Source organism: Blautia sp. TF10-30 (assembly GCF_003481245.1).
Classification (GTDB): domain Bacteria; phylum Bacillota; class Clostridia; order Lachnospirales; family Lachnospiraceae; genus Fusicatenibacter; species Fusicatenibacter saccharivorans.
Genome location: NZ_QUKM01000001.1, coordinates 461,373 through 519,043, shown reverse-complemented (window position 1 = coordinate 519,043; position 57,671 = coordinate 461,373). Strand labels below are relative to the sequence as shown.

Here is a 57,671-nt window from a genome sequence, read left to right as displayed (position 1 = left end):
TTTTTTTATCCCCAAAATCAAAAATAGGAGGTCAATCACAATGACAAAACCGAAAACCCTTGACCAGCTCCGAGCCGAAAAGGAACGGGCCGAGACGCAGCTTGCACAGGAACAGCACAAGCTCAACCGTCTTGAGAACAGAAAGAAATATCTGGAGAAAGGCGAAAGGCAGAAACGCACCCATCGTCTTTGCAATCTGGGCGGCACGATTGAGAGCCTTGCCCCGGAGGTCAAAGATCTCACACGCACCGAAATGACAGAGCTGATGGAACAAATCTTTTCTTTGTCCGAAGTCCAGCGAGCCGTCCGTCACATGACGATTACCCACATCAGCCAAGCAAACAGAGAAAAGGAGTTGAAAGCCGATGGCACTATTTCATCTGAGCGTCACGCAGACTAAGCGAAGCGCAGGACAGTCCGCTATCGCTTCTGCTGCCTACCGAGCCGGGGAGCGATTGTATAGCGAGTATTACGGAGAATACAGCGACTACACCCGCAAGGGCGGCGTGATCTGCTCTGACATTCTCTTGCCGTCCCATGCACCGCCAGAATACGCAGACCGCCAAACCCTATGGAACGCCGTGGAAAAAGCCGAGCGTGGAAAGAACGCCCGGCTTGCATACAGCTTTGACATTGCCTTGCAGAATGAATTTTCCCTTGAGGAAAACATCGCTCTTGCAAGGCAATTTTTATTGGAGAACTTTGTGAGCCGTGGCATGGTGGTTGACTTCGCCGTACACCAGCCAGACCGGGAGGACGGCGGCGTACCCAATCCGCATTTTCATGTGCTTTGCCCCATCCGCCCCATCGAGCAGAACGGCAAATGGGGACTAAAGCAACGCCGGGTGTATGAGCTGGACGAGGACGGCAACCGTATCCGAGACGCAGACGGAAAGTTTGTGTTCAACGCCGTTCCCACTACCGACTGGGGCAGTCCCGAAACGCTGGAACATTGGCGTGAAGCATGGGCGGAGCTATGCAATGCCAAGTTTGCGGAAAAAGGTATTGATGTTCGTATCGACCACCGGAGCTATGAGCGTCAGGGCGTGGAGCTTTTTCCCACCGTCCATGAGGGCGCAACCGTCCAGGCAATGGAGAAGAAAGGCATACGCACCGAGAAAGGCGAGTTCAACCGCTGGATCAGAGCCACCAATGCCGTTATCCGGGACATCAAGAAGAAAATCGCTCTCCTGTTTGATTGGATTGCCGAAGCAAAAGCGGAGCTTGCCAAGCCGCAGGCACCCGACCTTGTTTCGCTGCTGAGCGCCTATTACACCCAGCGCAGAGCCGGGGCATATTCGCAGAAAGGCAAGGTCAGCAATCTAAAGGAGATGAACGAGACTTTCAATTATCTCCGGGCAAACGGCATTTACTCCCTTGAAGATTTGGAAAGCCGTGTCAGCGAACACAGTGCTGCCACAGAGAGCTTGAAGAAAACGCTGGACGAACAGACCGCCCGAATGAAAGCAATTAAGCAACTCTATGACAGCTCCGCCGCTTTCCAGAACTTGAAGCCTGTCTATGACGGCTTGCAGAAAATCAAGTTTGAGAAGCCCAGAGCCAAGTACAAGGCAGAGCATGAAGCGGAACTGATACAGTTCTACGCCGCCAGACGAAAGCTGACCGAGGAGTTCCCGGACGGCAAGGTGGATATGAAAAAGCTGTCCGACGAGTATGACGAGCTGGAACAGGCACACGAAAGCACCTACGGCGAGTTTAAGGCTGTCAGAGACGATTTACACCGCCTTTGGAAGGTCAAGTCATGTGTAGATACTGCCGCCCGATTTAACGAGCGTACAGAGGAACAAATGCACCAAAATCGACCCCAAACACGACACAAAAAGGAGGAACTATCCCGATGAATTATACCCAAGCGCAGATTGACCGGGCAAATGCCGTCAGTCTGGAAGATTTTCTCCGCACACAGGGAGAGACACTGATAAAAAGCGGACGAGAATACCGCTGGAAAGAACATGACAGTCTGACCGTCCGGGGAAACAAGTGGTTTCGCCACAGCCAGAGCAAGGGCGGCTATCCCATTGATTTTGTCATAGAGTTTTACGGCAAGTCCTTTCCCGAAAGCTGACAATTATCCAGGGTAATCCCGGCGAGGGCAAGACCTACTTTGCCATGCGCCTTGCGGCGGCTTGCACCAATCGAAAGCCTTTGCCCGGTATGGAGACACTTGAACCTTTCAATATCATCTATCAGACCGCCGAGGACGGTCTGGGCGATACGGTCAAGCCCCGATTGATGGAAGCAGACGTAGCCCTTGCGCTGTAATTCTTTTTCAAGTTTTCTGCGTTCTTTCTCAGAATCCTTAAGTTCGCGGTTAAGCCGGGAAGCTTCTTTAGCGATGCCACCATTGGCATTCATGCAGGCATCTTTCCAGGCTTTGATCTGCTCGATATAAAGACCTTTTTTACGGGCATACTCGGCAAGTTCCGTTTCATTCATACCTGCTGTTTCAACAACAACTAAAAATTTATCCTGTGTACTCCAGTCATCAGGAACAGCATCCGTACCAGGAGCAGCATAGCCTTCCTTTCTGGCTTTATCCCGCCAGTTACGAAGTGTCTGTTCAGAGATTCCTTCTTCTCTGGATATCTTGGTAATAGATTCATTGTTTGGTGGAAGCATCCTCCTGAGGAGTGCATCCTTTAATTCTGGACTATCCTTTCGACATTTGCCCTGTCTCTTTTTTTGCCAATACCATAGACAGTTTTCTTTCATTTGCTGTTGTCTCCAATCTCCATACACTGATATGGATAAAGCCTGCCAAGTATCATGCTGATACAGCACCCGGCAGTGCTTTCTGAAAATATGGTTTCTCTGTACTTTTTCTTATCACCCCAGAGATGTAGGATTTCTCACAGGCGGCAGTGTGCTTCACTGCTCCATTGGAAGTTGTCACTCTGTCAGTCGATTCTCCTCGCCCCAGACACAGAGCTGATCCAGCACAGTCATCAGCGTTTTTCCTCGTTCCGAAAGCGTATAGTCCACCTTCGGCGGAATCTGCGGATACTCGGTGCGGACGATCAGTTTATCCGCTTCCAGTTCCTTGACAGTCTACATCTGCATTTTTAAAAATATGCGTTTCAAGATTTTTTGAAAGTAAGCGCAAAATAATTCGACGGATTGTGTTGCCCTAAAAATCAATTCATAATAATCATTAGAGAATGCAAGCATTTCACTTCATTTTCTCTTGCTTGAAATGATAGATGCGAGCATTTTACTCTATTCAAGTTATCCCTGTGTGTTAGGATAGTTGTCAGTGAAAGATAATTACTTTTGTGGTAGTATGTAGCTATCACAGGAAGGGAGCTTTCGCTATGAACTATGACGAAGAAGGCGATGGATAAACTGATTACAAGGAAGGAAGCAGCCAGTATACTGGGAATCAGCGTAAAAACACTGGATGCTGTAAGAACAGACGGTTTGATCTCCTATGTTCAGTATGTGGAAAACGGCTGCTGATGCAGTCAGCACAGATTAGGATGACAACGCTGATTGACTATACATCAAAAGTGAAGAACTTGGCTTTGTTGGCAGTAGTCTACCAGAATTTTTCATTACAGTGTTTTGCTAAAGGAATCCGATGGAGCTATACCCTGGATTTTTCTGTATTCTCTGGGTGACATTTTGACTATAGACTGAAAAGCGCTTGAAAATTTCCCCTGGGTTTGGTAGCCTACCTGGGAAGCAATATCCGCGATAGTGTCATTTGTTTCCCGTAATAATTTCATAGCCTGACGCACTCGAAATTCCTTCATATAGGTGGCGATAGGCTGGCCGTAGACTGCCTTGAATATCTCCTTTAGAGTGGAGGTATTTATCAAATACTGTTTGGAAAGTTCTGCGATCGTAAATCGTTGATCCAAGTGCTCTGTCAACTGTTGATGAATTTCTTTTATCAATTCGGTTTGCTGGGAGAAGTATTGAGTCAATTCTTTATGCTCCGATTTCATGTTGCTCAAATAAATCAAAATTTCCAGCACCTTCAATTTCAAGAGGGAAATTCGAACGGATACAGGAGCAGAAAAGAGTGGGGCAAAAATGTGCTCTAAATCGGAACAGGACGGGATTGCGGATGGCTTTCCGGAGCAAAATCGATCCCGTAACTGGTCTGCCTCCACACCGGCATTCTTTAAAACTTCCGGGCAAATGGAAGAGAGCTGTTTCAGATCCACGGAAATGGAAATTCCCTCTGCATATCCTAGGGGAAACATCATGGCGGAATCCGCGCAGCAGGCCATACTGTGTGCTGTCACATCACCTGTACCTAAATAGACGGCAGTACCGTCTTGCATATTCCAACCCACGCGACCACTGCGACAATAGTAAATTTCTAAAACAGAATCCGAAGCATCATGCTGAAACTTGATCTCTGAAGCAAGAAAAACATTGAAGGATACCTCTATTCCAGGAAAAGTTTCATATGCCTCCATAACCCCTTTTCCAGCGGTAACCGCTCGAAACTGTTCTCCAAAGAGTGTGGTACCCGTTCCGCCAGCCCGGCAATGCTTCAAGGCGAGGGTGCCGTTTGGAATTTTTTGAAATTTTTGAGCGATAACTTTGGATTCTTCTTTTTTCATGGCGTTCCTTTTTGTTTTTCTACTTGCGACGGACAGGCGATTTTTACAAGCCACTCAATCATGTGATGGAAATTTCGGGCCTGCTCGGTATCGGCCGCTTTATAATAGACCTCTTTTCCGTCCCGGCGGCTAACGATCAGACCTGCTGATTTCAACTGCTTGAGATGGTGAGAAACTGCAGGACTGCTCATATTTACCATGGCTGAAAGATTGATAACACATTCCTCACAGTGGCAAAGCAACCAAAAAATGCGAATACGGCTGCCATCCCCCAGCTGCTTGAAAATATCAGCTACGGTTTGAAAGTTTTCTACGCTGGGCATATGTTCCAGTTCCTGCTCGATAGTTTGTCCGTGGTCGTGTGGTAAGGGGTTCTGAATCATTTAGCACTCCTCCTTAAAGTCTATCTTACCATAGGCTGAAGGAAAAAGAAACTTTACTTCTGAAATATTTCTGGTTCAGGACCAGCGTCATGGGTGTAATCCAAGATACGGACACCATCACCTATCTCTTTCTGCACCAGCTCCCGCATACGTTTGGCAAAAGGACAGGGGTAACCAATGGGAGTCATGTGATATTGTTCCAGCACATCTTTCAACGTGATTCCTTGCATTCTTTGTTCCGCTGTTTTTTGAATGTCCAAGTAAAAATCCCGCAGCACCAGTTGGATATTTACACCAACGCCGCAGGCAGGATTGGTGTGGATGTCCTGATGGAGCAGGGGCTTGTTGCCCTCTACTGCCCGATAGGCATCCAGCAGAGTGATTTTCTCCGGCCCACGAGCCAGAGCGGGGCGGGGATGTCCCTTCACGCTGACCAGCAGTCCTCCCTTCCGCAGGGCGGACATGAGCTGGCGCACATAGGCAGGATTCGTCTGAATGCTCTCTGCCAGCTTGTTACTGGTCAGGTCGCAGTCTGGGTACAGAGCGATAAAAGCCAGAATATGAACAGCATCGCTAAGGCGGGTAGAATATTTCATAGCCTGATCTCCTTTTTTGCTTTGATGTTATTTTTATTATAACAACATATTGACAGTGACGCAAGAGGATGCTAAAATAATTTGAAGTAATAATAAAAATAACACCCACTTGAAAGGAATGGTGACAATGAACTTCTATGATGATCTGGTCATGCAGACCCAGATGAATTATTCCAGGCACTATCATATCTATGCTTCCGGCGGTACGCCTTATCAGCTGACTGACAAAAAGCCGCTGCCGTATAGCGAACAGATCCATCGTTTGGTACAGGAGGTAAAGGAAGCTGACTGTGTGGTAGTGGGCGGGGCCTCCGGCCTGTCCGCTGCCGGTGGTGGAGATTTTTACTACGAGGACAACGACTCTTACCGCAAATACTTCCGCCCTTTTGCCGAGAAGTACCACTTCAAAGGTGCTTTTGCAGGGATGATGCACCCCTGGAAGACAAGGGAAGAGTATTGGGGGTATCTCGCCACATTCCTTCACACCACCCAGACCGCACCTGTGCGTCATTCCTATTTGGATTTAGACGCTTTGCTGAAAGGCAAGGACTTCTTCATCCTCACCACGAACCAGGATACCCAGTTTGTCAAACTCTACCCGGAGGAGAAGGTGGCAGAGATTCAGGGGGATCACCGCTTCTTCCAGTGTGCCGCCTGTTGTACCGATGACACTTGGGATGCGGTAAAGCCGGTGGCTGATATGGTAGCCGCTATGGGGAGTGACACGAAGATTCCCACGGATCTCATTCCCCGATGCCCCCACTGCGGCGGCGAGGCATTCCCTTGGGTGCGAGGATATGGGAATTTTCTGCAAGGAAAGAAATACGAAGAACAGTACGAAAAAATTTCTCGCTATGTGCTGGAACACAAAGACAGCAAAATTCTGTTCCTGGAGCTGGGCGTGGGCCGAATGACTCCCATGTTTATCCAAGAACCTTTCTGGAACATGACCCTCAGCTTTCCCCATGCTCGATATGTTGCTGTCAACAACAAGTATGACTTCCTGCCCAAGCAGTTGGAGGACAAGGGCATGACCATTGTGGCCGACATTGCTCAAGTGCTGCGGGATGCACGGGATACCATGGACAGCGGAGATAACGATCGATGAGGGTTGCAAACCAAGCGACGCTTCAGGAACTTGCCGAGCGTATTGATCAAGCAGATGCTGTTGTGATCGGAGGCGGCTCCGGCCTGTCAAGCGCGGCTGGATACGACCACTACCATTGGTCCCCGGCACTTTCGGAGGCATTGGCTCCCTTTCGCGAACAGTATGGCTTTACCTCTCCGCTGGCTGGATTCTACCATTGCTTTTCCAGCTATGGGGAACAGTGGGGGTATTACAGTCAATATATCCGCTTCATGTGGGAAGCCCCTACTGGGCAGCCCTATCTGGACCTGCAGGCGCTTGTTGCGGACAAACCTGCTTTTGTTCTGACCACCAATGTGGATCAGCAGTTTTTTCGAGTATTTCCCCAGAAACAAATTTGCGCCTTTCAGGGAGACTTTAGCTACTGCCAATGCAGTCAGCCCTGCCGGGATGATATTGGGGAAAACCGCGAACTGGTGAAGGAACTGACTGGTTGCCTGGCAGGTGTTCGCCTGCCGGAGGAGGCTGTTCCTCGTTGCCCGGATTGCGGGCGAGTGCTGGTGCCCTGGGTACGAGATGATACCTTTCTAGAGGGAACCTTCTGGCAGGATAGTCTGCATCGCTACCATAGATTCCTACGACACTGGATAATGGATCAGTCCGACAAAAAAGTCCTGCTGTTGGAACTTGGCGTGGGTGAGATGACACCCAGTATCATCAAATTGCCCTTCTGGGAACTTACTGCCAAAAACGAAAACGTCTTTTATGCATGTCTTAATCGAGAGGCAGCTCATAGGCCAGAGCATCTGCGGGGACGTAGCCTGTATCTGCAAGGAGATTTGGCGGAAACTCTGGCTGCCCTCCGGCAGGAGCGATCCATCGCAGCAACCATAAAATAGAAAGGAGCGAACGAATATGATTGATTGGAACCCTATTGCGAAAAAATTCAGAGAAGCGGACGCTATCCTGATCGGAGCCAGTAACGGCCTGTCCATCACCGAAGGACTGCATTTGTTTGCGGACAATGCGACTTTTGAAAGACTGTTTGGAGATTTCAAACAAAAATACGGCTTACATTGTATTTTGCAGGGCATGATGGCCGGATGGCCCAGCGAGGAGGAAAAATGGGCCTTCTGGGCCCGGCTCATCCATCGTTACTGTGGGCAGTACCAGCCTACGCCGGTGATGAACGATTTGAAGGCCATTGTAGGAGAAAAAGATTACTTTGTCGTCACATCAAACGGAGAAGGTCACTTTGAACTGTGTGGCTTCGATCCGACGAAAATCTATGAGATTGAGGGCAACTGGATTACTATGCAGTGTGCCCGCCCCTGCCACGATACCCTCTATTCAAGTTTAGAGGTGGCCGAAAAATTATCGGCTGCCGAACAGGGCGGCCATGTGCCTACAGAGTTGGTGCCGCGTTGTCCCAAGTGCGGAGGTCCCATGGACATCCACATGGGCGCGGGTCAGAGAATGATCCCGGATGCCGCTGCCCAGGCACGGTTCCAAAACTTTCTGAAAACCTACCACGGAAAGAAACTGGTGGTTCTGGAGCTGGGCATTGGCTGGCGCAATCAGCTGATCAAGGCCCCGATGATGCGCCTGGTGGCCGGCGAGCCAAACGCCACTTATGTGACCCTCAATCTTGGTGAGATCTACATTACGGACAATATCAAAGAAAAGTCCTTCGGTCTGGACGGGCGGCTGGATGAGCTGCTGCCTGCTCTCCGGGAGGCGTGCGAGGTATGACGATTTTGGAGCAGGTTCAAAATGACTATACAAATGCATAAACTCTCATGAATCAGGTTGCTTCCTGAATCCTTTGCAGCAGTAGAGAATGCATAAAAAGCCGGGAAGTTGACTCAAATTGTCAATGCCTCCCGGCTATTATCAGGCAGATATTAATATAGTTAGAATCATGGTATATATTTCATTCCCCATTGGGAAATGGCGTAAAAGACCGGCAACAGATCCCGTCCTTTCTCGGTGAGGGAGTATTCCACTCGCAGAGGCATTTCATTATATTGGATGCGCTGGATCAATTCATCCGCTTCCAGCTCCTTCAGGGCGTTGGTAAGGGCTGTATTGGTGATGGGCTTGAGAACTTTTTTCAGTTCCCCAAACCGCATGGGACACTTGATGCATAGTTCATAGAGAATTTGGAGTTTCCATTTGCCCTGCAGCATTTGAACCACCGGTGTGACCGGGCAGTTTCCATCATCGGTTAGAATGACACTGCCAACCTTTTCTTTGAATTCTTCATAAGTCATGATTGGATCTTTCCTCGTCTTTTGCAGTATACTTTTTGATACCAGGTACAAATAATTTGCGTACTTGAACAAAAATTGCTGTCAAGTATAATAAATATATCACTGGTTGGCCATGCAGTCAACGACTGAAATTTCTCAGAAAGGTCTGAATGATATGAAAGAACTGAACATTATGGAGGCTACTGTTCTGACCTCCCCCAATCCGCTGACATTGATCTGCTCTAAAAAGGAGGATGGTTCTACGAACCTGGCTCCCATTTGCTTTGTGTCTTACCTCTCCTTCAATCCGCCTATGGTGGGTTTCGCCACTGGCAAACAGTCCCACACCGGCAAGCGTGTGCGTGAGACCGGCAAAGTCATTGTCACTGTTCCCTGTGAGAGTCTGGCAGGCGCAGTAATGGCCTGCGGAGCATCTACCGGTGCCGAGACCGACAAGGTGGCCGCCAACAACATCGAGATGATGGCTGTGGATGGCAGTGATATCCAGATTCCGGTGGATACTCGTCTGGCGATGGTGGCCACCCTGCAGCAGTCGGTGGAAGTTGGCGACCATATCCTGCACATCTGTCAGGTGGACAAGTTCCTGGGCGATGAGGACAAGAAGGGGCTGTATGCCTGGAACGGCTTCGGGAAAGTTGCACCTGCGGCAGAAGGCTAAATCTTAAAACGGTAAGGAGGCATCAGCGGTGGCCGTTTGTATTAAATTGAGTGGATCGTTATTGGGACTGAGACCGGACATAGGAAGGGCAAAGCCGTATCGAAACCGGAATGGGTGTGGAACCTGACACATCAGGCCCATGAGCTTGGCATCCCTGTATTTATGAAGGAAGATCTGCTTCCTATCATGGGAGAGGCACAGATGGTACAAGAATTTCCCCCGGCTTTTTACCGGGTATTGGAGGAACAGAAGACGTGGCAGAAGTGAGAGAGAGCAGCATTCTGATTCAGGATGTAGAAACCAAAAATATTATGACAAAATCCACCCTGCCGGTGGGCGGCTATTCCGTCAATCCTTATGTGGGCTGTACCCATGGCTGCAAATACTGCTACGCCTCGTTTATGAAGCGATTTACCGGGCACACCGAACCGTGGGGTACATTCCTGGATGTGAAACATTGGCCAGCAATCAAAAATCCGCAAAAGTACAAAGGGCAACGCGTAGTCATCGGTTCTGTGACCGATGGCTATCTACCCCAGGAGGCTCAGTTTCAGAACACCCGAAAGCTTCTTGAACAGTTCCGGGGCAGCGAGGCGGAAATTCTCATCTGCACCAAGTCAGACTTGGTAATCCGTGACATCGATCTTCTGAAAGAACTGGGAAAGGTCACGGTCTCTTGGTCGATCAATACGCTGGACGAGGATTTCAAAAACGATATGGACAATGCCGTCAGCATCAAGCGACGGCTGGATGCCATGAAGCAGATCTATGATGCGGGCATTCGCACCGTCTGCTTTATTGCCCCTGTCTTTCCGGGTATCACGGATTTTGAGGCTATCTTCCATCAGGTCAGAAATCAATGCGACCTGATATGGCTAGAAAATCTAAACCTGCGAGGCGGATTCAAAAAAGACATCATGGACTATATTTGTAAAAAATATCCTGACTTGGTTCCGCTGTACGACGCTATCTACAACAAGAGAGACAGAAGCTACTTCCGTGGTTTGGAGGATCAAGCGGAACGGCTGGCGAAAGAAAACAGCTGTCCCTTCGTGGACAACGAGCTGCCCTACGGCCGGGCAGAGCCTGGGCACCCGGTCATTGTGGATTACTTTTACCATGAAGAAGTGCGTGGCTCGGAAAACACCGGGCGACGCAACCCAAAAAATAATTTGTGAAATAAATGGGTTCTGACATGGAGCTGTGCTTCAATGTCAGAACCTTTTTTAGCACTGTTTACCCATTCAGAAGTTTTCTTATCCCTCTTGGAAGGACTTGTACTCCGTCCATTGTTTTTCGATTTTCCCCGCTCTACAATGTAGACAGAACGATTAAATGATAGGTGTTTATCAAGTTTTACATAAAATTATATTACCGGTAAGCATACGATGAGCAGATGTTTTTTATTGCCTTTCGAGTATAGATACGTTAAAATATACTTATTAAGCATGATGAATTTGGGAGGTATTTTTCGTGGAAATTAGAGTTCTTCGATATTTTCTGACTGTAGTAAGGGAAGAAAGTATCACAAAAGCCTCAGAAGTTTTACATATCACGCAGCCGACACTTTCACGTCAGCTTGCACAGATGGAGGAAGATATTGGTGTAAAGCTGTTTGATAGAGGGACACGGAAAATCAAATTGACAAATGAAGGAATACTTCTTCGCCGTCGTGCGGAAGAAATTTTGCAGCTTGTAGATAAGACAGAAAAAGAATTAGTGGAGCAAGAGGAACAGGTGGAAGGTAAAATTTCCATTGGGTGTGGAGAAATTGCTGCTGTACAACTTCTTCCTAAAATAATTGAGTCCTTTCGTCGGAAATATCCCCGTGTTACTTTTGACATTTTTACAGCCACAGCAGATTTGGTAAAGGAACAAATGGAGAAGGGACTACTGGATATTGGTTTGCTTCTTGAGCCGGTTGATATGGAAAAATATGAATTTATTCGCTTGAATATAAGGGAAAAATGGGTGGTTCTGATGAAATCGGATGATCCACTCTCCAAGAAAGAAACGGTAAGCGCAAAAGATTTGTCTGTACTGCCTTTGATTCTTCCTAGGCGTATGAATGTGCAGAGTGAGTTGGCAAGTTGGTTTGGCAACTACTATGAGAAACTGGATATTGTTTTTACCAGCAATTTAAGTACGAACAGCGCAATTATGGTGAATGGAGGCTTGGCATATTCATTGGTGATTGAAGGGGCTGTACCGTTCTGGAATCAATCAAAGGTTACATTCAGACCGCTTGATCCGCCACTTACAGCAACAAGTGTATTAGCATGGAAACGTGGTCAGCCGTTTAGCTTAGCAACCACAAAATTCATCAAACATATTCAATGCTTTTTAGGCATGGACAAACCATAAAAACTAAGTATTTGATATAATTCAATTAGAAAATTATAATATAGGTGTAGAGATAAAGCAAACAGCTTTAATTTCTGCACCTATATTTTTTATTGAGGAGGGAGTGCCATTTCATGAAACCGGATTATGATTCCCGTATAAACGCCGGATTAAGCAAAGAAGAAATCGCAAAAATTTCAGGATGCGAAGATCAAGAAATGCAGATAAGGATGTTGCGAAAATATCGGTACAAATTGCTTGATGAGGTACATGAAAAGCAGCAGTCACTTGATGCAATCGATTATATGATCTGTAAAACAAAAAAATAACAATAAGAGGAGGAAAAGGCGTGAATCAGCAAACAACTCTGTTTTCAAACGAGAAGTTGATGGCTATGATTATTCCCCTGTTTTTAGAGCAGCTGCTGATAATGCTTGTAGGGATGGCGGACACACTGGTGGTCAGCTACGCAGGAGAAGCGGCAGTATCCGGTGTTTCACTGGTAAATCAGTTCAATACTATTTTTATTTATCTGTTTACAGCATTGGCATCTGGAGGGGCGGTTGTGATCAGCCAGTATATTGGTAGAAAGAAAAATGATGACGCTGGAGAATCCGCCAGTCAGCTTCTTTCATTTTCTGCGATTTTTTCCATACTGATCGTAGTGATGGTTCTAATTGGAAATGAAGGGATGCTTCGTCTGATGTTCGGTAAAGTGGAAGATTCTGTGATGCACTCTTGTATTACATACCTTAGGATTTCTGCATATTCCTATCCGGCATTGGCGGTTTACAATGCTGGCGCTGCCCTTTTTCGCAGTATTGGAAAAACCAGTGTGACCATGTATTTGTCGGTAATTTCCAATATCATCAATGTTATTGGAAATTTCATTGGTGTACTTGTTTTGCGTGCAGGTGTTGCAGGTGTTGCATACCCTTCACTGATCGCTCGGACATTTTCAGCCGTGATGATTACAGTACTTTGTTTTCAGAGAAAAAATGAAGTGTTCTATCGCTGCAAGTGGATTTTCCGGTGGAATGTGAATTTCATGAAACAAATTCTAAAAATCGCTATTCCAAATGGGATGGAAAACGGTATATTCCAGTTAGTCAAAGTAGCATTAAGCGGTATCGTTGCACTTTTTGGAACATATCAGATTGCTGCAAATGGTGTTGCACAAAGTATCTGGTCATTGGCTGCGCTGGCGGGAGTCGCTATGGGTCCCGTATTTATAACGGTCATTGGACAGTGTATGGGAAATGGGGATGCAGATGCTGCGGAGCATTATTTTAAGAGATTGACAAGAATCACATTGCTGATTTCATCGGCATGGAATCTTTTGATTTTTCTTCTGACTCCATTCTTTATGAAATTTTATGCTTTGCAGCCGGAGACCAAACGGCTTGTAATCTGGCTGGTTTTAATCCATAACGTGTTTAATGCAGCAGCATATCCCTTTTCCGGTGCGCTTAGTAATGGGCTGCGGGCAGCGGGTGATGTGAAATTTACCATGTATGTTTCGGTTATCTCCACGATAGCGGTGCGTCTGCTTTTATCATGGCTCTTGGGAATTGTTTTGAAAATGGGCGTGATCGGGATTGCTATTGCAATGGTTTGTGACTGGAGCATTCGGGCGGTCATTTTCTTCTGGAGGCAGAAGTCCGGAAAATGGAAAACATTTCAGGTGATATAGATTCATTTATAATAAGTTCAATATCGGTATATTATGCCTTATGGTCTTAGCAAGTTTTGCCGTTTTGCTGTGAATGTGTGGGAGGTCAATCCTGCTGGAAAAGCTGATGAACAGGTTGCCAGAGAAGGGCTTTCCTGTATGGAAGTTTGGATGAAAGAACTGGGACTTACAATGAATCTCCATGAGTTGGGGGCAACAGAAGAAATGTTGCATGGTATTGCAAATGGAACCATCATCATGGAAGGTGGATATAAGGTGTTGAATCATGATGAGGTATTGGAGATTTTGAAGAACAGTTTGTAAGCATTCAAGTAGGAGCTTTTATAACGATAATATAATAGAAAAAGGCAAGTGCTGTGAAAGAAATTTTTCTTTGATGTTGCTTGTCTTTTTTTAATTCATCACTTGACATTGTGGCAAAGAAATCCTGAAAGGGGACGAGTAGAAAAAAGAGCAGCTGCATGAGCAGGAAGAAGAAAATAGACAGAGCAGTTGATGATGTGGAATGTCCGGTGCAGTGTGGGTGTAATGCTCATGCTACATCGGACTTTTTTCGAAAATGATTTTTAATAATGTTGATTTTCAACTACTTTTAACTCAAATATTGCATCTTAACTTAAAAAGAGTTAAGATTGCAAGTAATGACATGGAATATCTCGATAAAGTTCCTGGAGTCAAGAATCAAAGTGTTTTTAAAGAAGCTTATGTTATGGGATATTTTATTTACTAATGTTGATTTTCAACTGCTGGACGAATGGGAGGGGTGCTTCATGCCGTTGCAAATGATCAGAAACGATATTACAAAAATGAACGTTGACGCAATCGTCAATGCTGCCAACACGTCCCTTTTGGGCGGCGGTGGTGTGGACGGCTGCATTCATCGTGCGGCTGGACCGGAACTGCTTGCAGAATGCCGTACGCTGCATGGCTGCGAAACCGGCAGTGCAAAAATTACAAAGGGATACCGCCTGCCCTGCAAATATGTGATCCATGCAGTCGGTCCGCGCTGGAGGGATGGCAGGCATCGGGAGCAGGAGCTTCTGGAATCCTGTTATCGGACATCTTTGAATCTGGCGAAAGAAAATGGCTGTCAGTCTGTAGCTTTTCCGCTGATTTCTTCCGGTGTTTACGGCTATCCAAAAGACCAGGCTCTGAAGGTTGCAGTCGATACCATCAGCGAATTTCTGCTGGAAAACGAGATGATGGTCTATATCGTTATTTTTGACCGAAAGACATATCAGATTAGCGGAAAGCTGTTTGATGACATCGCAGTGTACATAGATGACAGGTATGTGGAAGAACATACCGACAGGAGGGCAGAACAGAGTCGGTGTTCCGAAGCATGGCAAGAGGAATCCTGCTTTGAAGCTGCATCTGTCCCGCTGCCGCCCGAAGCAATCTGTAAATCCTGCAGCAGTCAGTCTTTAGAAGAGGCGCTGGGGCAGATGGATGAGAGCTTTTCAGAAATGCTGCTTCGAAAGATTGAGGAAAGCGGTATGACGGATGCACAGTGCTACAAGAAAGCAAATATTGACAGGAAGCTCTTCTCAAAAATTCGCTCGGATAGATTCTATAAGCCATCCAAACCTACGGTGCTGGCATTTGCCCTCGCTTTGGAGCTACCGCTTGCCCAGATGCAGGAGATGCTCGGCAAGGCAGGATTCACATTGTCCCATTCAAGTAAATTTGACATCATTGTAGAATATTTTGTCGAACGGGGAAACTATAATGTGTATGAAATTAACGAGGCACTGTTTGCCTTTGACCAGAGTCTGATCGGAGCATAAGAACAAAGAAATGTCGCTTTCCATGCGACCACTCCACAAAAGAAAATCGCTATACTATGACTGTAAGGTACAAAACCGAGCAGCCATATGCGCGTGTAATGAGCCAAAGTTCGAGCTTGCTCGAAACCTTGGCGAATACCGCGACAGCGAGCCCGCAAGGGCGAGATCTTTTTGGAGGAGGACAAGCATATGAGAAAGAATTTAACAGAGATCGTTTTTATCTTAGACCGCAGCGGTTCCATGAACGGACTGGAACGGGACACCATCGGCGGATTCAATTCTATGATTGAGCAGCAGAAAAAAGCAGAGGGCGAAGCATTGATCTCAACGGTACTGTTTGACAATGTGAGTGAAGTCCTGCACGACCGTGTAGATGTAAAGAAAATCCGACCGATGACCGACCGGGATTATACAGTTCGCGGATGCACAGCGCTCTTAGATGCCATCGGCGGTGCGATTCATCACATTGGAAATGTTCATAAGTATGCAAGACCGGAGGATGTACCGGAACGCACCATGTTCGTAATCACTACGGACGGAATGGAAAATGCCAGCCGCCGGTATGACAGCGAAAAAGTGAAGCAGATGATCGAGCGGCAGAAAGCGAAATACGGTTGGGAGTTTTTGTTCCTCGGTGCTAATATTGATGCGGTAGAGACCGCAAGCCAGTTCGGAATCGGTGCAGACCGTGCAGTCAACTATCAGTGCGACAGTGAAGGAACCGCGTTGAATTATGAGGTGGTCAGCGAAGCAATCAGCTCTGTCCGGTGCAGTGCCCCGTTGAACGCAGACTGGAAAAAACGTATAGACGAGGATTATAAAAAGCGTGGAGGAAAATAGAAATATGCAGGCGTATACCTACGTTTCAAAAGGAAAATTCGAATTAAGAGAGAAGCCAAAACCGACCCTGATGCAGGAGCGGGATGCTATTGTCAAAGTGACACTCGCCAGCATTTGCTCCAGCGATCTGCATATCAAGCATGGCAGCGTTCCTCGGGCAGTACCCGGGATCACGGTTGGTCATGAGATGGTGGGGATTGTGGAAGAGGTTGGAAAGGCAGTTACCAAGGTAAAACCGGGAGACCGGGTGACAGTAAACGTGGAGACCTTCTGCGGTGAATGCTTTTTCTGCAAGAAAGGGTATGTGAATAACTGTACAGATGAAAATGGCGGTTGGGCGCTGGGCTGCCGGATTGATGGCGGCCAGGCGGAATATGTGCGTGTGCCCTTTGCAGATCAGGGACTGAATAAGATTCCGGATGGCGTTACGGATCGACAGGCATTGCTGGTGGGCGATGTTCTGGCTACCGGTTACTGGGCAGCGCGTATTTCAGAGATCTCAGAGCAGGACACGGTGCTGATCATCGGAGCCGGCCCCACCGGTATCTGTACCCTGCTTTCGGTAATGCTGAAAAAACCAAGACGGATTATTGTGTGTGAAAAGGATAAAAATCGTCTGCAGTTTATCCGACAGCATTATCCGGAGATTTTGTTGGTTTCTCCGGAGAAGTGTGAAGCGTTTGTACGGGCAAACAGCGATCATGGGGGAGCTGACGTTGTGCTGGAGGTTGCGGGGGCGGAAGCTACCTTCCGTCTGGCCTGGGAATGCGCGAGACCCAATGGTCTGGTGACGGTGGTTGCTCTTTATGATCAGGCACAGATCCTGCCGCTTCCGGATATGTATGGAAAAAATCTTACCTTTAAAACCGGAGGGGTGGATGGCTGTGACTGTGAAGAAACATTACGGTTGATTGCAGAGGGAAAACTGAACACAGAGCCGCTTATCACCCATACCTATCCCTTAGAAAGGATAGAGGAAGCCTATGAACTCTTTGAAGGTAAGCGGGACGGTGTAATTAAGGTAGCAGTAGAATGCTAAAAGAAGATATAGATAATTCCAATCATTAATGTACTATATATGGTATGATAATGATTGGAATTTTGTTATAACAGGGGGATTTCCAACCATTAGTATATACGATCCATGAAAAATCAGGTAAAATTATGTATAGGTAATTAAGGGATCGGTTTTATGAATCCGCTGGGTCCGGATGTGGCGACAATCCGTACTTCTGGCTGTATCGTCTTTTCGCATGGAGGCAATGGCTGCCGGAGGATTTGCCGGAGAATATGAACGATGGATGGATATGGCAGATCTGCCGACCGAAGAGGAAGAGAAGGAATTAATTGCCACGCTGTTTTCTCTGAGCTGAATGATCTGACGGCTGAAGCGAGGAATAAATTTACGGAAGAGGAAAACGGTTAATGCAGTGCTTTTGAGGGACAAACTTTCGTGCATTCATAGCAGAGAATACACTCTGTTCCGTTTTTCCGCTTACGGGTTTCCTTATTAACCTCCACGTTCATGGGGCAGACCTGCAGACACTTCCCGCAATGGACGCACTTATCCTCATCGCAGTGGACGCGCAGAAGAGAGAAATAGCTCATAGGTTTGAGAAAAACCGTAATGGGACACAGGTACTTGCAGAATGCCCGGTTATCTTGAAACAGGAAGGCGAACACAATACCGACAAGGTAATAAAGCGCATTTCCGGCCAGGAAAAGCCAGAACATGATTTGCTCCAGATGTGCCACCTGCATCAGAAACAGCCCGGACACCAACGCCAGAGACAGAAGAAACATCACATAGCGAAGGAAGCCCAGCTTTTCTTTTCGTGGCTTCTGCGGCTGATTGTAGGGCAGAAAGTCCAGCACCATAGCTGTCCAGCAGGCGTAACCGCACCAGCCACGCCCAAAAAGCAACGGTCCGAAAATTTTTGCAACCGCGTAGTGGATAGTTGCTGCTTCGAAAACGCCGAGAAACAGGTAGTACCAGAACCCTTCGATCTGCATATTTTCACGGGAAATCACGCCAAGGTACAGCAACATATAGCTGCCCACCGCCAACTGGACGAAATGCCGGGCATACCGTTTCCCGGCGGTAAACAGTGCCGTTCCAAGCCCAAGGCAGGCTCCGATGTAGCTGAAATTCAGCAGATAGAAAAAATTGTCCTTTGTGAGCCACAGCGTAACTGCCACTGCTTCAAACAGCAGAAACAGCAGCATAGATGGCACGTATTTGTGAAGTCTGTTTGGGATTTTCGTCATCTCTTTGATCCTCTGCTTTCTTATTTTTTCTCAATGCACGGACTGCCAGGCCGGTGCAAGGGCGTGTCTGGTATCTTAGCATAAGTATAGCAGAGAAATAAAAAATAGTAATCAGATTCTTATAAAACATCTGCAAAAAAAGTGAAACGACTACAGGCGCAGACGGTTATGACCGCCTGCGCCTGTAATCGTTTGGAGTCATGCCAGACTGTTTTTAAAAGCTGTCTGGAAATGGCCTGGACTGGAAAAGTTTGATGTATTCCTATGCATAGGGTATAATGTCTTTAGAAAAAAAGATATGATTACGAAAACAAAATATTCCGTAAACATGATAGAGAAAGCAGGTATGCTATGAAAAGAAAAATTATGATTGCTGCAGTGGCAGCTGCTGTGATTTTTGCGGTGATTGCGATCCTTTCCGTTTTGGCGCAGACACCGGCATTAATCTGAGAAATCGAAATGATCTGCTGTGAAATTTCCGGCGGATCATGGAAGGATGGGAAAACTGGCGTTTTGCAAATGATTTTGCCTACTTTCATACAAAAAATACTTTGAATATCAAGAAATCTATGCTACACTGATACTGCATGACAAAATAAAAGAAAGTGGGGATTGTAGTATGAGTGGTCTGTTTCGGGCTCTTCATCGGACAAAAGTGTTTCGAAATCTGACGGAGCAGGAGTTTGCATGGGTTTTATATGATGTGGGAAATTCGGCATTTATTATGCTTGCCTGTTCGCTGATTCCGATCTGGTTTAAGAGTCTGGCAATCGGTACAGGGCCGGGAAAAATCAGTTCGGATCAGGCGACGGCGTATTATTCGATTGCCATTTCCATTGTTACGGTGGTGGTGGCACTGATCGGTCCTGTCTGCGGTGTGCTGGCGGATCGTAAGGATAAGAAAAAGATCTTTTTTACCACAACGGCAGGTCTTGGCATCACAGGATGTGTGCTGAATGGCGTTGCAACGAGCTGGGTGCTGTTTCTGGTCATTTATATTGTGACAAGAGTCTGCTATAATGCATCGCTGACGATTTACGATTCCATGCTGAATGATGTGACAACGGAGGAACGTATGGATGAGGTATCCTCCTATGGCTATGCGTGGGGATACCTGGGATCCTGCATTCCGTTTCTTGTAGCACTGATTGCTTACGTGTTGGGGCCGGATATGGTCGGGGTGCTGCCGGATTTTGTCTCTAAGATGATCGGTTTTAGCGTGACGGCTCTCTGGTGGCTGGTGGTGACGCTGCCGTTGCTGAAGGAATATCGGCAGAAGAATTACGTGGAAATGAGAACGGTTACCGTCGGTCAGACATTTGGAAAAATTTTCGGGACACTGAAAAAAATCGCAGTTTCGGACCGGAAAGTATTTTTCTTTCTGATTGGATTCTTTCTCTATATCGATGGGGTCGGAACTATCATTGACAACTGCATCAACATCGGAACCGATCTGAACCTGAATACGGTCGGACAGGTTGTTTTCCTGCTTGCCACGCAGGTTGTCGCTTTTGGAGGATCTCTGTTTTTTGCAAAACTGTCGCGGAAAAAAGATACGGTATCCCTGATTCTGATCTGCATCGCAGGCTATTTTGTCATCTGCCTCTATGCGCTGACACTGCGGACGCTGGTGCACTTTGCGATTCTGGCATTTGGAGTGGGATGCTTTCAGGGATCAATTCAGTCGTTGTCGCGGTCGTATTATTCCAAAATTATTCCGGCGGAGAATTCGGGAGAATATTTTGGCATCTATGATATTTTTGCCAAGGGCGCTTCCTTCCTTGGATCTGTAGTCATTGCAGTTGTAAAGCTGGCGGGAGGAACGATCAACGTAGCAGTTGCATGTCTGGCGGTTTTCTTTGCACTTGGATTTGTTTTTCTGAAAATTGCAGACCATCAGCCGATGACGGGTGAAAAATAAAAGATACACAGCATAAAAAATCTCAAAACCAGGAGAACAAGAGCAACTGGTTTTGAGATTTTTTGCTTTTGACTCCGGGGTTTCACAAAGAGAGGTTACGTGTTACGATAATCAGTGAGTCGGGCTGCCGGGAATGTGGCTGCCTGAAAAAAGCACAGACAGGCCAGATCCGGAAAGCCGGAAGAGTCGATCACAAGGATGCGTTTCTGGACACCGAGGAGCTGCACATTGGTACCAGACCCCATTACACTTCTATCTGCAGACCCCGATTGCACAGATTCATGATTACAGCATGGCGCAGTTTGAGCATTGGACGAAAGAAACATTCTCTGCCAATTTTCGCAAAATGCTGACGCTGGAACAATACCGCGATCCAAAACTTGCGCAGCTTCATCATGATTATCTGGCGGGCGGACCATTGGAATATATGGCGGCGATTTTTCGTAAGCTGGCGGATTCTGATGAAACGGCCATGCAGCTGGCGTTGGAGTTTTAGCTGTGAGAAGAACCCGGAAGCTTTTGAAAAATTTGAAGCCGCATTTCCCAAAAAGGAAAAGCTGAAACTGCTGGGGCAGCTGTTCTGATTCGAGCGATAAAGTTTGGCAGCAGAACGATGCTGAGGGGTAAGCAGGTGTGTGATAAAAGGATAACAGGACAATGGGGGAATCCCGTGTCCTGTTTTTTTTGCCCCTGAAAAGTGGAAATTTCCTATCCCCTCTGCATACAATACAGGTAGAGTATCTTTTCAAACCCGTTCAGAAAGGATGATCATTATGACGAAAGGCATTGTAAAAATAAAGAAAAACCGTGCATTTGTAGAGCAGCAGAACGGCGAGGTGGAAGTGGCTTCCGGGCAGTATGTGTATCTGAAAGTGGAAAATTGCTGGATTCCGGTGGTGGTGCGGTATTCGGCGCGGAGGAAGAAGTGGTATTTTAAGTATCTCGAGGAAATCCCGGTCTGCGGGCAGAAGGTGCTGCTGAAGGCGTAGCCGGTAAAGGGCGTTTCACGCATGTTTAACATGTGTTTAATCTTTCTGAGTCAGAAATTCATTATGCAGCTCCTGGATTCTGCGCTGTTCGGCAGCTTCCTGTTTTTCACGCTCCGATCAATACGAAGATCCCGCAAGCAGAGCGCAGATCAGCGTCAGACCGAAAACAAGAAGAAAAGAATAAAGATATGGATGACCGGGATGATTTTCATGATTCATAGGAAGCCTGGCTTTCTGAATGTAAAATTCGTAGATAAGGATTTTCTGTGTCTAAAATTCAGTATAGCAAACGGAATTTTTTGCGTCAATGGAAAGGATTGGTTTCTCGATTTCCAAATTCATCATTTACACCGCCGAAAAAGTCTGCTAAGATAAAGAAAACTTCTTACCAAACGAGAAAACAGGAGTGATTTACATTGAAAAAGATTTTATTTATCGCAACCGGTGGCACAATCGCTTCGAAGAAGACGGAAAATGGTTTGACTCCGCAGATTACGCCGGAGGAGTTATTGTCTTATATTCCGGAGGTGGAAGGCCTCTGTGAGATTACGGCGGTGAATCCGTTTAATCTGGACAGCTCGAATGTGGTTCCGGAGAACTGGAGCACGCTGGTGAAAGTGGCGAAGGAGCATTACGAGGATTACGACGGTTTCGTCATCGCGCACGGAACTGATACGATGGCGTACACCGCGGCGGCGCTTTCCTATATGATTCAGAATTCGGAAAAGCCGATCGTCATCACCGGAGCACAGCGGCCGATCAATTTGGATATCACGGATGCAAAGACAAACCTGTCCGACAGCTTTTATTACGCCTGTGATGATGCGTCCCAGGGCGTGCAGATTGTGTTTGACGGAAAAGTCATCGCGGGAACGCGCGCGAAGAAGGTGCGGACGAAGAGCTACAATGCCTTTTCCAGCATCGATTTCCCGTACCTTGCGGTAATACAGGACCGCCGGATTCTGCGGTATCTGCCGATGCTGCCGTATGAAAAGCCGGTTCGTTTTTATGAAAACTTAAGCGATAACGTTTTTCTCTTGAAACTGATCCCGGGAATCAGTCCGGTATTGCTTCCGGCGATTTTTGAGCACTACGATGCGATCATTGTGGAGAGCTTCGGTGTCGGCGGTATTCCGGCGAGCATCAAGGAGCCGTTTTACGAGCTCTGCCAGAAGTACCCGGAAAAACTCATCATCATGTGTACCCAGGTTTCTCACGAGGGAAGCGATATGACCGTCTATGAAGTCGGCCATGAGATGAAAACCCTGTGCAACATTCTCGAGTCATACGATATGACCCCGGAGGCAGTCGCAACTAAAACCATGTGGCTTCTCGGCAACCGTCCGGATGATCATGAGAGCCGGGAAAAAGCATTCTATAAACCGATCAACTACGATACGGTCTGGAAATAAGAAAAAGAAAGACGGCAAAAAGGCTGTCACGGTCCGCAGGAAAGAAATGTTTCTGCTGGCTGTGAACGCCTCTTTTTCTTTTTGAGGAAAAAGAAATTTTCCACAAAATTTTCAGATAGTACGGACGCAAAATTGATTTTTATTGGAAGAATTGTGCAAATTTCATAGAAAAATCAGAAACAGGTTGACATCTTTTGAACATTTTAGTAGAATTGAATTCATGATGCAGTGCGGAAAACGGCGGATTTTGGATGACGAATCCAACCGCTGGTTACAGTTACAACATATGTGTGAACGATAACGATTTCGGAGGTGCATGCATGAAACGGTTAAGGTTTACAGCAGATATGACAAAAGAACAGAAGCGAAACACCGTTGAGGCGGCGCTGCTTCTTGGTTTCCAGGCAGAGACGGCAGTGTTTCCTGTTGCAGCCGCGGATGGAGAAATCCCGGTACCGGAAACAAAAGAAGAATTCCGGAAGCTGTGGAAGAAAACAGCAGATGCAGCCCCGGAGGGGTATGAGGCGGCTTCGGACCACATCGGGCCGGTTTACGACCTGGATTTCCGGGAAAAAACAGGATTGGAAAAAATGTTCCAAAAAGGTCCGTTTTTAAAAGATCAGAATCACGATTTCCTCCCGGATGCACTTGATGTAAAACTGGTGCTTCCAGAGGACGCAAGCGATGCTATGTTTCTTGCAGCGTGTGATCTGGCATACCGTTTCGGGATGGAGACGACAGGATACGAAGGAACCATTCTTGCCGAGGCGGGTTACAAGGGAAATCAGATTATTTTTGAAAAAGCAGATCAGACAGAACTGGTCCTTGGAGAGACAGACGGTGACGGCGTAAAAGTGTATCTGCGCGGAGACGGCGAAGCACTGACCGCATTCACCGCCCGCCTCTGCAATACATTTCCAAAGATCTGCGGTGAGAGAAGCTGGAAAGATCTCCTGATGGACATGGTGGATGATTTTATCCTACGCGGAGAGGACGGCCAGCTTGCCGAACTGAAAGCTTTACAGGAAAAAGAAAGCGGCGCCTATGCGGTTTACGGATCGCCGCGCTGGAGCGAAGAGCAGAAAAAAGAGGCCGGAGATGCAGAAGTTTACAATTACAAATCCGGTCAGAAAATGTACGAGAAAGTATATGAATTCCCGTGGGAGGTCGAAGTATTTGAAGAACTTCTGGAAACGGAAGTCTATCCGAAACTCAAAGAGGGAAGCACCGTAAAAATCACCGGAGCAGTCAGCGAGACCGAGAGCGTGCGCCGGAAGATGTGCGAAGCGATCGATGCAAAAATCCGCGAAGCAGGCGCTGTGCCGGAACAGACAACGATTTACTGTGCCTACAAACAGGGCTATTCCTGGCTGGCAGAAGAGATGCTTCCGCGTCTGAAAGAGGCCGGAGCCGATACGGTTACCGTTTATTTCAAACCGTTTCTCCCAGAAGGCCAGACGGAATGGAATGATGAAAACGGAGCCATCCCGTCTTACCACAACCTGAGTGCCGAGACGCCGGACAAATGGTACGACCTACCGATCCGTTATCTGCAGGAGCTGTACCCGATCGAGGATCTTCTGGTAAAAGAGCTCGGTATCGAGAGAAAAAATGTCGTATTCAAAGCCTATGAGGGAGAAGATGACATCACATATCTCTGCCAGGGAAGCAAAGAAAACAGCGTCTGCTGTGAGGATGCGTACAAGGCCGCGTGGTCGGAGCGTCCGTATATGAATGAATACCCGCAGATGGGAAAAGTTCACCCGTCGACCGGTTATATAAAAGCAGAAGTAAATGGCAAGACCATTCTTGACAAAAAAGTCCGCACCGATCTGGAAGAAATCTGGGATGTCTACCAGAGCGAAGTCCTTCCGGACTGCCGCCGCTATATCGAGGAAAAAACGGGCGGAACCGTTGCGGAGGAGATGCAGCCGTTCTTCCACGAACTGAGAATGGACATTACGGTAAGCGAGCCGGACGAGCCGACCGGTTCCCGTGAGGATCTGATCTCATCGCTTGATGCACTCCATGAGGACATGTATTTTGCGGGCGGTGATTATTTTAAAAATTACGGCATTCAGAAAGCCGGCGTGATGCTGGATGCACCGGGCCTGATTCTGCCGGTGATCCATCAGAAAGAGGGCCGGCCGGTCTTTCGCGTTACGCTGACAGAGCCGTTAAAAGATGCGGCATGCATCACAAAAGACGGAGAGACCGCTGCCGCAGAGAGAAAACGAAGTGAAGTCGAAACCTGGATTTCCGCAGTTTCGTGGGAAAACGGAGAGCTGAATTTCTATATCACAGTGAAAGGCGCAGCAGAGGCTACCGTAAAAGCATACGCAGCGCTGTGGTCGAAAGGTGTTCTTGAAAAATGCAGCTGTGTTCCTGCGGAAACAGCGCTTGTCTTTGAAACAGAAAGCGGCGCATCGTACGCGGTACAGACCCCGGAGCGGGAAGAAAAGCCAAAGGCGAAACGGATCGAGAACATCAACCTGCATGAGCACGAACTGATCGGATACGATACGTATCGGGAGATCATTGAGGAGCTGAAAGAAGTTCCGGGTATCGAGGTCTTCCGGATTGCCGTTTCCTATACAGGCCGCGAGCTCTATGCAGTCTGGCTGAAACCGGAGTACGAGGGATATCTGTCGCTGACAAAGCGTCTGGCGAGAGTGCCGAGCGAGGTGATCAATGCAAGACACCATGCAAACGAGGTTGCCTCAACGAATGCATCGTTTATGCTGCTGAAGAAACTTTTAACAGAAGATGTTTACAAAGAGCTGCCGGATAAGCTGAATCTGATCCTGATCCCGATGGAAAACGTGGACGGTGCAGCGATTCACTATGAACTGCAGAAGGAGCATCCGACGTGGAAATTCCATGTGGCGCGGTTCAATTCTCTTGGAAAAGAGTTTTACCGTCATTATTTCCAGCAGGATACGATTCACAGCGAAGCGATGGGCATCAGCCGGATTTACGAGAAATATGCACCGGATATAATGGTGGATAACCACGGTGTGCCAAGCCACGAATGGGAGCAGCAGTTTTCTGGTTATACCTCCCCGTCCTACAAAGGTTTCTGGCTTCCGAGATCGCTCTTATATGGTTATTTCTGGTATGTAATGAATCCGGAATACAAAGGAAACTATGATGTGAATAAGGTCATGGAGGATGTGATCGCAGACAAGATTGCAGCGTATCCGGAGATGAAAGCACTGAACCAGGAGTGGAGTGCACAGTTTGAAAAATATGCCCATGCGTGGATGCCGAAACTGTTTCCGGCCAATTATTATAAAGAAATGATCAATTACTGGATTCCGTATGAATCGAATCCGGCGCATGGATATTCGTCGATCCGCTATCCGTGGATTACAACCGTCGCTTATACGAGCGAGGTTGCGGATGAAACGGCACAGGGAGAATACCTGAACCTGTGTGCGCGGGCTCATGTGGCGCACGACGAAGTGACAATACAGATGCTCATGGAGGCGCGGAACGTTATGGACTGCCGCTTTACCGAGCAGGATGGAACGATTTTGACCAGCTACATACGAAAGAGACCGATGATTGTCTCTAGGTAACTGGAAGAAATACAGGATACAGGGTTGTGAAAGCACGAGCGTGCGGAGCAGCCTGTATCCAAAAAAACTACATTTTATTTAAGGAGGAGTTTAGGTATGGAACTCATCAAATTACTTGGCGTGTTAATCGTTATCGTCGGATTCGCGCTGAAACTGGATTCAATCCTCATCATTTTCCTGGCGCTGATTACGACAGGGATCGTTGGCGGCCTTGGCGTCGGCGGTCTTCTTGAGACCATCGGAACCAACTTCGTAGCGAACCGAAGCATGGCGATCTTCATGATGATCCTGCTCGTTACTGGTACGCTTGAAAGAAACGGTCTTCGTGAAGCAGCAGCAAACCTGATTAAGAAAGTTAAGAGTGCAACAGCCGGCAAGCTGATCGCTGTATACGGCGTATTAAATGGCCTGTTCGGTGCATTCAACGTAGGATTCGGCGGTGTTGCCGGATTCATCCGTCCGGTTCTTCTTCCGATGGCAGAAGGTGCGATCGAGAACAAAGAAGGTACCGTAAACGAAGAGCACTTAGAAGAAGTCAAAGGACTTGCAGCAGCAATGCAGAACTTCACCTGGTTCTTCTTCCAGGTTCTGTTTGTCGGCGGTGCCGGTGGAATTCTGGTACAGACGACACTTGCCGGTCTTGGCTATGAAGTAAGCCTGATTGACCTTGCGGCAGTTGAAATTCCGGTTGCATTATTCTCACTGGTTGTTTCCTGTGTCTATGTCATTGTAAAAGACAATCGGATTTCGAAAAAATACTATGAAAAATCAGCCGGCAAAAAGACACAGAAATAGGAGGAACACTAGATGAGCGCATTAAAAGTTATACAGGTTCCAGCCGCATTTAATACGGCCGGATTAAATATTGTATGGATTCTCGTTGGCCTGATTGCAATCTACGCGGGTATTAAAAACCTTCTGGATGAAGAAAATCCGTCCAGAATCGGAACAGCCATTTTCTGGTGTTCGTTCGGTATTGTTACAGCACTTGGCACCTGGCTTCCGGCCAAGGTTTCCGGTGTCCTTGTTATTATTATGTGTCTGCCGCCGATCTTCAAGAAAGTAAAGGTTGGAAAAACAAACGCACCGGAAAAAGCACACACCGAAGCACAGTTTAAGAAGATTGGAATGAAGATTTTCGTTCCGGCATTCTGTGTTGCTGTATTTTCCCTTGCTTTTTCACTGTTCTCCAATATGAGCTCCATGATCGCGATTACACTTGGTGTTCTCGTAGCCATTATTTTCCTGGTTGCATACGACTCGAAAGAGAACAAACCGCAGGTTTTCCTGAAAGATTCCGAGCGTTTCCTTTCCCTTACAGGACCGCTCAGTATGCTGCCGCAGCTGCTTGGCTGCCTGGGCGGTGTCTTTACTGCAGCCGGTGTTGGTGAGGTTATTGCACAGATCGTAGAGAAAGTTGTTCCGAAAGGAAATGTTAATATTGGTATCATCGTTTATGCCGTTGGTATGGTACTGTTCACCATGATCATGGGTAATGCATTTGCAGCCATCACCGTTATGACGGTTGGTATCGGTGCTCCGTTCGTACTGGCATACGGTGCAAATCCGGTAGTCATCGGTATGATCGCACTGACCTGCGGTTACTGCGGAACCTTAATGACTCCGATGGCAGCAAACTTCAATATCGTACCGGTTGCAATCCTGAATATGAAGGACCGCTGGGGCGTAATCAAAAATCAGGTGCTGGTTGGATTAATTATGCTTGTATTCCAGATCTGTTATATGATAGTATTAAAGTAAATCGTCAGGACAGACTAACTAAGGTCATCGTATTTTCCGAAAGGGAAGGGCGGTGGCCTTAACGTCCGTAAAATGGTCGACTAGATATGACAGGAGAAGGAAGAGAAACAAATGACACCGAACATGGAACGGGGGGCCCGGATCATCATCCACGAATGGGTAAGAGTAAAAGCGTGGGATAAAGTACTGATTGTGACATCAAAGGAGCATCAGGCGGAGGCGAAAGCGCTGGAAATGCAGGCGCGGAAAAAAGCGCGGTCCGTCAACACACTGATTGTTGAAAATAAAGGACGCCATGTGGGCATCTTTTTCGACGATAACGAGGCGGTCTTTGATCCCTACACTGCGATCATTGCAGCGACCGAGTATTCGCTTGTGACAACAAAAGCAGCGAAGCGTGCGATTCAGAAGCACAAAAAGTTTCTGTCGCTTCCGCTTTCGACGAACGACGGAAGAAGTCTTCTGGAGTTCGATTTCCTTTTGATGGACACGAAAAAGAGCCGCATGATGGCAAAGCTGTTTATGAAGTATCTCCGTTCATCCGGCAAAGTGCATGTGACGACACCGGCAGGAACGGATATGATGTTCTACAAAGAGAACCGCAATCCGGGATTTTTCAACGGCGTATTAAGAGACGGAAAAGGCTATTCGTCCTCAAGTATTGAGGTCTATGTGCCGATCGAGGAGACAAAGACAGAGGGCATTATGGTGCTCGACGGATCGCTGGGATACATCGGACGAGCCGATGAGCCGACGAGAATCATCTTCAAGGGCGGCAGAATCGTCGATATCGAGGAGACACAGACCGGCATCCGCTTAAAGAAGTACATGGAGGAATATTTCGATCCACGGATTTATATCGCAGGAGAGCTTGGCATCGGACTGAATTCGTGCTCGAACTGCCTCGGCAACTGCTACATTGAGGATGAATCCGCGTATGGAACTTTCCACGTAGGGCTTGGACGCAATATCGCGCTCGGCGGCGTGCAGAATGCGAAAGGCCACTTCGACCTGGTCTGCCGGGAACCCGATATTTTTACCGATAACCGTCAGATTATGGACCGGGGAAAGATTATTGCACCCGAGCCTGTGTTATATTAAAGGACAGAACCAGGAGACAAAAATTAAGAGACAAAAGGAGAAAAGACGATGAAAGTTTTATTAACAGGATTTGACCCATTTGGAGGAGAGAGCGTGAACCCGGCATTCGAGGCCATCAAACTTCTGCCGGATACCATCGCCGGAGCAGAGATCGTAAAAGTTGAGATCCCGACCGAGTTTACCAGAAGTATTTCCTGCGTGGAAGCAGCCATCAAAGAGCACAATCCGGACGTTGTCATCGATGTCGGACAGGCAGGCGGACGCGCATGCGTAACCGTAGAGAAAGTCGGCATCAACCTTGCAGACGCAAGAATCCCGGACAACGCCGGAGAGCAGCCGTCCGATGAACCGCTGCAGGCAGACGGCCCGACCGCGTACTTTGCAACGATTCCGGTCAAAGCAATGGTTCAGAACGTCCGCGAACACGGCCTTCCGTGCCACGTATCCTTCACCGCAGGCACCTACGTATGCAACTGCGTCATGTACAATGTGCTTCACCTGTGCGCAACGAAATATCAGAACATCCGCGCAGGCTTCATCCACGTACCGTTCGCATGCGAGCAGGTAGTCGGAAAAGCAAGCACCATGGCAAGCATGCCGCTGGAAACGATTGCAAAATCTCTGGAATACTGCATCGAGGCAGTCGTAACCAACAAAGAAGAAGTAGAAGAAGCAATGGGAACTACCCACTAAAACAGACTTTCAGACCGTCGTACCGGAATTTTGGTGCGGCGGTCTGCTTTTTTTGCTATTTTCTCTTTTGCAAACTATATCTTTTGTGATACAATAAGATTCGTCAGAATTTTTATGCGAAAGGAACGAAAGAAAGAAAATGGAACAGGGTAAAATTTTTAAATTTCATAATGACCTTGATACAGACCAGATCATCGCGTCCCAGTATCTGCTTCTGCCGAATCTGGATGAGATGAAAGGCCATGCGTTTGAATCGTTAGATCCGGACTTTGCAAAGAAAGTAAAACCGGGAGATTTTGTCGTAGGAGGAGAAAACTTCGGCTGCGGTTCTTCAAGAGAGCAGGCACCAGGAGTCTTAAAAGCACTCGGCGTGCAGGCCGTCATCGCAAAATCCTTCGCCAGAATCTTTTTCCGCAATGCCATCAACATCGGTCTGCCGGCGATTGTCTGTAAAGACCTGCCGGATGCCGTAGAAGACGGGGACACCATGGTCCTCCATATGTCCGAGGGAACCGCAGAGGTGAACGGCAAAACGTACACCTGCACCAAACTGCCGGAATATATGCAGAACATACTGAATCAGGGAGGCTTGATTGCCTCTTTGAACCGCGAGGAGGAGTAAGAACCATGGGAATGACAATTGCAGAGAAAATTATCGCCGCTGCAGCCGGCGTTCCGGAAGTAAAGCCGGGAGATATCCACACCGTAACACTGGATCGTCTGATGAGCAACGACGGAACCACCCATCTGACGGTTGATATGTACCGCAACAAATTAAACCACCCGCACATTGCGGATCCGAAAAAGCTCGTTTTCATCGTCGACCACAACGTGCCGTCCGACAGCCCGAAAACAGCAGCATCCCAGAAAAAGATGCGTGATTTTGCAAGAGAGAACAACATTGACTTCTGGGAAGGAAAAGGTGTATGCCATCAGGTGATGATTGAGAACTATGTCCGCCCGGGCGAACTGATCTTTGGCGCTGACAGCCATACCTGCTCTTACGGAGCACTCGGCGCATTCGGCACCGGTGTCGGCTGTACCGATTTCCTGTACGGCATGGTAACGGGAACTTCCTGGGTACTCGTACCGGAAAGCGTAAAATTCAATCTTGTAGGAAAACTGCCGGAGGGCGTTTATGCGAGAGACCTGATCCTCACCATCATCGGCGAGGTCGGCGCAAACGGATGCAACTACCAGGTGATGGAGTTTACCGGTGAGGGTGCAAAGACTTTAAGCATCAGCGACCGTATGGCACTTTGCAACATGGCAGTTGAGGCCGGCGCCAAGACCGGTATCTTTGAGGCAGATGAGAAAGCCATCGAGTACCTGAAAGAGCACGGAAGAGAGCCAAAAGAAATCTTCCACAGCGATCCGGACGCAAAATACGTCAGAGAGTACACCTTTGACCTTTCCAAAGTCCGCCCGGTTGTTGCAAAACCGGATTTCGTAGACCGCGTTGTTCCGGCAGAAGAGACCTGCGGAACGCCGATCAATGAAGCATTCCTTGGATCCTGCAACAACGGAAGAATCGAAGATCTCCGCGTCGGCGCAGAGATCATCCGCGGAAAGAAAGTTGCAGAGGGCGTCCGTTTCCTCGTTGTTCCGGCAAGTCAGACGATCTACCGCCAGGCATTAAAAGAAGGCATCATCGACACCTTCATGGAGGCCGGAGCCATCGTCATGAACCCGAACTGCAGCGTCTGCTGGGGAAGCTGCCAGGGTGTCATCGGCGAGAACGAAGTGCTGATCAGCACCGGAACCCGTAACTTCAAGGGCCGTGCCGGTCATCCAAGCTCCAAAGTATACCTGGGATCCGCTGCTACGGTAACCGCATCCGCGATTGCCGGAAAGATTGCGACGGCAGATCAGATCTGACCATTTTCTTTGAGGGATACATAATATTTTTGGGAGAATGAACATATGGAAGCATTTACAGGAAAAGTATGGGTGCTTGGAGACGATATTGATACCGATATCATTATCCCGACCGAGTATCTTGCTTTAAAGACAATTGACGATATGAAACAGTACGGCTTTTCCCCGCTCCGCCCGGAACTGGCCGGACAGATTGAAAAGGGCGACATCATCGTGGCAGGAAAGAACTTCGGCTGCGGCTCCTCGAGAGAGCAGGCACCGGAGATCATCAAGGCGCTCGGCATTTCCTGCGTTATCGCGAAATCCTTTGCTCGGATCTTTTTCCGCAACTCCATCAATAACGGCCTTCTTCTGATCGAGCAGCCGGATCTGCACGACGATATCAAAGAGGGCGACACCATCACCGTCAAGATGAATGAGCATGTTGATTACAACGGAAAAACATACCCGATCGCAGCTCTGCCGGAGAACCTGATGGATATCATTCAGGCAGGCGGCCTGGTAAAGGCAATGCGCAAGCGCAACGGATTGGATTAAGAGCGGGAGGAAGAAACGATGGGCAATACAGTAATTGAAAAAATCATCCGCCACAACACCGGAAAAGACGTAAAACCGGGCGACATTGTGACGGTCAACGTGGACAGAGTCATGATTCATGATATCTTCATCCCGTTTGTCGGCGATAAATTCGAGGAGATGGGCTTTACCAAACTGTGGGACCCGGATAAAGTCGTTCTGATCTACGACCACCTCGTTCCGGCAAGCCAGGTGGACGATACGAGACATTTCCACAAAGGCGATGAATTTGCAAAGAAATACGGCATGAAAAACGTACACAGAAGCGACGGAATCTGCCATCAGTTAATGACAGAGGCAGGTTACGTAAAACCGGGCGACGTTGTTTTCGGAACCGACAGCCACACGACGACATACGGCTGTGTCGGTGCATTCTCTTCCGGAATCGGCTACACAGAGATGGCGAGCATCCTTGGAACGGGTACGATGTGGATCAAAGTGCCGGAGACGATCAAAGTTGTCATCGAAGGCGAACTGCCGAAAAATGTGATGTCAAAAGACATTATCCTGCGTCTGATCGGTGACCTCGGTGCAGACGGCGCAACGTACCGCGCACTGGAGTTCTCAGGAAGCACCGTAGAAAATATGACCGTGGCAAGCCGTATGACGATTGCCAACATGGCGATCGAGGCAGGTGCCAAATGTGCACTTTTTACCCCGGATGAGAAGACCGCAGAATACTGCGAGATCGAACTCAATGACTATCAGAAGAGCTTAAAAGGCGATGAGGATGCAAAATATCTGTGCACCATCACCTACCGCGCCGAGGATTTTGTGCCGGTTATGGCATGCCCGTCCCAGGTAGACAAGATCCGTGATACCAGCGTTCTCGAGGGAACCCCGATCGATCAGGTCTTCATCGGTTCCTGTACGAACGGCCGTCTCGAGGATCTGCAGGCGGCAGCCGAGGTTTTAAAAGGCAAAAAAGTAGCCGACTACGTAAAACTGATCGTAACACCGGCAAGCCGCAAGATTTATCTGCAGGCAAGCAAAATGGGCATTCTCGATACACTGGCAGAGGCAGGCGCCATGATTACACATCCGGGATGCGGCCTGTGCTGCGGAAGAGCGGGCGGAATCCTCTCTGACGGCGAGCGTGTTGTAGCAACGAACAACCGAAACTTTCTTGGAAGAATGGGTACTTCTAAAGTTGAAATTTATCTGGCATCTCCAAAGACAGCGGCAGCATGTGCAGTAGCTGGAAAAATTGTGACGCCGGAAGTGTAAACGAACTTAACAGCAGAAAGGGAAAACAGACGACATGAATGGTTCAATGTTTATCGGAACCTGGTGGGCACTCGTCCCGCCGCTGCTTGCAATTCTGCTTGCATTTGTAACAAAAGAAGTTTACAGTTCCCTGTTCATCGGATCGGCAGTCGGTGTCCTTTTGTACACCGGCTTCCATCCGTGGGATGCGTTCACAAGCTTCTTTGAAATTTTACGGAACAGCATGAACATCAACATTCTGATCTTCGATATCCTGCTTGGCATGGTTGTCGTGCTGATGGCGAAATCCGGCGGCTCGGCGGCGTATGGAAAATGGGCGGGGACGAAGATCAAAACGAAGCGGAGTGCGCTTCTGGCAACGATGGGGCTTGGTGTTCTGATTTTTGTGGATGACTATTTCAACTGTCTGACAGTCGGCTCTGTCATGCGCCCGGTCACGGACAGCCACAAGGTTTCCCGCGCGAAACTCGCATACATCATCGACTCCACCGCAGCGCCAATCTGCATTATCGCGCCGATCTCAAGCTGGGCGGCAGCCGTCAACTCGTATGTGCCGGCGGATGCGGGAATCAGCGGATTCCAGCTGTTTCTGCGGACAATTCCGTATAACCTGTATGCGATCCTTACAATTGCGATGGTCTTTTACATCTGCTACACCGGCTTTGATTTTGGTCAGATGAAGCTCCACGAGGATAATGCCGCCAAAGGTGATCTTTTCACGACCGGAGGCGAGGAGTTTGAGCAGGTTTCCGAGCAGGAGGTCAATCCGAACGGAAAAGTCATCGACCTCGTGCTCCCAGTTGCCGTGCTGATTGTATCAGCGATTGGAGCGATGGTTTACACTGGCTTCCTCGGCGGCGCGGACAATGTGATTTCCGCGTTCGCAGGATGTGATGCAGAAACGAGTCTGATTTTTGCCTCCGTCGTGACGATCCTGTTTATGATGGCGCTGTATCTGCCGCGGAAGGTCATCACCTTCAAGAGCTTTATGGACAGCCTGTCCGAGGGCTTCAAGCTGATGGTTCCGGCGGTTACGATTCTCGTCTTTGCGTGGACCTTAAAAGGCGTCGGTGATGCGATGGGCCTGGCCCAGTTTGTCGGAAACGTCGTGGGAGACCATGCATCCGCAAGTATTTTTATCCCGGTGGTGCTGTTCGCAGTGGCGGTGTTCCTTTCCTTTTCGACGGGAACCTCCTGGGGAACGTTCGCGATTCTTGTGCCGATTGCAACGGGCATGTTCGCAGCCGGAACAAATCTGGAGATGATGATTATCTCGGTATCCGCCGTCCTGGCAGGGGCGGTCTGCGGTGACCATATTTCGCCGATCTCGGATACGACGGTTATGTCAAGTGCGGGTGCGCAGAGTAACCATCTGAACCACGTATCGACGCAGATGCAGTATGCGGCCGTTACGGCGTGTGTCTGCCTGGTGGGATATCTGATTGCAGCCGTGACCAGAACGTGGTGGATCACACTTGGCGTCAGCCTTTTTCTTCTTTTGGCTGTTTTAACCGGAATGCGCAGATTTTGCGCAAAAAAAGCGGAAAACGGCAAAAAATAAAAAAGAAAACAGAAAAACGCGTGAAATGCTTGACGGGAGAGAAAAAGAACCGTATACTAAAAAATAGAACAAACATTCACAGGACAACGGTGTCCTGCAAAGAAGAAGCGGAACGCTTTTGGAGCAGGAATGTGAATTGGAACAGAAGGAATTGGATTTTTCAAAGTCCAGTTCCTTCTGTTTATCTCTGTTAAAATTGCATCGGAGCTGTGAAATGCAGGAGAAGAAAGGAGGCATTCCGGGGCGAAAACGCTTTGGAAAAGGGAAGGACTGTTATGATCAGAAAGATCATAGCAGACAATGGCAAAAACAAAAAGAGGGAGAAAATATATGATATTTGGAAAGTACATTAACAAATACTACCTGAAGAATGCGCCCATTCTGATTCTCGGTCTTGCAGCGCTGATTCTCGTAGATTATTTCCAGCTTTTCATACCGGAGCTGTACCGCATGGTCATCAACGGCATGAACGGCGACCCTGTTCTGGTCAACGGCCAGGCGGCGGTGTTTGATATGGAATTTCTGCTGGATCAGGTCTGCCGGCCCATGATTATTACCATTATCGTCATGGTAGTCGGCCGTTTCCTGTGGCGAGTCTGCTTTTTCGGCTCCGCGATCCGCGTGGTGACCGATCTTCGTACCTGCATGTTCGCGCACAGCAAGGAGCTGTCCCAGGAGTATTATCAGGTCAACAAAGTCGGAAACCTGATGAGTCTTTACACGAACGATCTCGATACCGTGCAGGAGTGCTTCGGCGACGGTATTCTGATGTTCTGCGATGCGCTGTTTTTAGGCCTGCTTGCCGTGATCAAAATGTGGCGCATGAACCACTTCCTGACCGGCCTTTCCATGATCCCGATGGCATTTCTGATGGCCGCCGGCACAACGCTCGGCAAATACCTGATGAAAAAGTGGGAAGAGCGCCAGGCGGCCTTTTCCGAGCTGTCCGATTTCGCGCAGGAAAACTATTCCGGTCTTGCTGTCATCAAAGCATTCGTCAAAGAGACGAAAGAGCTGATGATGTTCCGCAGACTGAACCGCGAGAACGAGGACATCAACGTAGAATATACCAAAATTTCCACACTGCTGAACATTATGGTAACGCTGTTCGTCGAGTCCGTCATCTGCGTAATCTTAGGCTACGGCGGCTATCTCGTTTACTGCGGAAGCTTCGACGCCGGCCAGCTTGTCGAGTATATCGGCTATTTCTCGGCCGTTGTATGGCCGATCATGGCGGTCTCCATGCTGATCGAGAAAACATCCCGTGGAAAAGCGTCCTTAAACCGTATTACGGAACTGCTTGACGCAAAAGTCGATGTGAAGGACCGCGGCGGTGTGCAGGATCTGCCGTCCATCCATGGAAAAATCGAGTTCCGCAATCTGACCTTCCGCTATCCGGACGGGGAGTACGATGTGCTGAAAAACGTATCGTTTACCATTGAGCCGGGCGAGAGTGTCGGCATCGTCGGAAAGACCGGTTCCGGAAAAACGACCATCGTCGATCTGCTGCTCCGCACCTACAACGTGCCGGACGGAACGCTGTTCATTGATGACCACGATGTCAACACCGTTTCCATCCACACCGTGCGTGAGGGCTGTGCCTACGTGCCGCAGGACAACTTCCTGTTCTCCGACACGATTTCCGGCAATATTTCCTTCGCCTTTGATGACGAAAACCAGGAGGCCATTGAGGATGCGGCGATGATGTCCGATGTCCATGACAATATCGCAGAGTTCAAAGAGGGCTACCGCACCGTTCTTGGCGAGCGCGGTGTGACGGTTTCCGGCGGACAGAAGCAGCGAATCTCGATTGCGCGTGCGCTGATGAAACACGCACCGATTCTGATTCTCGACGATTCCGTCTCTGCGGTCGATACCAAAACAGAGCGCACGATTCTCGACAATCTCAAAAAACGTGAGGGACTGACGACAATTCTGATCGCACACCGGATTTCAATGGTGGAGCAGATGGACAAGATCGTGTTCGTCGAGGACGGAGAAGTTCATGCAGTCGGAAAACACGAGGATCTGTACCGGACCTGCACGGCGTACCGCAAGATGGTCGATCTGCAGAAACTTGAAGAGGAAGCGGGGGAGGAGTAGAAATGCACAATTATTATCCGATTCTCTGGGTCGGCGCGATCATCGGCGTGATTTCCACCCTGCTGATTGTGGCCGCGTTTGTAGTGAAAGATGGAGAAAAAGAAACCGGCTTTGAGCGGAACATGAAAGACAGTGAAATCATGCAGCGTCTGATGGATTACGCAAAGCCGTTTTACCGCCAGTTTATCGTTGTTGGTTTTCTGATGCTGTTTTCGATCGCGTACGATATCATTTCGCCGCTGATCGTCGGCAAAATTGAGGAGCTCGTCGTTGGAAAATTCGCGCTGAATACCCTGTTTCTGTGGGTAGCGGGCTATGCGGCAATCCTTCTTGTCTCGATGGCGTGCACGTATTTCCAGGCCGTGATTCTGCAGAAGACGGGTCAGAAAATCATTTCCAATATGAGGGAGGATCTGTTCGTCCACATCGAGCGCCTTTCCCACGAGCAGTTAAATGAGATTCCGGTCGGAAAGCTTGTCACGAGAACGACAAACGATACGAACGCGATTTCGCTGATGTTCACCAACCTTCTGGTCAATCTTCTGAAGAACTTCTTCGTGATCATCGGTATTCTGATTGCGATGCTGTTTCTGAACTATGAGCTGACGCTGATGGTGCTCTGCTTCGTGCCGTTTATCATGCTGTTCTCGATTATTTTCCGCAAATTCTCGCGAAGAGCACACCGGAAAGTAAAGGACTGTACTACGGACATCAACACGTATCTGTCGGAGAACCTTTCCGGTATGAAAATCACACAGATCTTCAACCGCGAGGATGCCAAGATGCGCGAGTTTACCGACAAGAGCAACGCACTCGGCCGCGCACAGCAGGAGCAGATTTTCGTGTTTGGTATTTTCCGTCCGCTCGTCTACATGCTGTATATCAGCTCCGTGCTCTGCCTTTTGTATTTAGGCGGCAAGGGCTATCTGGAGGGAACGTCGTTCCTCGGCCAGACGCTTACCAGCGGTATGATCGTCAGCTTTTACATGTATATTTCAAAATTCTTCAACCCGATCCAGAACCTGGCGGAGCAGTTCAACTGGCTGCAGTCCGCATTTGCATCCGCCGAGAAAGTATTCTCGATTCTGGATCTTGAGCCCAAAATGCAGGATGCGCCGGATGCGATCGAACTTACCGGCATCAGGGGCGAAATTGAGTTCCGCGACGTATGGTTTTCCTATATCCCGGGCGAGTGGGTGTTAAAAGGCGTTTCGTTCCACGTCAACCCGAAAGAGACAATCGCATTTGTGGGTTCCACCGGTTCCGGAAAATCGACGATTCTTTCCCTGATTTGCCGGAACTACGAGTTCCAGAAGGGTGAGATTCTGATCGACGGCATCGACATCCGAAAGATCAAGATTGATTCCCTGCGGAAAAAATTCGGCCAGATGCTGCAGGATGTCTTCCTGTTCTCGGGAACGATCCGTAGCAACATTATTCTCCGTGAGGAGGGGATTTCCGATGAGGAGATCATGGACGTCTGCCATTACGTGAATGCTGACCAGTTTATCAACAAGCTGGATCACGGCCTCGACGAGCCGGTGCGGGAGAGAGGAAACAACTTCTCCGCCGGACAGCGCCAGCTTCTCTCGTTTGCGCGTACCATCATCCATAAGCCTTCGGTCATGATCCTTGACGAGGCGACGGCGAACATCGACACCGAAACAGAGCTTCTGATCCAGGATTCCATGGAAAAGATGAAGAACATCGGAACGATGCTGATCGTAGCGCACCGTCTTTCGACGATCCAGCATGCGGATGAGATTATCGTACTGTCCCACGGAAAAATCGTGGAGCATGGAACGCATCAGGAGCTTTTAGCAGCGCAGGGAAGATATTACCAGCTCTACACGCTGCAGTACCACCGCGAGCAGAGTGAGAAACAGAGAGGAAGAAAGTAAGAAAATTTTAGAACAATAAAGACAATTTACAAAAAGGGAGAAATTTTGTTTGTGCAAAGTGACAAAATTTCTCCTTTTTTTACGGTGTATCATATTAAAATAATTTTAAATCAATATAGTCATATGAAAAATATATGAGCATAATACGATATCCGTTTTTCCATCTCAAAAAGCGGGCGGTTATAATAAGGGAAGCAAAACGGCAGGCACCAAAAAGCCGGGCCGTCTGTTGAAAGAAAGGGAAAATTTATGGAAAAGAAAGCAAGCCTTGTAGGACGCCTGCTCTCGGAAAATCAGATGTCGGAAGCATTTATCAACAGTATGTTTCTGGCGCTGTCCGGCGGTTTTCAGGATGCCTACACGTACAATTGCAGAGATGAAGTATTCTCAAATGCCCAGACGGGAAACGTTGTGCTGATGAGCCAGAACTTTCTGGAAGGAAACTTTACGGCAGGTCTTCGGTATCTCTTCCCGATCCTCTTTTTTGCGATGGGTGTATTTCTGGCAGAAAATTTCCAGGAGCATTACCGGTATGCAAAGAGGCTGCACTGGCGGCAGGTACTTCTCGCGGCGGAAATTGTGATCCTTGCGATCGTCGGATTTATTCCGTCTTCTTATAATATGCTCGCGGCGATGCTTGTATCGTTTGCGTGCGCGATTCAGGTACAGACCTTCCGCAAGGTCGGCGGTTATTCGTATGCAAGCACCATGTGCATCGGAAACCTGCGAAGCGGAACCGCAGCGCTGTCTATGTATATGCGGGATAAGAAAAAAGAACAGCTCCGTCAGGCCGGATACTATTTCGGCGTGATTCTGGCTTTCGCCATCGGCGCCGGAATCGGAGGCGTGTTCTCCATGCTGTATGGAATCCATGTAATCTGGATTTCCTGCGGACTTCTTCTGGTGAGCTTCCTTCTGATGTCACTGGAAAAGTACCGCTGAGAAATAAGAGAGAGTGAAGAAAGAAGGCTGAAAAAATGGAAGTATTTCTGGAGTGCTGTATGACACTATTCTTTTCAGCGGCCATGCTGCTGCTGATCGTCCGCCTGGCAAAGGGTGAGGAGAAAAACATGATGTTTGCGCGTGTGTTCTCCCTGGCGTCCAACGTCGGTTTCTGGATTGGAATTGTCCGCATCGCTGTGCTGAACCGGAGCGGATTTCTGATGTTCTTCTACATCACAGGCGCAATGCTTTCCTACACGGCGATGGTATTTGCCATGCCGCATAAAAAAGAGCAGATTGCCGGACAGCAGGCATAAATAAAAAAGAGACCCTGTATACGGGAAGGATGGAGCAGCGATGTTCCGTCCGCCGGTAGACAGGGTCTTTTTCTGTTTCAAACAAAAGTTCATAAAATCTTATACGCGTTCCAGAAGCTCCTCGATCAGCTCTTTTGCCGCCGCGTTCTGGTGCTGCCGCGGGTTGATGATAAGACAGATTTCACGTTTGGGGGCCTCCTCGATGAGCGGAATCCGACAGACGGTACGGCTCTTTAAGGCATCGCGTGCCAGCTCCTCCGGATAAAATCCGATGCCGAGGTTATACTCGACCATAGGAAGAATCTGATCCGTTGTCGCCGCCTCCATATCGGGGTGGAAGGCGAGGTTGTGATTCAGAAAGTACTCGGCGTACAGCTCCCGCGTGCCGGTGTCTTTGGCAAGCGAGATAAAAGGATATTCTGACAATTCGCCGAGATGATGCGGCTCTGCGGAAAGGGATGCATATTTCGATCCGCCGATCAGAATTTCCTGGAATGGGAAAATCGGGATCTTGTGCAGCGGTTTGCGGATTTCCACCGGGCTTGTGACGACTGCGAAGTCGACCAGACCGTTTTCGAGCGCCTGGATGGCCTGCGGCGTCGAGTGGTTGGAGATGCGCAGGCGGACGTGCGGATAGCGGGTGTGGAAGTGCTCCAGGCGGGAGAGCAGCATCAGACGAAGTGCCGTCTCACTCGCACCGATTGTGATAAGGCCGCTCTCAAGAGACCGCTCAAGAGCCAGCTCCTCCTCAACCGTGCGGAGCTGTTCGTAGGCAACGGCCACACGCTCATACACCTTTTCGCCCTCCGCTGTCAGTGTGACACCCTGGTGGGAACGGATAAAAAGTTTGCAGCCAAGCTCACTTTCCAGATTGTTCATGCACCGTGTGATGTTGGGCTGGTTGTTTTTCAGAATTTCCGCGGCTTTTGTAAAGCTGTGATATTGTGCTACGAAGTAAAAAATGCGATAATAATCATATGTAATCATAAAAACCTCCGAAGGATGAAGAAGAAAAAATCATCCATGATTGCTTCAATATAAAATACATGCGCCGGGTTGTCAAGGGATTTCTGAGGATGGTCCGGCCGGATTGTGCGGGGGATGGCAGAAGAGAAGTGGAAATTTTTTGAAAAAACACTTGCAAAATACCCGGACAGGGTATATAGTGTAGAAGAAAACAAGATACCCCATTAGGGTATATGAAATAGAAAATCCAGAACTACAGAAAGGAAGACATACGATGGAACAGTACAATGTAACCGGCATGAGCTGCGCCGCCTGCCAGACCCGTGTCGAAAAAGCCGTGTCAAAGGTACCCGGTGTCACATCCTGCGCAGTCAGCCTTCTGACAAATTCCATGGGCGTGGAGGGAACGGCCTCCCCGGCAGAGATTATTGCCGCCGTGGAAAATGCAGGCTACGGTGCGTCGAAAAAAGGCGAGAAGGGAAGCACATCACAGTCGGCTTCCACAGCAGAATACGAAGAGATGCTGAAAGACAAGGAAACACCGGTCATGAAACGCCGTCTGTTGAGCTCCGTTCTTCTTTTGATTCCGCTCATGTATTTCTCCATGGGCCATATGATGTGGGGATGGCCGCTGCCGAAATTCTTTGAAGGAAATCACATCGCAATGGGACTGGTACAGCTCCTGCTTACCATTGCGGTCATGGTCATCAACCAGAAATTCTTTATCAGCGGTTTCAAGAGTCTCTGGCATAAAGCACCGAACATGGACACACTGGTAGCGCTTGGTTCTACCGCATCGTTTGTATACAGCGTCTACGCCCTGTTTGCCATGACGGGAGCGCAGGTACAGGGGGACATGGATGCAGTCATGAGCTATATGCATGAATTTTACTTCGAGTCCGCAGCCATGATTCTGACCCTGATTACCGTCGGAAAAATGCTGGAGTCGATTTCCAAAGGAAAAACGACCGATGCGTTAAAGAGTCTGATGAAGCTGGCTCCGAAGACCGCCGTTCTCTTAAGAGACGGAAAAGAAGTGGAAGTCGGCATTGATCAGGTGAAAAAGGGCGATCATTTCATCGTCCGCCCGGGCGAAAATATTCCGGTGGACGGCGTTGTCCTGGAGGGAACGAGTGCCGTCAACGAATCCGCGCTGACTGGCGAGAGTATTCCGGTGGATAAAGAGGCCGGCGACCGCGTATCGGCGGCGACCTTAAACCAGTCCGGTTTCCTGACCTGTGAGGCGACGAGAGTCGGAGAAGACACAACACTCTCCCAGATCATTCAGATGGTCAGCGATGCGGCAGCGACAAAAGCGCCGATCGCCAAAGTGGCCGATAAAGTTTCCGGTATTTTTGTGCCGGCCGTTATCTGCATTGCACTTGCTACGATTGTGATCTGGCTGTTTGCAGGAGAGAGCGTCGGCTTTGCTCTTGCAAGAGGTATTTCCGTTCTCGTTATCAGCTGCCCGTGTGCGCTCGGCCTTGCAACACCGGTTGCGATCATGGTCGGAAACGGAATGGGAGCAAAACACGGAACGATGTTCAAAACCGCAGTTTCTCTCGAGAAGACAGGAAAAACACAGATCGTTGCACTCGATAAGACTGGAACCATCACAAGCGGAGGGCCGCAGGTAACCGATCTTGTCCCGGCGGACGGTGTAAGTGAGGAGGAGCTTTTAAAAGGTGCCTTTGCACTGGAGCAGAAAAGTGAGCATCCGCTGGCCCGTGCGATTCTTGCACTTGCAGAGGAAAAAGGCCTGGCCCGCGAAGAAGTCCGTGATTTCTCTGCGCTTCCTGGAAACGGCCTTGTGGCAAAACGGAACGGAAAAGAGCTCTGCGGAGGCAACCGCGCACTGATTACGAAAAAAGCGGTTCTCTCGAAACAGATGGAAGAGCAGGCAGCAAAACTTTCCGAAGAAGGAAAGACACCGCTGTTCTTCAGTGAAGACGGAAAGATGCTCGGTATGATCGCGGTTGCGGATGTCATCAAAGAGGACAGCCCGCGTGCGGTGAAAGAGCTGCAGAATATGGGAATCCGTGTCGTGATGCTGACCGGAGACAATGAGCGCACCGCGCGTGCCATCGGCGCACAGGCAGGTGTGGACGAAGTCATCGCAGGCGTTCTGCCGGATGGAAAAGAAGCGGTCATCAGCCGCCTGAAAGAAAAAGGAAAAGTAGCGATGGTAGGAGACGGCATCAACGATGCACCGGCTCTGACCAGTGCGGATGTCGGTATTGCCATCGGAGCAGGAACCGATATCGCGATCGATGCGGCAGACGTTGTCCTGATGAAGAGCCGCCTCTCCGATGTACCGGCAGCGATCCGCTTAAGCCGTGCGACCCTCAGGAACATTCACGAGAATTTGTTCTGGGCCTTCATTTACAATATCATCGGTATTCCGCTGGCTGCGGGCGTATGGATCCCGCTGTTCGGCTGGAAGCTGAACCCGATGTTCGGTGCGGCGGCGATGAGCCTTTCGAGCTTCTGCGTTGTGACAAACGCCCTGCGTCTGAATCTGTTTCGGATGCACGACGCGTCAAAAGATAAAAGAATCAAAAACGAAATTCTAAAGGAGGATCTGAACATGACAACAGAACAGGGAATGGTAAAAACCATGACAATCGAGGGCATGATGTGCGGCCACTGCGAGGCAAGAGTGAAGAAAACACTTGAGGCAATCGAGGGTGTTGCATCCGCAGAAGTAAGCCATGAAAAAGGAACAGCCGTTGTAACACTGACAGCTCTTGTATCAGACGATGTGCTGAAAACAGCCGTAGAGGCACAGGATTACACCGTAAAAGGAATCCAGTAAAACAGGAAACGTTGAGAAAAGGGAAACGCGCCTGGAATGAAAATTTCCGGGCGCGTTTCTTTTTTTTACCAGATATAGCAAAAATATTGCAATTTGTTCGGAATTTTCGTGACAAAAGGACAAAAATCCGTTAGGATAGAGAAAAAGAAGAGCAAAAACAAAAGGGTTTTTAGGATCAGGAGGTTTTTACATTATGACAGAGTACAGACTTGCAAAGCCGGAAGAGTGGGAGGACTGCATCGAACTTGCAAACTACGTGTTCAGCACGGCACACCGTCCGCACGACTTTGAGCAGTTAATTCCAAGGGTTTATCAGGCAGGACCGGAAATGGCACGGATCCACCGCGTCGCTGTTGCGGAAAACGGCAGACTCCGGGCCGAGATTGCGGTGCTTCCGCAGCAAATGGCAGCAGGGGGTAAGCTGCTCCGCGCAGGATATGTGGGAAGCGTTTCCGTGCATCCAAAGGCAAGGGGCGAAGGCCACATGAAGCGTCTTCTTGGCGACTGGATTACGGATCTGGAAGGAACGTGTGATCTTCTGGCACTGGACGGCCAGAGACAGCGGTATGCCTACTTTGGCTTTACGCCGGGAAGTGAAAAATACACGTTTTACCTGGATGTGGCAAATGTGCGCCATACCTGGAAAAACGGGGAACTCTCCGCTTACACCTTTGCGCCGCTGTTTCCGGAAAACGGCGAAGCGGACGAAGAGGCGGCAGCCTTTGCAAAGAAGCTGAATGAGGAAAAACCGCTTTACGTGGTAAGAGAGGATGTGAAAGCCTGCCTGAAAACGTTCGGCGAGCAGGCAATTGCAATCTGGAAAAACGGTGAGCGGATCGGATATCTGGCACTTTGCGGCGGAAACCAGGTTGTGGAAGCAGAAGTGTTGGAGGAACAGGATTTCGTTCCTGCACTTGCCGCTTATTTAAAAGAAAATGCGCTTGACTCTCTTTTCATTTCCATTCCGGTGTATGAGACCGGAAAAGCAGCAGCGTTATCGGAAGTCTGCGAAAGCTTCACAAAAGAGCGCTGCGGTTCCGCGATGTACCGTATTTTCCAATTTGCAGACGTCATCGAGGCAATGCTGACCATGAAAGCAGAGACGATGGGCATCAGCGATGGAACGTGGTCTGCCGTACTGGAGGGACAGCCGGTGACCGTGACGGTAAAAGATGGAACTGTGACCGTGACACGGGAAGCCCATCCGAGGGCAGATGTACTCAACCGGGAGCAGGCGCAGGAACTGCTTCTTTCACCGCTGGCAAGTAAGGGAAGCAAGGTTCCATCTGAAATCTGGAAGAACATTCCATCCGACTGGTTCCCGCTTCCGCTGTACTGTGCGACGGCAGACGAATTTTAGGCAATGACTGTTGGGAGGCAGAGAAATATGAACGAGACAGCGAAACGAGACAGAAGAGACGAAAAAGAAGAAATCCGGTACCATGTGATTTTCTACGGCCAGGTGCAGGGCGTGGGGTTCCGTTACCGGGCGTATTATGCTGCCTACCAGCTCGGACTGACAGGCTGGGTGAGAAACTGCTGGGATGAGACGGTGGAGATGGAGGTGCAGGGTGATGAGGAGACGATCACGGAGATGATCAAAAGGATCCGCACCTCCAGCTACATCGAAATCACGGATGCAAAATGGACGAAGATTCCGCTGGAATCGGAATTCGGTTTTCATATCCGTTGATCAGGGCTGTTTTTTCTCTTTTTCCGGAATTTCGACGAGAATGATATCGTTGCCGATCTGGCAGATGCGGTCCCATGGGATCACAAAATCCTCGCCGTGGCAGAAAAAGCCGCAGAATTTCACAGGACCCGGAAGAACGAGTCCGGTAAGATGTCCCGTTTTTGGATTGAATTCCACATCAATCGGACAGCCGAGCGTTTTGCAGGTGCAGATATTGATAACTTCTTTCTGGCGGAGATCTACAACGCGCATGCGGTGCTCCTTTTTACTGATTCCTATGGAAAAACATATGCGAAAATGTTGCTGCAGTTGACTTGAATTTCACGGAAAAATGCGTATACTGTAAAAGTAGAAAACTTTCCGAAATACTTATTTAGAAACGAGGACGAAAGATATGAGATGTCCATTTTGTAATCAGGATAATACCCGGGTTGTGGATTCACGCCCGATTGAAGACAGCAATGCGATCCGCCGCCGCCGGATGTGCGATGTCTGCGGCAGACGCTTTACGACATACGAAAAAGTGGAGACGATCCCTTTGATCGTCATCAAAAAAGATATGAACCGCGAGCAGTATGACCGCTCGAAAATCGAGACCGGTATCCTGCGCGCCTGCCACAAACGGCCGGTGTCCGCCGAGAAGATCAACGAGATGGTCAACAAGGTGGAGACGGAGCTTTTCAACGGCGAGGAACGCGAGATTCCAAGCTCTGTGATCGGAGAGAAGGTCATGCATTACTTAAAAGACCTGGATCAGGTGGCGTACGTCCGCTTTGCGTCGATTTACCGTGAGTTCAAGGACGTCAACACGTTCATGGACGAGCTGAAAAAGATGCTCGACAAATAGCGGGAGGCAAAAAAATGGAAGTGTCGAACTATATTAAAATGCGTGATCAGATGCAGGAACGTTTTCTGACATACGATCAGAAGGAGATCGAAGGAAAGTATGGCTTTGCGTTTGATGGCGATTATTTCTATGTGCCGTATCTTTTTGAAGAATGGAGAGTGAACCGCCATACCGGTGTTGTAGAGGGATCAAAAGACCATTTTCTTCATGTACATCAGGGCAGTTTCAATGAGACGCTGACGATTTTCGACCTGCTCTGCTGCGGAAAGAAGGAGATTGTGCTCGCCGGCACGTATGCGCGTACCAATTCCTTAAAGGGAACGATCAAAGGCCGCACGATTGCGTCCGGCGTTCACGACAGCCGCGCCGCACGGTATGACGGGCATGTGGAACAGCTGAAAAAAGCATGCGTTTCCCTTGGCGGAAAACCATATTTCCCGGGAGACGCTGCTTTTGTTTTTCATGTCTTTCCGTTTCTGCCGCTCGTCTTCCAGTTCTGGGAGTCCGATGAGGAATTCCCGCCGGTGCTGAAGTTTATGTGGGATGAAAACGTCCTCGATTATCTGCGGTTTGAGACGCTGTATTACGTGATGGGAGATTTCCTGGACGCACTGGATCAAGCCTTCGATGCATGTAAAACAGAAGCCTGATACCTTTTGTGAGACAAAATCTTACGAAAATTTTTCGAATGTTTATAAAAATTTCAGTATACGAATCCCTTGGTTTAATGCTATAATGAGCGAAAGTGAGTAAAAAAAGAGAAGAGAAAGGGGAATGCATATGGCTTTTAGCATGAAAGTAACACCGGAAATAGAGGAACTGACAAACATCTGTCTGGATAACTCCAAAATGGATGTTTCGCTGTATGGGCAATACGATGTAAAACGCGGACTGCGCGATGTCAACGGCGTTGGCGTCCTTGCGGGACTGACACAGATTTCAAACGTTGTGTCTTCGGATATCATTGACGGCGTCAAAACACCGTGTGACGGACGTCTGTACTACCGCGGCATCAACGTGGAAAAACTGACCCAGGGATTTTTGAGTGAAAACCGTATGGGATTTGAAGAAGTCGCTTATCTGCTCCTGTTTGGAAATCTGCCGAATGAAGAGCAGCTTAAGCATTTTAAGACGATTTTAAAACAGCAGCAGTCCCTGCCGAAGAACTTTGTGCGTGACGTTGTTATGAAAGCGCCGACCAAGGACATGATGAACACTCTGTCCCGAAGCGTTCTGACCCTGTACGCGTACGACAACCACGCAGATGATACCTCCCTTCCGAATGTGCTTCGCCAGTGCATTAACCTGATTTCTGTTTTCCCGATGCTGTCCGTCTATGGCTATCAGGCGTACAACCATTATATCAAGGGAAAAAGTTTATATATCCACAATCCGTCGAAGAAGCTTTCCACCGCAGAAAACATTCTGCTGATGCTCCGCCCGGATCAGAAATACACCCCGCTGGAGGCGAAGATCCTCGATCTTGCCCTCGTCCTCCACATGGAGCACGGCGGCGGTAACAACTCAACCTTTACAACACATGTTGTTTCTTCTTCCGGAACCGATACGTACTCCGCAATTGCAGCGGCGCTCGGCTCCTTAAAGGGACCGAAGCACGGCGGTGCAAACATCAAGGTTGTGCGGATGTTCGACGATATGAAGTCACACGTCAAAGACTGGACGGATGAGGAAGAAGTATCGAATTACTTAAGAAAGCTGCTGCACAAAGAGGCGTTCGACCAGAAAGGTCTGATTTACGGTATGGGCCATGCGGTTTACTCCATTTCCGACCCGCGTGCGCGCATCTTCAAGACCTTCGTTGAGCAGCTGGCAAAAGAAAAACACAGAGAGAAAGATTACCGGCTGTACGCTATGGTCGAGGAACTGGCTCCGAAGATCATCGGCGAGGAGCGCCATATTTACAAAGGTGTATCCGCAAACGTCGACTTCTACAGCGGCTTCGTTTACAGCATGCTGGATCTTCCGCTGGAGCTCTACACCCCGATGTTCGCCTGCGCGCGTATCGTCGGCTGGAGTGCACACCGGATGGAGGAACTGATCAACACCGACAAGATCATCCGCCCGGCGTACAAGAGTGTCAAAGATGAAGTGGACTATGTTCCGCTGGAAAACAGATAAAACAGGCAGAAGGGCCGGAGCGTGTCGGGATTTTCCGATCTGCTCCGGCATTGCTCTGTGCAGGAAGTAATGTGTCATTGTGAAAAATAGGAGAGTGCAGGAGAATGAATGAGACAAAAAATTACAGCATAACAAAATCCGGAGCAGTCATATTGGAAGGAGGGGCCAATCGCGGCGTCTTTACAGCAGGAGCGCTGGACTTTCTGATGGAGCAGGAGTATTATATCCCTCATGTGATCGGCGTTTCCGCCGGAGCCTGCAATGCGCTGGACTATGTATCGCGCCAGATTGGCAGAACGAGGGACTGTATGATTGTCACGGATGAGAAAAACCGCTACGTCAATAAGAATATCAAGACAATCGTTGAGAAAAAAGCACTGCTCGACATGGATATGGTGTTCGAACGGTATCCGTATGAGATTTTTCCATTTGATTTTGATACGTATTTTGCATCGCCGCAGACGTGTGAGCTGGTTGTGACAAACTGTGAGACGGGACGCGCGGAATATCTGGATGACCGCGAAAATAAAGAACGTCTGCTTGCAATTGGCCGTGCATCATCGAGCATGCCGATCGCCTGCCCGATGGTGGAGATCGACGGAAACGAGTACGTCGACGGCGGTGTTGCCGATTCGATCCCGATTATCCGTTCCTTAAAGACGGGACACCGAAAAAATGTCATTATTCTGACACGGAATTTCGGTTACCGCAAAAAAGAGGGAACGAGAGGCTGGGAGCTGTATGTGGCGGCATTCCGCAAATACCCGAATCTCGTGCGTGCGCTTGTAAACCGCGCGAAACATTATAACCAGGTACTCGAATGCATCGAAAAATGGGAAGAAGAAGGCTCCGTCTTTGTGATCCGCCCGGAGATACCGGCGGTATCGCGTCTCGAAAAGGACGAGGAGAAGCTGCGGGAATTTTACCAGCACGGCTATGACCAGATGAAAGCAAATTTTGAGGCTCTGCAGGAGTTTCTGAAAGAAGAATAAAGTTACTGTATAAACGAAAAGAGGATTGGAGAAAGAAGATGAGTGGAAAAAACCAGAAGAACCGGGGAACTATACTGATGCGGATGTTTTACCCGGACCGGAGAGAAAAAAGTGCCTATACGATCGATTACGCGGATCTGTACCGGAAAGGATACCGGGGCGTGATTTTTGATATCGATAATACGCTTGTTCCGCACGGTGCGCCGGCAACGAAGGAGGCGGCTGCGTTCTTTGCGTCTCTTCGGGAGACTGGTTTTTCCACCTGTCTGCTTTCCAACAATCAGAAACCGCGTGTGGCTCCGTTTGCCGATGCGGTCGGTTCTATCTATATCGAAAATGCGCACAAGCCTTCGGTGAAAAACTACCAGGAGGCATGCCGGAGAATGGGGATCAAAGAGGAGCAGGCGGTCTTTGTCGGGGATCAGCTTTTCACCGATGTGTACGGTGCAAAACGGACCGGACTTTACAATATTCTGACCGAGCCGATCAATCCGAAAGAGGAAATTCAGATCGTTCTGAAACGGTATCTGGAGCACATTGTACTGTTCTTTTATGAGCGTGATCTGGCCCGCGGCAGGATTACGAAAAAAAACAGTTGAAAAATCGGGAAAAATATTATATTATAAGATAAGCCTATGGTGCGCATTTGGCGCATCGTACTATGTTAAGGAGGAAAAATCAGAATGATTTCAGCAGGAGATTTTAGAAACGGCGTTACCCTCGAGATCGATGGTCAGGTCGTTCAGATTCTTGAATTTCAGCATGTAAAACCTGGTAAAGGAGCTGCATTCGTAAGAACAAAATTAAAAAATGTCATCAACGGTGGTGTGGTAGAGCGTACCTTCCGTCCGACTGAGAAATTCCCGCAGGCTCGTATCGAGCGTGTAGACATGCAGTATCTGTACAGCGATGGTGATTTATTCTACTTCATGAACGTAGAAAACTATGAGCAGATCGCTCTGAACGAAGAGACCATCGGAGATGCTCTGAAATTTGTAAAAGAAAACGAAATGGTTAAAGTATGTTCCTACAACGGAAATGTATTCGCAATCGAACCGCCTCTGTTTGTAGAGCTTGAGATCACCGAGACTGAGCCAGGCTTCAAGGGAGATACCGCACAGGGTGCTTCCAAACCGGCTACCGTTGAGACTGGTGCTACCGTAAGCGTTCCGCTGTTCGTAAACCAGGGAGACAAAATCAAAATTGATACCAGAACAGGTGAATATCTGTCCCGTGTATAAGTAAGACTGTTCCCGCCGTTGTCCGTCACAACTTTCTTTGTGGCGGACACGGTTTTCTAAATAAATAGAATATTCGTCTGAAAAATGGCTGATAAAGGCTGTCGGAAGCAGTCCGGGCCCGTTTTTCTCATCGTTCGAAGTTCCGCGAACCAACGAATCTCTGGCATATACAGATCTGTACAGAGGTTTTTAAGTTGTGTTTTTCGGAGCTTTTTTTGTTCCGTAAAGCAAAAATACAAAAGGCAATCAAACAGGAAAGGTGGGAAAAAATGGACTATCAGATGTTCAAAGAGCAGCTTGCCGCGCTGCTGAAAAGAAAAGCCGGCGATGATTTTGAGGTGAAGATAGAATCGGTGCAGAAGCTGAACGGTATCGAAAAAGAGGCGTTTGTCATCAGCAGAAAGAAGGACTGGATTGCACCGACGATCTACGTGGAGCTTCTGTATGAATGCTGTCTGCAGGGCGTGCCGCTTTCTCAGATTGCAGAAAAGGTACTGGAGCAGTACCGGAAAGTGGAAGCGGAGGCGAGAAGACCGGAGAAAGCTGCCTTTTTTACCAACTGGAAAAATGCTGCGCCGCAGATCTACTGCGAGCTCATTCATGCGGAGAAAAACCGTACGCTGCTCTCCGAAGTTCCGCACAGAAAATTTCTCGATCTCGCGGTCGTGTACTATTACCAGATGCGGGGAAACCGCGTGCCGGATGCGACAATTCTGATCCACGAGACGCACCGGGAGCTGTGGGGAATTTCGGCGGAGGAGCTGGATGCCCGTGCCTGGGAGAACACCCTGCGGGATCTGCCGGTGCGCACAGACAGCCTTATGGTGTATTTGAAAGAGGAGTACGGAGTAACATTTCCCCTGTTCGAGCTTGGTCCGCTGGCGGAACAGTTTTACCTGGTCAGCAACCGCAGAGGAAAGCTGGGTGCAATCTGCATGTGCTATCCCGGCGTGCTGGAGAGTCTTTCGCAGCGCTTTGAGGCAAGTCTTTATGTGATTCCGAGCAGTATCCATGAGTGCATGGTGATTCCAGATTATGATGTGTTCCCAGAGGAGTGTCTTTCCGACATGGTACGGGACGTGAATGAAAAGACGGTCAAGCCGCAGGAGATTCTGTCGGATCACGTTTATTATTACCACCGGGAAAGCGGGGAACTGACGCTGTGTGAGGAAGAAACGTAAGCTGTGTGGCAGAATAGTCTGCGAATAATTTAAGAAAAAAATGGGCGGCTGGGTGGGAAAAATACTTTACAATTGCAGGAGTCTGTGGTAAACTATCATAGTGTGGTTGAGAAAACAGATCACATCAGCGTCTGTAGCTCAGGGGATAGAGCAACGGTTTCCGGTACCGTGTGTCGGGGGTTCGAATCCCTCCAGACGCGTTTTTGCTACATGGCATGCTGCGGCGGGCAGGACCGGCGCAGGATAAGGAAAGCCCCTGCTTCGGTGTGAAGTAGAGGTTTTTTTGCTTACTGAGCATATCAATAACTGATCCGGCGGATCAGTTTTGATGAAGGAGGAAAAATATGGCAAAACCAATGACAACAAAAGATAAAATCCGGGAATGGATTTCCGATAATCTGCGCTACATGCTTCTGATCGGAGCAATTCTCCTGATTGTGGCAGCGGTTCTTCTCATCGTTCATCTGGTGTCACCAAAAAACGATGGAAAATCGAGCGGCGGAACCGTAACAAGCAGCAGCACCGGAAACAATGTGCCGGATAAAAAGACACAGGTAAAAGCAGACAGCAAAGCAGATTCTGAGGACAGCACAGGCATTTCATCGGACGTTTCGGATTCCGCGAATGATTCCAGTGCAGATGCTTCCAGTACCGATACTGCCAGCGCGCCGGATGCAGAGGCTGAGCCGACAAGTGAGCCGGAAGCGGCAGACGATACCAGTAATACAGAGAATACCGATAATACGGCTGTCTCCTTTGCCACGGACAATGTCCCGGAAGTAAGCACCGTGCTGGAGCAGTATTACACCGCGCTCGGTGCAAGGGATATCAACGGTCTTTTTGCAGTAACAGATAATCTGACCGCGGAGGAGCAGGCGCAGATTGAGGCAGAAAGCGATGTGGAGTCATACGGAGATGTAAAGGTCTACACGATCAGCGGTCCAAGCGACGGAACGTACATCGCGTTTGTCAGCAGCAGATGCAAATATCTGGGAATCAACCAGACCCTGCCGATGCTTTCGGAGTATTATCTCTACACGACAGAAGACGGCGGCCTGAAAATCATGGATGATACTGACAGCGATGCGGCCGTAACCGAGGCTATGAAAGCGGCGCTCGAAAACGAAGAAGTCAAAAATCTGATCGAACAGGTTCAGAACGATTATCGGAATGCACTCGATGCAGATGCTTCCCTGAGAGTATATGTAGAGAGCATTCAGTAGGAACAATAGAATAATACAAAACAAAAAAAGCAGTTTCTGGTTTTTATGAAACTGCTTTTTTGGAAGGATAAAACCATGCGCTTAAACAAATACTTAAGTGATGCGGGCGTCTGCTCGCGGCGGGAGGCGGACCGTCTGACAGAAGCGGGCGAGATTACGGTAAACGGAAAACGCGCGGAAACCGGCATGCAGGTGGAGTCTGGCGACGTTGTTGTCGTGAAAGGCAAAACCGTTGTCCCGGAGGAGAAAAAAGTCTATCTCGCCTTCAACAAACCGCGCGGCATCGTCTGTACTGCGGAAAAACGGGAGAAAAACAACGTCATCGATTATCTGTCCTACCCGGTGCGGATTTACCCGGTGGGAAGACTCGATAAAGATTCCGAAGGCCTCCTTCTGATGACGAACGACGGTGCGATCGTAAACGGTATCATGCGTGCCAGAAACCGCCACGAAAAAGAATACCAGGTCGAGGTAAACAAAGAGATTACACCGGAATTTCTGAAAGAAATGGCATCCGGCGTGCCGATTCTCGATACCGTGACGCGCTCGTGCCGGATCCAGAAAACGGGAGAGCGCAGCTTTACGATTATTCTGACGCAAGGGCTGAACCGTCAGATCCGGCGGATGTGCGAAGCATTAGGATATCGTGTCACAAAGCTGAAACGTGTGCGGATCATGAATATTCACTTGAAAGACCTGAAAACAGGGGAGTACCGCCATTTAACGGAAAAAGAATTAGCAGAACTGAAAAAGCAGATCGGGGAGGAAAAGCGATGAACGAGACAGAACGGATGAAGGAACTGGTCAAAAAGCTGAACGAAGCGGCAAAAGCCTATTACCAGGAAGACCGGGAGATCATGAGCAACCTGGAGTACGACACGCTGTATGACGAACTGCAGGTATTAGAGGAAAAAACAGGCGTAACACTCGCCGGAAGCCCGACCACAAAAGTCGGCTACGAGGCGATGGACGAACTGCCGAAAGAAGCGCACGAGTCGCCGATGCTTTCCCTTGATAAAACGAAAGATGTGGAAGTGCTCCGCAGCTTCATCGGGGATCACAAAACGCTGCTATCCTGGAAGATGGACGGTCTGACCGTCGTTCTGACGTACCGCGGCGGTACCCTCGCAAAGGCCGTCACCCGTGGAAACGGCGTGATCGGAGAGGTTGTCACGAACAATGCAAAAGTGTTTGAAAATATTCCCTTAAAAATCCCGTACCAGGGAGAGCTGGTTCTGCGCGGCGAGGCGATCATCCGCTATTCCGATTTTGAGAAGATCAACGAGGAGATTGAGGATGTCGATGCGAAATACAAGAATCCGAGGAACCTCTGCAGCGGTTCTGTGCGCCAGCTGAACAATGAGATTACGGCAAAACGCCACGTTCATTTTATGGCATTTGCGCTTGTGAGCGCTCCGGAACAGGATTTCGAAAATTCCAGAATCCGTCAGATGGAGTGGCTGAAAGAGCAGGGCTTCGAGGTGGTGGAATACAAGGTTGTCACCAAAGATAACCTCGACGAGGCGATGCAATATTTCTCCACGAAAATCGAGACAAACGATTTCCCGTCCGATGGCCTTGTCGCGTTGTATGACGATATCGCCTACGGAGAATCACTCGGCACAACCGCGAAATTCCCGCGGAACGCTTTCGCCTTCAAATGGGCGGATGAACAGAAGGAGACCACTCTGCTTGAAATTGAGTGGAGCCCGTCGAGAACCGGTCTCATCAATCCGGTTGCGGTTTTTGAGCCGGTCGAGCTGGAAGGAACTTCGGTTTCCCGCGCAAGCGTCCACAACATCAGTATCATGCGTTCGCTGGATCTCGGTGTGGGTGATAAAATCCTTGTCTACAAAGCAAACATGATCATTCCACAGATCTCAGAGAATCTGACGAGAAGCGGTGTGCGCGATATTCCGGAAACGTGTCCTGCCTGCGGCGGTGCCACCCGGATTCAGATGATGAACAATGTCGAGACCCTCTACTGTACGAATCCGGAGTGCCCGGCAAAATTCATGAAGGCATTCACCCTGTTTGTAAGCCGCGACGCGATGAACATCGACGGCATGTCGGAGGCAACGCTCGAAAAATTCGTGGGCCACGGCTTCATCCGTGAGTTTGCCGATATTTTCCGTCTCGACCGCTACCGCGACGAGATTGTGGAGATGGACGGTTTCGGTGAAAAATCATACCAGAATCTGATCGACAGCATCGAGCGCGCGAAAAACACAACGCTGCCCCGTCTGATTTTCGGACTTGGCATCTTAAATATCGGTCTTGCAAACGCGAGAATGATCTGCAAAGCCTTCGATTTCGATCTCGACCGGATCCGGAATGCATCGGCGGAGGATTTCGCGCAGATCGACGGTGTCGGAGAAGTGATTGCAAAAAGCATCGTGGATTACTTTGCGGATGAGGAAAATAAAGAACGCCTTGAGCGCCTTCTGTCGTATCTGACGATTGAGAAGCCGCAGGCAAGCCAGGAAGAACAGAAATTAGCCGGTCTTACCTTCGTCATCACCGGAAGTGTGGAACATTTCCCGAACCGGAATGCATTAAAGGCAAGAATCGAGGAGCTCGGCGGAAAAGCCACCGGAAGTGTAACGGGAAAGACGAGCTATCTGATCAACAACGACACGACATCCAGTTCCTCCAAAAACCGGAAAGCGCGCGAACTCGGCGTGCCGGTGATCTCAGAAGAGGAATTTCTGAAGATGACAGAAGAATAACGAAATATCTGCAAAGGCGGTTTGCATCCCGCGCGGGAATCTGCTATAATCGGAAGCAGACGGCAGAAATTCCTGCCGGAAAAAGCAAACCGCCTGTCTGCGCAGAGAAAAGCGCGGCAGATCAAGAAGAATAGAAACGAGGAAAAAGAATATGCCGGTTAAAGTTCAGGCAGATTTACCTGTAAAAGAAATACTCGAAAGCGAAAATATATTCGTCATGGACGAGACAAGAGCGGTTCATCAGGACATCCGTCCGCTGAAGATTATGATCCTGAATCTGATGCCGCTCAAAGAAGATACCGAGCTGCAGCTTCTGCGCTCCCTTTCCAACACCTCCCTGCAGGTTGATGTCACCTTTCTGATGGTGGCAAGCCACGAGGCGAAAAATACATCGACCAGCCATCTGAACACGTTCTATGTGAAATTTGAGGATGTGCGGAAAAATTATTACGACGGTATGATCATCACCGGTGCACCGGTCGAGCAGATGGAATTTGAAGAAGTTGACTACTGGGATGAACTGACAAAGATCATGGACTGGACGAACACACATGTTACCTCCACGATGTTCCTCTGCTGGGGAGCCCAGGCGAGTCTGTATCATTTCTACGGACTGAAGAAACGGATGCTTCCGGAGAAGAAATTCGGGCTGTTCTGGCACAAAGTCAACAACCGCAAGATCCCGCTTGTGCGAGGCTTCGATGACGAGTTTTTGGCACCGCATTCCCGCCACACAGAAGTACCGATCGACGATATCCGTGCCTGCAAAGATGTCACGATTCTCGCAGAGTCCGACGAAGCCGGATTCTATCTTGGCATGGCGGAAGAGGGAAGAAAGATTTTTGTGATGGGTCATCCGGAGTACGACCGTATGACGCTCGACGGCGAGTACCACCGCGATAAAGACAAAGGACTCCCGATTGAGATTCCGAAGAACTATTATAAAAACGACGATCCAAATACAAAACCAGTGCTTTTATGGCGGTCACATGCGAACAATCTGTACACGAACTGGCTGAACTACTATGTATACCAGGTGACCCCGTATAATCTTGACGGAACTCCGGATTTTTCGGGAAAATAAGAGAGAAAAAGCCCCCCGCACCGGGCGCACACCGGCTGCGGGGGGTTGCTGTAAAAATCTGCTATAAAAAACGGAAAGCTTTCCGGGCTTACCGTTTGAAATCAAATAATGTTTTCAGCGGAATTTCGAGTGCTTCCGCAATATCCATCAGCTTGTTTAGAGACAGAGAGGTATGACTGTTTGGCGCTTCGATGTTGCTCATATGTGTACGGCTGATCTGGACAGCTTCGGCAAGCTCACTTTGCGTTAATCCGCGTGCTCTGCGATAAAAAGCG

55 protein-coding genes, 1 tRNA gene and 3 pseudogenes (1 of these 59 only partly in view) are annotated in these 57,671 nt (G+C 48.8%); 49 read left to right on the top strand and 10 right to left on the bottom strand.

What is annotated here, in order from left to right; all coding sequences use genetic code 11:
• Positions 1-40 precede the first annotated feature (40 nt).
• The 3 genes and pseudogenes from DXD02_RS02390 to DXD02_RS02380 form a co-directional block, all read left to right on the top strand.
• Positions 41-400 carry a DUF3847 domain-containing protein gene (locus tag DXD02_RS02390; RefSeq protein ID WP_117499338.1) on the top strand — a complete coding sequence of 120 codons (360 nt, stop codon included), beginning with the start codon at positions 41-43 and terminating at the stop codon, positions 398-400.
• On the top strand, positions 366-1,862 hold the full coding sequence (mobQ, locus tag DXD02_RS02385) for a MobQ family relaxase (RefSeq protein WP_118666327.1): 1,497 nt from the start codon (positions 366-368) through the stop codon (positions 1,860-1,862). The genes DXD02_RS02390 and mobQ overlap by 35 nt, the downstream gene beginning before the upstream one ends.
• A pseudogene (locus tag DXD02_RS02380) lies at positions 1,859-2,274 on the top strand (AAA family ATPase); the annotation flags it as partial. The gene mobQ and the pseudogene DXD02_RS02380, both read left to right, overlap by 4 nt.
• Positions 2,275-2,532: 258 nt before the next feature.
• Here DXD02_RS02380 and DXD02_RS15930 read toward each other — a convergent pair.
• Together DXD02_RS15930 and DXD02_RS02365 are read right to left on the bottom strand one after the other, a co-directional pair.
• Positions 2,533-2,733, bottom strand: a pseudogene (locus DXD02_RS15930) (transposase); the annotation flags it as partial.
• Positions 2,734-2,910: 177 nt separating this feature from the next.
• Positions 2,911-3,066: pseudogene (locus DXD02_RS02365) on the bottom strand (winged helix-turn-helix transcriptional regulator); the annotation flags it as partial.
• A gap of 273 nt (positions 3,067-3,339) precedes the next feature.
• Between DXD02_RS02365 and DXD02_RS02355 the strand changes: the two are divergent.
• Positions 3,340-3,477 (top strand): hypothetical protein, encoded by a 138-nt coding sequence (locus DXD02_RS02355; RefSeq protein WP_442857661.1) that lies wholly within the window; start codon positions 3,340-3,342, stop codon positions 3,475-3,477.
• Positions 3,478-3,572: 95 nt separating this feature from the next.
• On the opposite strand, the gene DXD02_RS02350 is transcribed toward DXD02_RS02355, so the two are convergent.
• Genes DXD02_RS02350 through DXD02_RS02340 form a run of 3 tightly spaced genes read right to left on the bottom strand, consistent with a single transcriptional unit; the run spans position 3,573 to position 5,574 of the window.
• Positions 3,573-4,595, bottom strand: a complete 1,023-nt coding sequence (locus tag DXD02_RS02350) for a helix-turn-helix domain-containing protein (RefSeq protein WP_118666326.1) — start codon at positions 4,593-4,595, stop codon at positions 3,573-3,575.
• Positions 4,592-4,978 (bottom strand): ArsR/SmtB family transcription factor, encoded by a 387-nt coding sequence (locus DXD02_RS02345; RefSeq protein WP_055228485.1) that lies wholly within the window; start codon positions 4,976-4,978, stop codon positions 4,592-4,594. Before DXD02_RS02345 ends, DXD02_RS02350 begins: the two co-directional genes overlap by 4 nt.
• A gap of 53 nt (positions 4,979-5,031) precedes the next feature.
• Positions 5,032-5,574 (bottom strand): Rrf2 family transcriptional regulator, encoded by a 543-nt coding sequence (locus tag DXD02_RS02340; protein WP_243105400.1) that lies wholly within the window; start codon positions 5,572-5,574, stop codon positions 5,032-5,034.
• Between the two features lie 127 nt (positions 5,575-5,701).
• On the opposite strand from DXD02_RS02340, the gene DXD02_RS02335 reads away from it, so the two are divergent.
• From DXD02_RS02335 to DXD02_RS02325, 3 genes are read left to right on the top strand one after another with little or no spacing between them, the layout of a single operon-like run.
• Positions 5,702-6,682: an NAD-dependent protein deacetylase gene (locus DXD02_RS02335; protein ID WP_199691630.1), complete on the top strand. Its 981-nt coding sequence runs from the start codon at positions 5,702-5,704 to the stop codon at positions 6,680-6,682.
• A complete protein-coding gene (locus DXD02_RS02330) occupies positions 6,679-7,560 on the top strand; it encodes an NAD-dependent protein deacetylase, SIR2 family (RefSeq protein ID WP_117800762.1) in 882 nt (293 codons plus the stop codon). The genes DXD02_RS02335 and DXD02_RS02330 overlap by 4 nt, the downstream gene beginning before the upstream one ends.
• Positions 7,561-7,576: 16 nt before the next feature.
• Entirely contained in the window at positions 7,577-8,413 is an 837-nt protein-coding gene (locus tag DXD02_RS02325; RefSeq protein ID WP_118666324.1) for an NAD-dependent protein deacetylase, SIR2 family, read from the top strand.
• Positions 8,414-8,580: 167 nt separating this feature from the next.
• Here the strand turns inward: DXD02_RS02325 and DXD02_RS02320 are convergent, their stop codons facing one another.
• Positions 8,581-8,934, bottom strand: coding sequence for a winged helix-turn-helix transcriptional regulator (locus tag DXD02_RS02320; RefSeq protein ID WP_117800764.1), 354 nt, complete (start codon positions 8,932-8,934; stop codon positions 8,581-8,583).
• A gap of 112 nt (positions 8,935-9,046) precedes the next feature.
• Here DXD02_RS02320 and DXD02_RS02315 point away from each other — a divergent pair, with 112 nt between their 5' ends.
• From DXD02_RS02315 to DXD02_RS02270, 9 genes are all read left to right on the top strand, one after another.
• The gene (locus DXD02_RS02315; protein ID WP_243037531.1) at positions 9,047-9,592 is read left to right on the top strand and encodes a flavin reductase family protein; all 546 of its coding nucleotides are present in this window, start codon (positions 9,047-9,049) and stop codon (positions 9,590-9,592) included.
• Between the two features lie 254 nt (positions 9,593-9,846).
• Positions 9,847-10,770, top strand: coding sequence for a radical SAM mobile pair protein B (locus DXD02_RS02305; protein WP_117509139.1), 924 nt, complete (start codon positions 9,847-9,849; stop codon positions 10,768-10,770).
• Positions 10,771-11,065: 295 nt separating this feature from the next.
• Positions 11,066-11,956 carry a LysR family transcriptional regulator gene (locus DXD02_RS02300; RefSeq protein WP_022462480.1) on the top strand — a complete coding sequence of 297 codons (891 nt, stop codon included), beginning with the start codon at positions 11,066-11,068 and terminating at the stop codon, positions 11,954-11,956.
• 113 nt (positions 11,957-12,069) lie between these two features.
• Entirely contained in the window at positions 12,070-12,264 is a 195-nt protein-coding gene (locus DXD02_RS02295) for a DUF4224 domain-containing protein (RefSeq protein WP_022462481.1), read from the top strand.
• Positions 12,265-12,284: 20 nt separating this feature from the next.
• Entirely contained in the window at positions 12,285-13,628 is a 1,344-nt protein-coding gene (locus tag DXD02_RS02290) for an MATE family efflux transporter (protein WP_118666323.1), read from the top strand.
• Between the two features lie 138 nt (positions 13,629-13,766).
• Complete coding sequence (locus DXD02_RS15995; RefSeq protein WP_022462483.1) at positions 13,767-13,931, top strand: oxidoreductase Fe-dependent alcohol dehydrogenase family; 165 nt, start codon at positions 13,767-13,769, stop codon at positions 13,929-13,931.
• A 467-nt stretch (positions 13,932-14,398) separates the two neighbouring features.
• On the top strand, positions 14,399-15,415 hold the full coding sequence (locus DXD02_RS02280) for an O-acetyl-ADP-ribose deacetylase (RefSeq protein WP_055228478.1): 1,017 nt from the start codon (positions 14,399-14,401) through the stop codon (positions 15,413-15,415).
• Positions 15,416-15,604: 189 nt separating this feature from the next.
• Positions 15,605-16,255, top strand: coding sequence for a vWA domain-containing protein (locus DXD02_RS02275; RefSeq protein ID WP_118666322.1), 651 nt, complete (start codon positions 15,605-15,607; stop codon positions 16,253-16,255).
• 4 nt (positions 16,256-16,259) lie between these two features.
• Positions 16,260-17,294, top strand: a complete 1,035-nt coding sequence (locus DXD02_RS02270) for an alcohol dehydrogenase (protein WP_055228476.1) — start codon at positions 16,260-16,262, stop codon at positions 17,292-17,294.
• A gap of 383 nt (positions 17,295-17,677) precedes the next feature.
• Here DXD02_RS02270 and DXD02_RS02265 read toward each other — a convergent pair whose 3' ends face one another.
• On the bottom strand, positions 17,678-18,514 hold the full coding sequence (locus tag DXD02_RS02265; RefSeq protein WP_416388102.1) for a 4Fe-4S binding protein: 837 nt from the start codon (positions 18,512-18,514) through the stop codon (positions 17,678-17,680).
• 628 nt (positions 18,515-19,142) lie between these two features.
• Between DXD02_RS02265 and DXD02_RS02260 the strand changes: the two genes are divergently transcribed.
• From DXD02_RS02260 to DXD02_RS02165, 18 genes are all read left to right on the top strand, one after another.
• A complete protein-coding gene (locus tag DXD02_RS02260; protein ID WP_118666321.1) occupies positions 19,143-20,444 on the top strand; it encodes an MFS transporter in 1,302 nt (433 codons plus the stop codon).
• 133 nt (positions 20,445-20,577) lie between these two features.
• A complete protein-coding gene (locus tag DXD02_RS15680; RefSeq protein WP_243106334.1) occupies positions 20,578-20,940 on the top strand; it encodes a hypothetical protein in 363 nt (120 codons plus the stop codon).
• Between the two features lie 277 nt (positions 20,941-21,217).
• A complete protein-coding gene (locus DXD02_RS02245; protein ID WP_022462490.1) occupies positions 21,218-21,433 on the top strand; it encodes a hypothetical protein in 216 nt (71 codons plus the stop codon).
• A gap of 416 nt (positions 21,434-21,849) precedes the next feature.
• The gene (locus DXD02_RS02235; protein WP_117509129.1) at positions 21,850-22,845 is read left to right on the top strand and encodes an asparaginase; all 996 of its coding nucleotides are present in this window, start codon (positions 21,850-21,852) and stop codon (positions 22,843-22,845) included.
• A 320-nt stretch (positions 22,846-23,165) separates the two neighbouring features.
• Positions 23,166-26,426 carry a M14 family metallopeptidase gene (locus DXD02_RS02230; protein ID WP_243106332.1) on the top strand — a complete coding sequence of 1,087 codons (3,261 nt, stop codon included), beginning with the start codon at positions 23,166-23,168 and terminating at the stop codon, positions 26,424-26,426.
• 96 nt (positions 26,427-26,522) lie between these two features.
• The gene (locus DXD02_RS02225; RefSeq protein ID WP_117800806.1) at positions 26,523-27,221 is read left to right on the top strand and encodes a DUF969 domain-containing protein; all 699 of its coding nucleotides are present in this window, start codon (positions 26,523-26,525) and stop codon (positions 27,219-27,221) included.
• A gap of 12 nt (positions 27,222-27,233) precedes the next feature.
• Entirely contained in the window at positions 27,234-28,187 is a 954-nt protein-coding gene (locus DXD02_RS02220) for a DUF979 domain-containing protein (protein WP_022462495.1), read from the top strand.
• Positions 28,188-28,298: 111 nt separating this feature from the next.
• Positions 28,299-29,288: a peptidase gene (locus DXD02_RS02215; RefSeq protein WP_243033763.1), complete on the top strand. Its 990-nt coding sequence runs from the start codon at positions 28,299-28,301 to the stop codon at positions 29,286-29,288.
• A gap of 48 nt (positions 29,289-29,336) precedes the next feature.
• The gene (pcp, locus tag DXD02_RS02210; RefSeq protein ID WP_118666319.1) at positions 29,337-29,981 is read left to right on the top strand and encodes a pyroglutamyl-peptidase I; all 645 of its coding nucleotides are present in this window, start codon (positions 29,337-29,339) and stop codon (positions 29,979-29,981) included.
• A 139-nt stretch (positions 29,982-30,120) separates the two neighbouring features.
• Positions 30,121-30,603, top strand: coding sequence for a LeuD/DmdB family oxidoreductase small subunit (locus DXD02_RS02205; RefSeq protein WP_055218301.1), 483 nt, complete (start codon positions 30,121-30,123; stop codon positions 30,601-30,603).
• 5 nt (positions 30,604-30,608) lie between these two features.
• The gene (locus DXD02_RS02200; RefSeq protein WP_055218299.1) at positions 30,609-31,859 is read left to right on the top strand and encodes a 3-isopropylmalate dehydratase large subunit; all 1,251 of its coding nucleotides are present in this window, start codon (positions 30,609-30,611) and stop codon (positions 31,857-31,859) included.
• 45 nt (positions 31,860-31,904) lie between these two features.
• Positions 31,905-32,396 carry a LeuD/DmdB family oxidoreductase small subunit gene (locus DXD02_RS02195; protein WP_022462500.1) on the top strand — a complete coding sequence of 164 codons (492 nt, stop codon included), beginning with the start codon at positions 31,905-31,907 and terminating at the stop codon, positions 32,394-32,396.
• Positions 32,397-32,414: 18 nt separating this feature from the next.
• On the top strand, positions 32,415-33,662 hold the full coding sequence (locus tag DXD02_RS02190) for a 3-isopropylmalate dehydratase large subunit (RefSeq protein ID WP_055218295.1): 1,248 nt from the start codon (positions 32,415-32,417) through the stop codon (positions 33,660-33,662).
• A 34-nt stretch (positions 33,663-33,696) separates the two neighbouring features.
• Positions 33,697-35,223 carry a Na+/H+ antiporter NhaC family protein gene (locus DXD02_RS02185; protein ID WP_118666318.1) on the top strand — a complete coding sequence of 509 codons (1,527 nt, stop codon included), beginning with the start codon at positions 33,697-33,699 and terminating at the stop codon, positions 35,221-35,223.
• A gap of 330 nt (positions 35,224-35,553) precedes the next feature.
• The gene (locus DXD02_RS02180) at positions 35,554-37,326 is read left to right on the top strand and encodes an ABC transporter ATP-binding protein (RefSeq protein ID WP_158580100.1); all 1,773 of its coding nucleotides are present in this window, start codon (positions 35,554-35,556) and stop codon (positions 37,324-37,326) included.
• Between the two features lie 2 nt (positions 37,327-37,328).
• Positions 37,329-39,227 carry an ABC transporter ATP-binding protein gene (locus DXD02_RS02175; RefSeq protein ID WP_117800814.1) on the top strand — a complete coding sequence of 633 codons (1,899 nt, stop codon included), beginning with the start codon at positions 37,329-37,331 and terminating at the stop codon, positions 39,225-39,227.
• A gap of 249 nt (positions 39,228-39,476) precedes the next feature.
• A complete protein-coding gene (locus DXD02_RS02170) occupies positions 39,477-40,169 on the top strand; it encodes a YoaK family protein (RefSeq protein WP_242991102.1) in 693 nt (230 codons plus the stop codon).
• A gap of 35 nt (positions 40,170-40,204) precedes the next feature.
• Positions 40,205-40,486 carry a hypothetical protein gene (locus tag DXD02_RS02165; RefSeq protein WP_022462506.1) on the top strand — a complete coding sequence of 94 codons (282 nt, stop codon included), beginning with the start codon at positions 40,205-40,207 and terminating at the stop codon, positions 40,484-40,486.
• Between the two features lie 99 nt (positions 40,487-40,585).
• On the opposite strand, the gene DXD02_RS02160 is transcribed toward DXD02_RS02165, so the two are convergent.
• The gene (locus DXD02_RS02160; protein WP_117509122.1) at positions 40,586-41,473 is read right to left on the bottom strand and encodes a LysR family transcriptional regulator; all 888 of its coding nucleotides are present in this window, start codon (positions 41,471-41,473) and stop codon (positions 40,586-40,588) included.
• Positions 41,474-41,726: 253 nt separating this feature from the next.
• On the opposite strand from DXD02_RS02160, the gene DXD02_RS02155 reads away from it, so the two are divergent.
• The 3 genes from DXD02_RS02155 to DXD02_RS02145 all read left to right on the top strand — a co-directional run bounded on the left by DXD02_RS02155 (position 41,727) and on the right by DXD02_RS02145 (position 45,960).
• Entirely contained in the window at positions 41,727-44,267 is a 2,541-nt protein-coding gene (locus tag DXD02_RS02155) for a heavy metal translocating P-type ATPase (RefSeq protein ID WP_118666316.1), read from the top strand.
• Positions 44,268-44,460: 193 nt separating this feature from the next.
• Positions 44,461-45,627, top strand: coding sequence for a GNAT family N-acetyltransferase (locus tag DXD02_RS02150; protein WP_118666315.1), 1,167 nt, complete (start codon positions 44,461-44,463; stop codon positions 45,625-45,627).
• Positions 45,628-45,654: 27 nt separating this feature from the next.
• Entirely contained in the window at positions 45,655-45,960 is a 306-nt protein-coding gene (locus DXD02_RS02145) for an acylphosphatase (RefSeq protein WP_022462510.1), read from the top strand.
• Here the strand turns inward: DXD02_RS02145 and DXD02_RS02140 are convergent, their stop codons facing one another.
• Positions 45,961-46,212: a YlmC/YmxH family sporulation protein gene (locus tag DXD02_RS02140; RefSeq protein ID WP_022462511.1), complete on the bottom strand. Its 252-nt coding sequence runs from the start codon at positions 46,210-46,212 to the stop codon at positions 45,961-45,963.
• A 142-nt stretch (positions 46,213-46,354) separates the two neighbouring features.
• Between DXD02_RS02140 and nrdR the strand changes: the two genes are divergently transcribed.
• The 12 genes from nrdR (at position 46,355) to metA (ending at position 57,396) form a co-directional block, all read left to right on the top strand.
• Positions 46,355-46,807, top strand: coding sequence for a transcriptional regulator NrdR (nrdR, locus tag DXD02_RS02135; RefSeq protein WP_022462512.1), 453 nt, complete (start codon positions 46,355-46,357; stop codon positions 46,805-46,807).
• Between the two features lie 14 nt (positions 46,808-46,821).
• The gene (locus DXD02_RS02130) at positions 46,822-47,457 is read left to right on the top strand and encodes a DUF3786 domain-containing protein (RefSeq protein WP_117509119.1); all 636 of its coding nucleotides are present in this window, start codon (positions 46,822-46,824) and stop codon (positions 47,455-47,457) included.
• 130 nt (positions 47,458-47,587) lie between these two features.
• Positions 47,588-48,946, top strand: a complete 1,359-nt coding sequence (locus DXD02_RS02125; RefSeq protein ID WP_117509174.1) for a citrate/2-methylcitrate synthase — start codon at positions 47,588-47,590, stop codon at positions 48,944-48,946.
• Between the two features lie 104 nt (positions 48,947-49,050).
• Positions 49,051-49,938 carry a patatin-like phospholipase family protein gene (locus DXD02_RS02120; RefSeq protein WP_055218274.1) on the top strand — a complete coding sequence of 296 codons (888 nt, stop codon included), beginning with the start codon at positions 49,051-49,053 and terminating at the stop codon, positions 49,936-49,938.
• Positions 49,939-50,012: 74 nt separating this feature from the next.
• Positions 50,013-50,537, top strand: coding sequence for a YqeG family HAD IIIA-type phosphatase (locus DXD02_RS02115; RefSeq protein ID WP_117509173.1), 525 nt, complete (start codon positions 50,013-50,015; stop codon positions 50,535-50,537).
• A gap of 84 nt (positions 50,538-50,621) precedes the next feature.
• On the top strand, positions 50,622-51,179 hold the full coding sequence (efp, locus tag DXD02_RS02110) for an elongation factor P (protein WP_022462517.1): 558 nt from the start codon (positions 50,622-50,624) through the stop codon (positions 51,177-51,179).
• 269 nt (positions 51,180-51,448) lie between these two features.
• Positions 51,449-52,360, top strand: coding sequence for a DUF5688 family protein (locus DXD02_RS02105; RefSeq protein ID WP_118666314.1), 912 nt, complete (start codon positions 51,449-51,451; stop codon positions 52,358-52,360).
• A 127-nt stretch (positions 52,361-52,487) separates the two neighbouring features.
• Positions 52,488-52,560, top strand: a tRNA-Arg gene (locus DXD02_RS02100).
• 144 nt (positions 52,561-52,704) lie between these two features.
• Positions 52,705-53,583 carry a hypothetical protein gene (locus DXD02_RS02095; protein ID WP_117509117.1) on the top strand — a complete coding sequence of 293 codons (879 nt, stop codon included), beginning with the start codon at positions 52,705-52,707 and terminating at the stop codon, positions 53,581-53,583.
• 75 nt (positions 53,584-53,658) lie between these two features.
• Positions 53,659-54,360, top strand: a complete 702-nt coding sequence (locus tag DXD02_RS02090) for a pseudouridine synthase (protein WP_118666339.1) — start codon at positions 53,659-53,661, stop codon at positions 54,358-54,360.
• Positions 54,357-56,312 carry an NAD-dependent DNA ligase LigA gene (gene ligA, locus DXD02_RS02085; protein ID WP_055228463.1) on the top strand — a complete coding sequence of 652 codons (1,956 nt, stop codon included), beginning with the start codon at positions 54,357-54,359 and terminating at the stop codon, positions 56,310-56,312. Before DXD02_RS02090 ends, ligA begins: the two co-directional genes overlap by 4 nt.
• A 151-nt stretch (positions 56,313-56,463) precedes the next feature.
• A complete protein-coding gene (metA, locus tag DXD02_RS02080) occupies positions 56,464-57,396 on the top strand; it encodes a homoserine O-acetyltransferase MetA (RefSeq protein WP_055228462.1) in 933 nt (310 codons plus the stop codon).
• 88 nt (positions 57,397-57,484) lie between these two features.
• Here the strand turns inward: metA and DXD02_RS02075 are convergent, their stop codons facing one another.
• Positions 57,485-57,671 carry the 3' portion of a helix-turn-helix domain-containing protein gene (locus DXD02_RS02075; protein ID WP_022462523.1) on the bottom strand. 47 nt of this gene lie beyond the right edge of the window, so only the last 187 of its 234 coding nucleotides appear in the window; the start codon falls outside the window, past its right edge; it ends in the stop codon at positions 57,485-57,487.

Bases quoted from the DNA above. Each gene is read 5' to 3' on its own strand.
- DXD02_RS02390 (WP_117499338.1), top strand. From the start codon at position 41: ATGACAAAACCGAAAACCCTTGACCAGCTCCGAGCCGAAAAGGAACGG.
- mobQ (WP_118666327.1), top strand. From the start codon at position 366: ATGGCACTATTTCATCTGAGCGTCACGCAGACTAAGCGAAGCGCAGGA.
- DXD02_RS02355 (WP_442857661.1), top strand. From the start codon at position 3,340: ATGACGAAGAAGGCGATGGATAAACTGATTACAAGGAAGGAAGCAGCC.
- DXD02_RS02350 (WP_118666326.1), bottom strand. From the start codon at position 4,595: ATGAAAAAAGAAGAATCCAAAGTTATCGCTCAAAAATTTCAAAAAATT.
- DXD02_RS02345 (WP_055228485.1), bottom strand. From the start codon at position 4,978: ATGATTCAGAACCCCTTACCACACGACCACGGACAAACTATCGAGCAG.
- DXD02_RS02340 (WP_243105400.1), bottom strand. From the start codon at position 5,574: ATGAAATATTCTACCCGCCTTAGCGATGCTGTTCATATTCTGGCTTTT.
- DXD02_RS02335 (WP_199691630.1), top strand. From the start codon at position 5,702: ATGAACTTCTATGATGATCTGGTCATGCAGACCCAGATGAATTATTCC.
- DXD02_RS02330 (WP_117800762.1), top strand. From the start codon at position 6,679: ATGAGGGTTGCAAACCAAGCGACGCTTCAGGAACTTGCCGAGCGTATT.
- DXD02_RS02325 (WP_118666324.1), top strand. From the start codon at position 7,577: ATGATTGATTGGAACCCTATTGCGAAAAAATTCAGAGAAGCGGACGCT.
- DXD02_RS02320 (WP_117800764.1), bottom strand. From the start codon at position 8,934: ATGACTTATGAAGAATTCAAAGAAAAGGTTGGCAGTGTCATTCTAACC.
- DXD02_RS02315 (WP_243037531.1), top strand. From the start codon at position 9,047: ATGCAGTCAACGACTGAAATTTCTCAGAAAGGTCTGAATGATATGAAA.
- DXD02_RS02295 (WP_022462481.1), top strand. From the start codon at position 12,070: ATGAAACCGGATTATGATTCCCGTATAAACGCCGGATTAAGCAAAGAA.
- DXD02_RS15995 (WP_022462483.1), top strand. From the start codon at position 13,767: ATGGAAGTTTGGATGAAAGAACTGGGACTTACAATGAATCTCCATGAG.
- DXD02_RS02280 (WP_055228478.1), top strand. From the start codon at position 14,399: ATGCCGTTGCAAATGATCAGAAACGATATTACAAAAATGAACGTTGAC.
- DXD02_RS02275 (WP_118666322.1), top strand. From the start codon at position 15,605: ATGAGAAAGAATTTAACAGAGATCGTTTTTATCTTAGACCGCAGCGGT.
- DXD02_RS02270 (WP_055228476.1), top strand. From the start codon at position 16,260: ATGCAGGCGTATACCTACGTTTCAAAAGGAAAATTCGAATTAAGAGAG.
- DXD02_RS02260 (WP_118666321.1), top strand. From the start codon at position 19,143: ATGAGTGGTCTGTTTCGGGCTCTTCATCGGACAAAAGTGTTTCGAAAT.
- DXD02_RS15680 (WP_243106334.1), top strand. From the start codon at position 20,578: ATGTGGCTGCCTGAAAAAAGCACAGACAGGCCAGATCCGGAAAGCCGG.
- DXD02_RS02245 (WP_022462490.1), top strand. From the start codon at position 21,218: ATGACGAAAGGCATTGTAAAAATAAAGAAAAACCGTGCATTTGTAGAG.
- DXD02_RS02230 (WP_243106332.1), top strand. From the start codon at position 23,166: ATGAAACGGTTAAGGTTTACAGCAGATATGACAAAAGAACAGAAGCGA.
- DXD02_RS02225 (WP_117800806.1), top strand. From the start codon at position 26,523: ATGGAACTCATCAAATTACTTGGCGTGTTAATCGTTATCGTCGGATTC.
- DXD02_RS02220 (WP_022462495.1), top strand. From the start codon at position 27,234: ATGAGCGCATTAAAAGTTATACAGGTTCCAGCCGCATTTAATACGGCC.
- DXD02_RS02215 (WP_243033763.1), top strand. From the start codon at position 28,299: ATGACACCGAACATGGAACGGGGGGCCCGGATCATCATCCACGAATGG.
- pcp (WP_118666319.1), top strand. From the start codon at position 29,337: ATGAAAGTTTTATTAACAGGATTTGACCCATTTGGAGGAGAGAGCGTG.
- DXD02_RS02205 (WP_055218301.1), top strand. From the start codon at position 30,121: ATGGAACAGGGTAAAATTTTTAAATTTCATAATGACCTTGATACAGAC.
- DXD02_RS02200 (WP_055218299.1), top strand. From the start codon at position 30,609: ATGGGAATGACAATTGCAGAGAAAATTATCGCCGCTGCAGCCGGCGTT.
- DXD02_RS02195 (WP_022462500.1), top strand. From the start codon at position 31,905: ATGGAAGCATTTACAGGAAAAGTATGGGTGCTTGGAGACGATATTGAT.
- DXD02_RS02190 (WP_055218295.1), top strand. From the start codon at position 32,415: ATGGGCAATACAGTAATTGAAAAAATCATCCGCCACAACACCGGAAAA.
- DXD02_RS02185 (WP_118666318.1), top strand. From the start codon at position 33,697: ATGAATGGTTCAATGTTTATCGGAACCTGGTGGGCACTCGTCCCGCCG.
- DXD02_RS02180 (WP_158580100.1), top strand. From the start codon at position 35,554: ATGATATTTGGAAAGTACATTAACAAATACTACCTGAAGAATGCGCCC.
- DXD02_RS02175 (WP_117800814.1), top strand. From the start codon at position 37,329: ATGCACAATTATTATCCGATTCTCTGGGTCGGCGCGATCATCGGCGTG.
- DXD02_RS02170 (WP_242991102.1), top strand. From the start codon at position 39,477: ATGGAAAAGAAAGCAAGCCTTGTAGGACGCCTGCTCTCGGAAAATCAG.
- DXD02_RS02165 (WP_022462506.1), top strand. From the start codon at position 40,205: ATGGAAGTATTTCTGGAGTGCTGTATGACACTATTCTTTTCAGCGGCC.
- DXD02_RS02160 (WP_117509122.1), bottom strand. From the start codon at position 41,473: ATGATTACATATGATTATTATCGCATTTTTTACTTCGTAGCACAATAT.
- DXD02_RS02155 (WP_118666316.1), top strand. From the start codon at position 41,727: ATGGAACAGTACAATGTAACCGGCATGAGCTGCGCCGCCTGCCAGACC.
- DXD02_RS02150 (WP_118666315.1), top strand. From the start codon at position 44,461: ATGACAGAGTACAGACTTGCAAAGCCGGAAGAGTGGGAGGACTGCATC.
- DXD02_RS02145 (WP_022462510.1), top strand. From the start codon at position 45,655: ATGAACGAGACAGCGAAACGAGACAGAAGAGACGAAAAAGAAGAAATC.
- DXD02_RS02140 (WP_022462511.1), bottom strand. From the start codon at position 46,212: ATGCGCGTTGTAGATCTCCGCCAGAAAGAAGTTATCAATATCTGCACC.
- nrdR (WP_022462512.1), top strand. From the start codon at position 46,355: ATGAGATGTCCATTTTGTAATCAGGATAATACCCGGGTTGTGGATTCA.
- DXD02_RS02130 (WP_117509119.1), top strand. From the start codon at position 46,822: ATGGAAGTGTCGAACTATATTAAAATGCGTGATCAGATGCAGGAACGT.
- DXD02_RS02125 (WP_117509174.1), top strand. From the start codon at position 47,588: ATGGCTTTTAGCATGAAAGTAACACCGGAAATAGAGGAACTGACAAAC.
- DXD02_RS02120 (WP_055218274.1), top strand. From the start codon at position 49,051: ATGAATGAGACAAAAAATTACAGCATAACAAAATCCGGAGCAGTCATA.
- efp (WP_022462517.1), top strand. From the start codon at position 50,622: ATGATTTCAGCAGGAGATTTTAGAAACGGCGTTACCCTCGAGATCGAT.
- DXD02_RS02105 (WP_118666314.1), top strand. From the start codon at position 51,449: ATGGACTATCAGATGTTCAAAGAGCAGCTTGCCGCGCTGCTGAAAAGA.
- DXD02_RS02095 (WP_117509117.1), top strand. From the start codon at position 52,705: ATGGCAAAACCAATGACAACAAAAGATAAAATCCGGGAATGGATTTCC.
- DXD02_RS02090 (WP_118666339.1), top strand. From the start codon at position 53,659: ATGCGCTTAAACAAATACTTAAGTGATGCGGGCGTCTGCTCGCGGCGG.
- ligA (WP_055228463.1), top strand. From the start codon at position 54,357: ATGAACGAGACAGAACGGATGAAGGAACTGGTCAAAAAGCTGAACGAA.
- metA (WP_055228462.1), top strand. From the start codon at position 56,464: ATGCCGGTTAAAGTTCAGGCAGATTTACCTGTAAAAGAAATACTCGAA.